67 protein-coding genes, 1 tRNA gene and 1 pseudogene (1 of these 69 only partly in view) are annotated in these 55,309 nt (G+C 38.2%); 2 read left to right on the top strand and 67 right to left on the bottom strand.

Annotated elements, in window-relative coordinates; translation table 11 throughout:
- From HMPREF1140_RS14140 to HMPREF1140_RS06950, 14 genes and pseudogenes are all read right to left on the bottom strand, one after another.
- Nucleotides 1–239, bottom strand: a pseudogene (locus tag HMPREF1140_RS14140) (transposase); the annotation flags it as partial.
- Between the two features lie 122 nt (nt 240–361).
- Entirely contained in the window at nt 362–1,279 is a 918-nt protein-coding gene (locus HMPREF1140_RS07010; protein WP_009663083.1) for an N-acetylmuramoyl-L-alanine amidase family protein, read from the bottom strand.
- A 413-nt stretch (nt 1,280–1,692) separates the two neighbouring features.
- Entirely contained in the window at nt 1,693–3,345 is a 1,653-nt protein-coding gene (locus HMPREF1140_RS07005) for a Na+/H+ antiporter NhaC family protein (RefSeq protein WP_035620060.1), read from the bottom strand.
- A gap of 14 nt (nt 3,346–3,359) precedes the next feature.
- Nucleotides 3,360–3,884 carry a cob(I)yrinic acid a,c-diamide adenosyltransferase gene (locus tag HMPREF1140_RS07000; RefSeq protein ID WP_009663064.1) on the bottom strand — a complete coding sequence of 175 codons (525 nt, stop codon included), beginning with the start codon at nt 3,882–3,884 and terminating at the stop codon, nt 3,360–3,362.
- A 10-nt stretch (nt 3,885–3,894) separates the two neighbouring features.
- The gene (locus HMPREF1140_RS06995) at nt 3,895–4,686 is read right to left on the bottom strand and encodes an OAM dimerization domain-containing protein (RefSeq protein ID WP_009662973.1); all 792 of its coding nucleotides are present in this window, start codon (nt 4,684–4,686) and stop codon (nt 3,895–3,897) included.
- Complete coding sequence (locus HMPREF1140_RS06990) at nt 4,679–6,238, bottom strand: lysine 5,6-aminomutase subunit alpha (RefSeq protein WP_009662991.1); 1,560 nt, start codon at nt 6,236–6,238, stop codon at nt 4,679–4,681. Before HMPREF1140_RS06990 ends, HMPREF1140_RS06995 begins: the two co-directional genes overlap by 8 nt.
- Before the next feature lie 11 nt (nt 6,239–6,249).
- Nucleotides 6,250–7,506: a lysine 2,3-aminomutase gene (gene ablA, locus HMPREF1140_RS06985; RefSeq protein ID WP_009663087.1), complete on the bottom strand. Its 1,257-nt coding sequence runs from the start codon at nt 7,504–7,506 to the stop codon at nt 6,250–6,252.
- A gap of 25 nt (nt 7,507–7,531) precedes the next feature.
- Nucleotides 7,532–8,566: a hypothetical protein gene (locus tag HMPREF1140_RS06980; protein WP_009662981.1), complete on the bottom strand. Its 1,035-nt coding sequence runs from the start codon at nt 8,564–8,566 to the stop codon at nt 7,532–7,534.
- A 10-nt stretch (nt 8,567–8,576) separates the two neighbouring features.
- Nucleotides 8,577–9,395, bottom strand: coding sequence for a 3-keto-5-aminohexanoate cleavage protein (locus tag HMPREF1140_RS06975; protein WP_009663037.1), 819 nt, complete (start codon nt 9,393–9,395; stop codon nt 8,577–8,579).
- A gap of 10 nt (nt 9,396–9,405) precedes the next feature.
- A complete protein-coding gene (locus tag HMPREF1140_RS06970; RefSeq protein WP_007593276.1) occupies nt 9,406–9,795 on the bottom strand; it encodes a hotdog fold domain-containing protein in 390 nt (129 codons plus the stop codon).
- Nucleotides 9,796–9,989: 194 nt separating this feature from the next.
- On the bottom strand, nt 9,990–11,150 hold the full coding sequence (locus HMPREF1140_RS06965; RefSeq protein WP_009663041.1) for a PucR family transcriptional regulator: 1,161 nt from the start codon (nt 11,148–11,150) through the stop codon (nt 9,990–9,992).
- Between the two features lie 12 nt (nt 11,151–11,162).
- Nucleotides 11,163–12,611: a MutS-related protein gene (locus HMPREF1140_RS06960; protein ID WP_009663109.1), complete on the bottom strand. Its 1,449-nt coding sequence runs from the start codon at nt 12,609–12,611 to the stop codon at nt 11,163–11,165.
- A gap of 1 nt (nt 12,612) precedes the next feature.
- Nucleotides 12,613–13,626 (bottom strand): hypothetical protein, encoded by a 1,014-nt coding sequence (locus HMPREF1140_RS06955; protein ID WP_009663096.1) that lies wholly within the window; start codon nt 13,624–13,626, stop codon nt 12,613–12,615.
- Nucleotides 13,626–14,525 carry a DMT family transporter gene (locus HMPREF1140_RS06950; RefSeq protein ID WP_009663038.1) on the bottom strand — a complete coding sequence of 300 codons (900 nt, stop codon included), beginning with the start codon at nt 14,523–14,525 and terminating at the stop codon, nt 13,626–13,628. The genes HMPREF1140_RS06955 and HMPREF1140_RS06950 overlap by 1 nt, the downstream gene beginning before the upstream one ends.
- A gap of 237 nt (nt 14,526–14,762) precedes the next feature.
- Between HMPREF1140_RS06950 and HMPREF1140_RS06945 the strand changes: the two genes are divergently transcribed.
- Both HMPREF1140_RS06945 and HMPREF1140_RS06940 read left to right on the top strand, forming a co-directional pair.
- Entirely contained in the window at nt 14,763–16,016 is a 1,254-nt protein-coding gene (locus tag HMPREF1140_RS06945; RefSeq protein ID WP_009663120.1) for a hypothetical protein, read from the top strand.
- Between the two features lie 114 nt (nt 16,017–16,130).
- Nucleotides 16,131–16,676 (top strand): TetR/AcrR family transcriptional regulator, encoded by a 546-nt coding sequence (locus HMPREF1140_RS06940; protein WP_009663007.1) that lies wholly within the window; start codon nt 16,131–16,133, stop codon nt 16,674–16,676.
- 57 nt (nt 16,677–16,733) lie between these two features.
- On the opposite strand, the gene hydF is transcribed toward HMPREF1140_RS06940, so the two are convergent.
- From hydF to HMPREF1140_RS06675, 53 genes are all read right to left on the bottom strand, one after another.
- Complete coding sequence (hydF, locus tag HMPREF1140_RS06935) at nt 16,734–17,924, bottom strand: [FeFe] hydrogenase H-cluster maturation GTPase HydF (RefSeq protein ID WP_242822871.1); 1,191 nt, start codon at nt 17,922–17,924, stop codon at nt 16,734–16,736.
- Nucleotide 17,925: 1 nt separating this feature from the next.
- A complete protein-coding gene (hydG, locus tag HMPREF1140_RS06930) occupies nt 17,926–19,374 on the bottom strand; it encodes a [FeFe] hydrogenase H-cluster radical SAM maturase HydG (RefSeq protein ID WP_009662970.1) in 1,449 nt (482 codons plus the stop codon).
- Nucleotides 19,356–20,480: a [FeFe] hydrogenase H-cluster radical SAM maturase HydE gene (gene hydE / locus HMPREF1140_RS06925; protein WP_009663080.1), complete on the bottom strand. Its 1,125-nt coding sequence runs from the start codon at nt 20,478–20,480 to the stop codon at nt 19,356–19,358. The genes hydG and hydE overlap by 19 nt, the downstream gene beginning before the upstream one ends.
- The gene (locus tag HMPREF1140_RS06920) at nt 20,473–20,733 is read right to left on the bottom strand and encodes a TM1266 family iron-only hydrogenase system putative regulator (protein WP_009662999.1); all 261 of its coding nucleotides are present in this window, start codon (nt 20,731–20,733) and stop codon (nt 20,473–20,475) included. The genes hydE and HMPREF1140_RS06920 overlap by 8 nt, the downstream gene beginning before the upstream one ends.
- Nucleotides 20,734–20,978: 245 nt before the next feature.
- Nucleotides 20,979–22,442: a PepSY domain-containing protein gene (locus HMPREF1140_RS06915; RefSeq protein WP_009663112.1), complete on the bottom strand. Its 1,464-nt coding sequence runs from the start codon at nt 22,440–22,442 to the stop codon at nt 20,979–20,981.
- Nucleotides 22,442–23,014, bottom strand: a complete 573-nt coding sequence (locus HMPREF1140_RS06910; RefSeq protein ID WP_009663011.1) for an RNA polymerase sigma factor — start codon at nt 23,012–23,014, stop codon at nt 22,442–22,444. Before HMPREF1140_RS06910 ends, HMPREF1140_RS06915 begins: the two co-directional genes overlap by 1 nt.
- Before the next feature lie 75 nt (nt 23,015–23,089).
- Entirely contained in the window at nt 23,090–24,379 is a 1,290-nt protein-coding gene (locus tag HMPREF1140_RS06905) for an MATE family efflux transporter (RefSeq protein ID WP_009663118.1), read from the bottom strand.
- A 124-nt stretch (nt 24,380–24,503) separates the two neighbouring features.
- Entirely contained in the window at nt 24,504–25,040 is a 537-nt protein-coding gene (locus HMPREF1140_RS06900; protein ID WP_009663030.1) for a bL17 family ribosomal protein, read from the bottom strand.
- Nucleotides 25,041–25,110: 70 nt separating this feature from the next.
- Nucleotides 25,111–26,064, bottom strand: a complete 954-nt coding sequence (locus HMPREF1140_RS06895) for a DNA-directed RNA polymerase subunit alpha (protein WP_007593307.1) — start codon at nt 26,062–26,064, stop codon at nt 25,111–25,113.
- A gap of 135 nt (nt 26,065–26,199) precedes the next feature.
- Complete coding sequence (gene rpsD / locus HMPREF1140_RS06890; protein ID WP_009663027.1) at nt 26,200–26,793, bottom strand: 30S ribosomal protein S4; 594 nt, start codon at nt 26,791–26,793, stop codon at nt 26,200–26,202.
- A 15-nt stretch (nt 26,794–26,808) separates the two neighbouring features.
- Nucleotides 26,809–27,207, bottom strand: coding sequence for a 30S ribosomal protein S11 (gene rpsK, locus HMPREF1140_RS06885; RefSeq protein ID WP_007593313.1), 399 nt, complete (start codon nt 27,205–27,207; stop codon nt 26,809–26,811).
- A gap of 96 nt (nt 27,208–27,303) precedes the next feature.
- Complete coding sequence (rpsM, locus tag HMPREF1140_RS06880; RefSeq protein ID WP_009663113.1) at nt 27,304–27,672, bottom strand: 30S ribosomal protein S13; 369 nt, start codon at nt 27,670–27,672, stop codon at nt 27,304–27,306.
- Nucleotides 27,673–27,702: 30 nt separating this feature from the next.
- Nucleotides 27,703–27,816 (bottom strand): 50S ribosomal protein L36, encoded by a 114-nt coding sequence (gene rpmJ / locus HMPREF1140_RS06875; RefSeq protein ID WP_003497809.1) that lies wholly within the window; start codon nt 27,814–27,816, stop codon nt 27,703–27,705.
- A 79-nt stretch (nt 27,817–27,895) separates the two neighbouring features.
- Nucleotides 27,896–28,114 carry a translation initiation factor IF-1 gene (infA, locus tag HMPREF1140_RS06870; RefSeq protein WP_007593317.1) on the bottom strand — a complete coding sequence of 73 codons (219 nt, stop codon included), beginning with the start codon at nt 28,112–28,114 and terminating at the stop codon, nt 27,896–27,898.
- Complete coding sequence (locus HMPREF1140_RS06865) at nt 28,093–28,368, bottom strand: hypothetical protein (protein ID WP_009663072.1); 276 nt, start codon at nt 28,366–28,368, stop codon at nt 28,093–28,095. Before HMPREF1140_RS06865 ends, infA begins: the two co-directional genes overlap by 22 nt.
- The gene (gene map, locus HMPREF1140_RS06860) at nt 28,365–29,123 is read right to left on the bottom strand and encodes a type I methionyl aminopeptidase (protein WP_009663006.1); all 759 of its coding nucleotides are present in this window, start codon (nt 29,121–29,123) and stop codon (nt 28,365–28,367) included. Before map ends, HMPREF1140_RS06865 begins: the two co-directional genes overlap by 4 nt.
- Nucleotides 29,124–29,138: 15 nt before the next feature.
- Complete coding sequence (locus HMPREF1140_RS06855) at nt 29,139–29,780, bottom strand: adenylate kinase (RefSeq protein ID WP_009663124.1); 642 nt, start codon at nt 29,778–29,780, stop codon at nt 29,139–29,141.
- 76 nt (nt 29,781–29,856) lie between these two features.
- Complete coding sequence (gene secY, locus HMPREF1140_RS06850) at nt 29,857–31,173, bottom strand: preprotein translocase subunit SecY (protein ID WP_007593321.1); 1,317 nt, start codon at nt 31,171–31,173, stop codon at nt 29,857–29,859.
- A complete protein-coding gene (gene rplO, locus HMPREF1140_RS06845) occupies nt 31,173–31,613 on the bottom strand; it encodes a 50S ribosomal protein L15 (protein WP_009663153.1) in 441 nt (146 codons plus the stop codon). Before rplO ends, secY begins: the two co-directional genes overlap by 1 nt.
- Before the next feature lie 16 nt (nt 31,614–31,629).
- Entirely contained in the window at nt 31,630–31,809 is a 180-nt protein-coding gene (gene rpmD, locus HMPREF1140_RS06840) for a 50S ribosomal protein L30 (protein WP_007593325.1), read from the bottom strand.
- A gap of 12 nt (nt 31,810–31,821) precedes the next feature.
- Entirely contained in the window at nt 31,822–32,331 is a 510-nt protein-coding gene (gene rpsE / locus HMPREF1140_RS06835; protein ID WP_007593327.1) for a 30S ribosomal protein S5, read from the bottom strand.
- Between the two features lie 17 nt (nt 32,332–32,348).
- Complete coding sequence (gene rplR / locus HMPREF1140_RS06830; RefSeq protein WP_035620053.1) at nt 32,349–32,717, bottom strand: 50S ribosomal protein L18; 369 nt, start codon at nt 32,715–32,717, stop codon at nt 32,349–32,351.
- Between the two features lie 15 nt (nt 32,718–32,732).
- Nucleotides 32,733–33,275 (bottom strand): 50S ribosomal protein L6, encoded by a 543-nt coding sequence (gene rplF, locus HMPREF1140_RS06825; RefSeq protein ID WP_007593332.1) that lies wholly within the window; start codon nt 33,273–33,275, stop codon nt 32,733–32,735.
- A 348-nt stretch (nt 33,276–33,623) separates the two neighbouring features.
- Nucleotides 33,624–34,025: a 30S ribosomal protein S8 gene (gene rpsH, locus HMPREF1140_RS06820; protein WP_007593334.1), complete on the bottom strand. Its 402-nt coding sequence runs from the start codon at nt 34,023–34,025 to the stop codon at nt 33,624–33,626.
- 48 nt (nt 34,026–34,073) lie between these two features.
- Nucleotides 34,074–34,259 (bottom strand): type Z 30S ribosomal protein S14, encoded by a 186-nt coding sequence (locus HMPREF1140_RS06815; RefSeq protein WP_007593336.1) that lies wholly within the window; start codon nt 34,257–34,259, stop codon nt 34,074–34,076.
- 17 nt (nt 34,260–34,276) lie between these two features.
- Nucleotides 34,277–34,816: a 50S ribosomal protein L5 gene (rplE, locus tag HMPREF1140_RS06810; RefSeq protein ID WP_007593338.1), complete on the bottom strand. Its 540-nt coding sequence runs from the start codon at nt 34,814–34,816 to the stop codon at nt 34,277–34,279.
- A 17-nt stretch (nt 34,817–34,833) separates the two neighbouring features.
- Nucleotides 34,834–35,139 carry a 50S ribosomal protein L24 gene (gene rplX, locus HMPREF1140_RS06805; protein WP_007593339.1) on the bottom strand — a complete coding sequence of 102 codons (306 nt, stop codon included), beginning with the start codon at nt 35,137–35,139 and terminating at the stop codon, nt 34,834–34,836.
- Nucleotides 35,140–35,150: 11 nt separating this feature from the next.
- The gene (gene rplN / locus HMPREF1140_RS06800) at nt 35,151–35,519 is read right to left on the bottom strand and encodes a 50S ribosomal protein L14 (protein ID WP_007593340.1); all 369 of its coding nucleotides are present in this window, start codon (nt 35,517–35,519) and stop codon (nt 35,151–35,153) included.
- A gap of 24 nt (nt 35,520–35,543) precedes the next feature.
- Nucleotides 35,544–35,798 carry a 30S ribosomal protein S17 gene (rpsQ, locus tag HMPREF1140_RS06795; protein WP_007593341.1) on the bottom strand — a complete coding sequence of 85 codons (255 nt, stop codon included), beginning with the start codon at nt 35,796–35,798 and terminating at the stop codon, nt 35,544–35,546.
- Nucleotides 35,799–35,816: 18 nt separating this feature from the next.
- On the bottom strand, nt 35,817–36,023 hold the full coding sequence (gene rpmC, locus HMPREF1140_RS06790) for a 50S ribosomal protein L29 (protein WP_007593349.1): 207 nt from the start codon (nt 36,021–36,023) through the stop codon (nt 35,817–35,819).
- Nucleotides 36,013–36,450 carry a 50S ribosomal protein L16 gene (gene rplP, locus HMPREF1140_RS06785; protein ID WP_007593351.1) on the bottom strand — a complete coding sequence of 146 codons (438 nt, stop codon included), beginning with the start codon at nt 36,448–36,450 and terminating at the stop codon, nt 36,013–36,015. The genes rpmC and rplP overlap by 11 nt, the downstream gene beginning before the upstream one ends.
- 1 nt (nt 36,451) lies before the next feature.
- On the bottom strand, nt 36,452–37,108 hold the full coding sequence (gene rpsC / locus HMPREF1140_RS06780; RefSeq protein ID WP_009220720.1) for a 30S ribosomal protein S3: 657 nt from the start codon (nt 37,106–37,108) through the stop codon (nt 36,452–36,454).
- 14 nt (nt 37,109–37,122) lie between these two features.
- Nucleotides 37,123–37,509, bottom strand: coding sequence for a 50S ribosomal protein L22 (gene rplV, locus HMPREF1140_RS06775; RefSeq protein WP_007593354.1), 387 nt, complete (start codon nt 37,507–37,509; stop codon nt 37,123–37,125).
- A 26-nt stretch (nt 37,510–37,535) separates the two neighbouring features.
- The gene (gene rpsS, locus HMPREF1140_RS06770) at nt 37,536–37,814 is read right to left on the bottom strand and encodes a 30S ribosomal protein S19 (protein ID WP_007593355.1); all 279 of its coding nucleotides are present in this window, start codon (nt 37,812–37,814) and stop codon (nt 37,536–37,538) included.
- A 14-nt stretch (nt 37,815–37,828) separates the two neighbouring features.
- Nucleotides 37,829–38,677 (bottom strand): 50S ribosomal protein L2, encoded by an 849-nt coding sequence (gene rplB / locus HMPREF1140_RS06765; protein WP_009663069.1) that lies wholly within the window; start codon nt 38,675–38,677, stop codon nt 37,829–37,831.
- 89 nt (nt 38,678–38,766) lie between these two features.
- Entirely contained in the window at nt 38,767–39,066 is a 300-nt protein-coding gene (gene rplW, locus HMPREF1140_RS06760; RefSeq protein WP_009663125.1) for a 50S ribosomal protein L23, read from the bottom strand.
- Nucleotides 39,066–39,686, bottom strand: coding sequence for a 50S ribosomal protein L4 (rplD, locus tag HMPREF1140_RS06755; protein WP_007593364.1), 621 nt, complete (start codon nt 39,684–39,686; stop codon nt 39,066–39,068). Before rplD ends, rplW begins: the two co-directional genes overlap by 1 nt.
- A gap of 22 nt (nt 39,687–39,708) precedes the next feature.
- Complete coding sequence (gene rplC, locus HMPREF1140_RS06750; RefSeq protein ID WP_009663039.1) at nt 39,709–40,386, bottom strand: 50S ribosomal protein L3; 678 nt, start codon at nt 40,384–40,386, stop codon at nt 39,709–39,711.
- A gap of 76 nt (nt 40,387–40,462) precedes the next feature.
- Nucleotides 40,463–40,780, bottom strand: coding sequence for a 30S ribosomal protein S10 (gene rpsJ / locus HMPREF1140_RS06745; RefSeq protein ID WP_007593367.1), 318 nt, complete (start codon nt 40,778–40,780; stop codon nt 40,463–40,465).
- A 320-nt stretch (nt 40,781–41,100) separates the two neighbouring features.
- Nucleotides 41,101–41,649, bottom strand: coding sequence for a folate family ECF transporter S component (locus HMPREF1140_RS06740; protein WP_009663042.1), 549 nt, complete (start codon nt 41,647–41,649; stop codon nt 41,101–41,103).
- 8 nt (nt 41,650–41,657) lie between these two features.
- Nucleotides 41,658–42,833, bottom strand: coding sequence for an NAD(P)-dependent malic enzyme (locus HMPREF1140_RS06735; RefSeq protein ID WP_009663089.1), 1,176 nt, complete (start codon nt 42,831–42,833; stop codon nt 41,658–41,660).
- A 203-nt stretch (nt 42,834–43,036) separates the two neighbouring features.
- A tRNA-Leu gene (locus tag HMPREF1140_RS06730) sits at nt 43,037–43,119 on the bottom strand.
- Nucleotides 43,120–43,176: 57 nt separating this feature from the next.
- Nucleotides 43,177–43,935, bottom strand: coding sequence for a class I SAM-dependent methyltransferase (locus tag HMPREF1140_RS06725; RefSeq protein WP_009663126.1), 759 nt, complete (start codon nt 43,933–43,935; stop codon nt 43,177–43,179).
- Between the two features lie 111 nt (nt 43,936–44,046).
- Entirely contained in the window at nt 44,047–45,399 is a 1,353-nt protein-coding gene (locus HMPREF1140_RS06720) for an MATE family efflux transporter (RefSeq protein ID WP_009663017.1), read from the bottom strand.
- An 85-nt stretch (nt 45,400–45,484) separates the two neighbouring features.
- Nucleotides 45,485–46,522, bottom strand: coding sequence for an electron transfer flavoprotein subunit alpha/FixB family protein (locus HMPREF1140_RS06715; RefSeq protein WP_009663023.1), 1,038 nt, complete (start codon nt 46,520–46,522; stop codon nt 45,485–45,487).
- Nucleotides 46,522–47,334, bottom strand: coding sequence for an electron transfer flavoprotein subunit beta/FixA family protein (locus tag HMPREF1140_RS06710; protein WP_009663144.1), 813 nt, complete (start codon nt 47,332–47,334; stop codon nt 46,522–46,524). Before HMPREF1140_RS06710 ends, HMPREF1140_RS06715 begins: the two co-directional genes overlap by 1 nt.
- 8 nt (nt 47,335–47,342) lie before the next feature.
- Nucleotides 47,343–48,485, bottom strand: coding sequence for an acryloyl-CoA reductase (gene acrC, locus HMPREF1140_RS06705; RefSeq protein ID WP_009662977.1), 1,143 nt, complete (start codon nt 48,483–48,485; stop codon nt 47,343–47,345).
- Between the two features lie 13 nt (nt 48,486–48,498).
- Nucleotides 48,499–50,067, bottom strand: coding sequence for a CoA transferase (locus tag HMPREF1140_RS06700; protein ID WP_009663098.1), 1,569 nt, complete (start codon nt 50,065–50,067; stop codon nt 48,499–48,501).
- 11 nt (nt 50,068–50,078) lie between these two features.
- Nucleotides 50,079–50,534, bottom strand: a complete 456-nt coding sequence (locus tag HMPREF1140_RS06695) for a hypothetical protein (RefSeq protein ID WP_009662974.1) — start codon at nt 50,532–50,534, stop codon at nt 50,079–50,081.
- A 63-nt stretch (nt 50,535–50,597) separates the two neighbouring features.
- Entirely contained in the window at nt 50,598–51,854 is a 1,257-nt protein-coding gene (locus tag HMPREF1140_RS06690; protein WP_009663012.1) for a Zn-dependent hydrolase, read from the bottom strand.
- Between the two features lie 93 nt (nt 51,855–51,947).
- On the bottom strand, nt 51,948–53,318 hold the full coding sequence (gene hydA, locus HMPREF1140_RS06685; RefSeq protein WP_009663105.1) for a dihydropyrimidinase: 1,371 nt from the start codon (nt 53,316–53,318) through the stop codon (nt 51,948–51,950).
- Nucleotides 53,319–53,338: 20 nt separating this feature from the next.
- Nucleotides 53,339–54,601 (bottom strand): NAD-dependent dihydropyrimidine dehydrogenase subunit PreA, encoded by a 1,263-nt coding sequence (gene preA, locus HMPREF1140_RS06680; RefSeq protein WP_009662994.1) that lies wholly within the window; start codon nt 54,599–54,601, stop codon nt 53,339–53,341.
- A gap of 10 nt (nt 54,602–54,611) precedes the next feature.
- Nucleotides 54,612–55,309: the 3' portion of an FAD-dependent oxidoreductase gene (locus tag HMPREF1140_RS06675; RefSeq protein ID WP_009663121.1), read on the bottom strand. Its footprint extends 511 nt past the window's final position; only the last 698 of its 1,209 coding nucleotides appear in the window; its start codon lies off the right edge, out of view; its stop codon occupies nt 54,612–54,614.

Raw genomic sequence — 55,309 nt, 5'->3', positions numbered from 1 at the left:
AGAGAGCAGTAACCGCTAGTCATAAATCCGAAAAGTACTGTTTTTAACATGTTGACCGGATTATATCTGAATCGTCCGGTTGTGTACTCCGGAATATCGTTCAGATACTTGTTTAAATCTATTCCTCCCATCAATCTGTCAAATGTTAAAACAGGATCCAGCAGATCCAAACAATCTGAAAGAAACAGTGGTAAATATCCTTGTTTTGAATTACAATAATTATTGTGTAAAGTTTTCATCGTAAGTTAATTTTACCACAAAAATAGGACCTTTCGCATTAACGAATGGTCCTATTTCTTTTAGGGACTTATTTCACAGCCCCCCGACAATTTTATATTTCACCTCGATATAAAGTATCGAATTATTTTACCCATCTTCCTGAAGCATCAAGTCTATAGCCGTCAGAGGTAGTTGTATTGCTTAGCATTGCTCCTGACGGACTCATATAGTACCAATCATTTCCTGATTGTACCCAACCTGTAGCCATAGCGCCTGAAGGATTCAAGAAATACCAGTCATTTCCTGACTGTACCCAACCTGTAAGCATTGCTCCGCTTGAATTAAAGAAGTACCATGCTCCGTCTATTTGTCTCCAGCTTGTAGCAATATGTCCTTCTCCGTCAAAGTAATACCATATACCGTCAACCTGTTTCCATGTATTAGTTACATAGCTTCCGTTAGACTCTTTATACTTCCATCCTCTATCAGTGTTTTCCCAACCCTGAGATGATGTATTTGTAGATGAACCCATATCTACATAAAAGTAACCCACTCTATTTGCATTTTTTTCATTGAAGTAGCTTCCCTCAAAATCATATCCGAGTACAAAGTTACTACCTGAATTCTTGGAAAAAGATATTATAATATCCTGTCCGGTATATCCATTATATAGACGTCTATCTAATATAGGCTCACCAACACTATAACTGCGTATTGTAAGCGGTGAATACTCTGTTGCTCTTTCCAGACCCAATGTAGCAACTGAAAAGGCTGATTCTTTGTAGTTATACATAATAAGATTATTTTCTGTATTAATTGCCCCTGAAGGATCATAGAAATATGCCGTCATATACTGTGAGTCGCCTTTATTCATGCTTAAAACAGCATCTTTTGTAATAACCGGCATGGTTATCTCTGTTCCAAGTGGTGAGGTCCAAGTGTAAGTCCTTCCCGTATCTCCGCTTTTTATTGTGACATCGGGATTGCTTGACGTAAAAGCAAATGCCTCAAAACACATAAGCATTGAAAAAGCGGCTGTCATTAATAATAGTTTCTTCATAAATACTCCTTTCAGTTCTATCCTGTTTACTGAATTTTCATAAATTTATCTCAACTATTGACTCCATGAAGCCATATACCCAAGACTGATGAAAAAAAACAGTTAAAACTAAAAAATATATTTTCTAATAGTTTTTTCAAACTATAGAATACAATTATGTACTTTGAATCTTTGTATTGTCCATTATTTCACAATTATTTACATCTTCTATACAAAGGACTTTCTATTCCGTTCTTAAATATTTACATTGTGATTATATACATGAATGTTTTTTATGTCAATCTAATTCCATTTTTTTTAATATAATTTTAAAAAATTGATTTTTTTAAATTTGTTTAAACCTCATCAGCAGTGCTATACTTCAAACAAAAAAGCACCCCCGACCCTTTCGGTCGGGAGTGCCTTCGTATTAATTAAACAGCTTTTACTGAGTCTTCTTTATATGTAACTTTCTTTATGATAAAGAGTACACCAACCATCAATGCTATTGCTATTATAAGTGATATTACAACATTCTTTACAAAAGCCGCTATTATATAACTTACAAATGATACTGCTGCAACAAGCATTGCATATGGTAACTGTGTATTTACATGGTTGATATGATTTGACTGTGCTCCTGCACTCGCCATGATGGTAGTATCTGATATAGGTGAGCAGTGATCACCGCAAACAGCACCTGCCATACATGCTGAGATTGAAATGATCATCATCTGTGAATCTTTTCCTGCAAATACGGCAACAACTATAGGTATAAGGATACCGAATGTTCCCCATGATGTTCCTGTTGAGAAAGCCAGACAAACCGCTACTACGAATATAATTGCCGGAAGCAACAATTGCATACCGTTAGCTGAGTGCTCCATCATTGTAGCAACAAATTCCTTTGCTCCAAGTACGTCTGTGATAGACTTTAATGACCATGCAAATGTAAGGATAAGAATTGCAGGTACCATTGCCTTAAATCCTGCAGGTAAACAATCCATACACTCTGAGAACTTAAGTGATCTTCTTGCTATGTAGAATGCCAATGTGATAATAAGTGCTACAAAGCTACCCATTGAAAGTCCTACTGAAGCGTCACAGTTTGAGAAAGCTTCAACGATGCCTGCACCGCTGAATATTCCACCTGTATAGAGCATTCCGATAACGCAGCAAATAATCAATGAAACGATAGGGAAAAGCATATCTATAAGCTTACCGTCTTTATGCTCTCCTCTGTCAAGGTCTTCAAACTTCTCTTCTCCGGTTGTAAAGAGATCGCCTTTCTTTGCATTCTCTTCATGAAGCTTCATAGGACCGAAGTCAAACTTCCAAAGTGTAATAACAAGCATCATTACAATTGTAAGAAGTGCATAGTAGTTAAATGGGATTGCCTTTACAAAGAGTGCAAATCCGTCTTCACCGTCAACGAATCCCGTAACTGCTGCGGCCCAGGATGAAATAGGTGAAATAATACATACAGGAGCTGCAGTAGCATCTATCAAATATGCGAGCTTTGCTCTTGAAACCTGATGCTTATCTGTAACAGGTCTCATAACGCTACCAACTGTAAGACAGTTGAAGTAGTCATCGATAAAGATAAGACAGCCGAGAAGGATTGATGTAAGCTGAGCCCCCACTCTGGTCTTAATTCTTTTTGATGCCCATTTACCGAAGGCATCAGAGCCGCCGGTCTTATTCATAAGAGCAACAACCATTCCCAAAATAACAAGGAAAATCAAAATACCTACATTGTAAGCACTTGATAAAACTGAAACAAAACCGTTTTCAAAAATGGTCTTCATTGTTCCTTCAAAGTTAAATCCTGATGCCAAAAGACCTCCGAAGATAACTCCGATTGCAAGTGAGCTATATACTTCTTTACTTATAAGAGCAAGTACAATAGCTACAAGTGGTGGTACAAGTGACCAGAATGTTGCGTACAGCGCAGGCTTCGGTGCTTCAGCTTCCGCTCCGTACACTATCATCGGACACATAACTAAAATGAAAATCGCTAAACATAGCAAGTATGATTTTTTATTTCTAAAAAATCCGGGATTATAAGTGTCATTACCACTATTCATACCTTTTCCTCTCTTTACATTTCTATACCGACACGGGCTCTTATACCCTTGTCAAACGGATGCTTTACCTTTTGAAAGTGTGTCAGATAATCAGCAAGTTCTACTATCTCATCCTTAGGATTTCTTCCGGTCATAACCACTTCCAGATTTTTCGGGCGGGATTTTAAAAAATCTGTGAGTACATCATGCTCCACCATATTAAGGTTATAAGCATCTATTATCTCATCCATAACTACCAGATCCACTTTCTTCTCGATAGCCAGATGAATAATTTCTTTCAGATGATTTGTGAAAAATTCTTTTGCAAGGATCTTTTCTTCATCAGTCATATTGAATGTAAAACCGAAACTGTTTTTCTTTGTATACAATTCAATGTTTTCTATATTCTTTAGTACCTTAAGTTCGTTTGAAGTATCACTTTTTAAAAACTGTGAAAACAGGACTTTTCTGCCACTACCTGCACATCTTACTGCCAAGCCTACAGCCGCAGTTGTCTTTCCTTTACCGTCGCCTTCGTATACATGAATAAGTCCTGTCATAATATCTCCTTTACTTGCCTAAGCCTCTTCTTAACATCTCAGTAACTGCAAATGTAGCTACATCATCCGCAAACTTACCGGTTCCAAACCCTGCATCATAACCAAGCTCTTTAGCCAGCTCATGTGTGATTCTTGCACCTCCGCAGATAAGCACATATTTATTTCTAAGCTCATCAGCTTCCAAAAGTTCCACAAGATTTGTAAGATTCTTTATATGAATATCTTTTTGTGTAACTGTCTGTGACACCAGAAGTACATCTGCCTTCAGCTCTCTTGCCTTCTCTATGAACTCTTCGTTTGCTACCTGTGAACCGAGGTTATAAGCTTCAATCATCTCATATCTCTCAAGTCCGTAATGTCCTGCAAATCCTTTTCTGTTCATTATAGCATCTATACCTACAGTATGAGCATCGGTACCGGTAGAAGCTCCTACCACTACTATCTTTCTGTGGAAGTTTTCTTTGATAAACTCATTAACTTCCTCCATGCTCATTGTCTCCTCTTCGACAGTTTGTACATGAATATTTGTATAATCCACACTGTGTACAAGGCTACCATAAACCACATAAAATGTAAACTCTACATCAAGTGACATTCTGTGTGCGATATTCACATCCGAAAGTCCCATCTTCTTTGCAAGTATTCTTGCAGCTTCTTCACCTCTCTCATCGTTCTTGACAGGAAGTGTGAAACTGATCTGAACCTTGCCGTCATTCATGGTATCTCCATAGGCTTTAAGCTTTGTAAGGTCCAGAGTCTTATCAAACTCAACCTTATTAAGATTGTATAAACCGCTACTCATCTTTCACCTCCTTTTTCATAAGAGGAATGAATGGGTTGAAGTATACATTATCTTTAACAACGACTCCGTCTAATCCCTTACCTCCGTTAAAAGGTCTCTTTATATCCGCAAAAGTTCCCTTTTCAAGTGTAGCAAACAGTCCGTTTGTTTCTATCTCTGAGAGCAGTGCTGCCGCCTTATTTAAAACTTCATTTGCTCTGTTTCTTATAATACCGTCTTCTTTAAACTCTATCTCATCTCCAAAGTCCTTCATTGTTCTGAAGATATACTGTGCGTTTTCTATAGCAAGCGCTCTGTCAGACATAAAAGGTGTATGTATAGCCTCTGTCATCATTCCCAGAAGATGTATCTTTTGACTTGTAAGTATGGTTACCATATTAAAGAGTGCATCCTGTACATGACCGCGGAAGATATTTCCTGTCATAAACTTTGTAGGAGGCATGTACTTAAGCGGTGCCTTCGGGAAGATTTCTCTTGCCATCTGTGCCTGTGCCAACTCAAATAAGAATCCGTTTTCCGCATCCGGTGATATCTCAAATGCATGTCCGAGTCCCTGCTGTGCAGGCGGAAGACCTGCTTCTATAGCAAACTGCTCATTTAAAAACTGTGATGCAAGTACCGTATGTGCTTCTTCTATAGCATCTGCAGTAGTAAGGTAGTTGTCCTCACCTGTATTTATAATAACTCCTGCAAATCCGTTTATAACTCTTGAGAAATACTGGTCGACCAGAGTTCTTTGCATATTTATATCTCTGAAAAGAATTCCGTAAAGTGCGTCATTGAGCATTACATCAAGTCTTTCCATCGCACCCATTGCGGCTATTTCAGGCATACAAAGTCCTGAACAGTAGTTGCAAAGTCTGATATATCTGTTTTCTTTCTCTCCAACCTCATCCAAAGCTTTTCTCATCAGTCTGAAGTTTTCCTGTGTCGCATATGTTCCACCGAAGCCTTCTGTAGTGGCACCATATGGAACATAGTCAAGAAGGCTCTGTCCGGTAGTTCTTATAACGGCGATTATGTCTGCTCCCTGCTTGGCTGCAGCCACTGCCTGTGTTATATCCTCATATATATTTCCGGTAGCAACTATGAGATATATATAAGGTCCTTCCTTATCTCCGAATTTACCCAGATATTCATTTCTCTTGTCAACATTTTTTTGAATTCTTTCCACCATAGCCTTTGCTACCGGTGCAATTGCCTCTTCTATCTCTTTAGATGAATGAATCTTAAGTTTTGATAAATCTATTTCACCCTTATCAATACCCTCTGCTATTTCAAGAGGTGAAAGTGATAATTCAAGCATTGCGTTTCCAAGCATAAATGCCGCACCCATCGGAAGAAGTTTGTTCTCCACAAGGTGATCAACCACCACATTGGGCAGTGGCACTTCCACACTGTTTACTCCGTCAATCCCCAAAAGTCTGCATACCGTTCTCTCTACAGCTACTGTAGTATGATCATCAATAAAGGCTTGGACATCCAGTGCAACATTCTTAGCACTGCTTCTGGCTTTAGAGATTAAACTTTTATCAAGTCCAAGTTTACTCATGTGTATATCTCCTATTTCTTATCATGTGATCTTCTGAATCTGGCTAAATCGGCCGGTTCAATTGTCATGGCAAGTCCCTGTTCAAGAGCTGCCACTCCTCCTAAATGCTTTTCTTTCTTTCCCCTGCAAATATCACAATTGCAATTGTTCTCATAATGCTCAGGCTCTGTATATGTTGTGATAACACCTTCATAGTTTCTGAGTATAACCTTGCCCGGGCTCTGTGAAATAACATAATTCGGCATAACAGGTGTCTTTCCGCCACCTCCCGGTGCATCAACTACGAATGTAGGTACGCAGTATCCTGAAGTATGACCTCTAAGTCCTTCTATTATCTCGATACCCTTTGATACAGGTGTTCTGAAATGCTCAAGTCCCTGTGAAAGGTCACATTGATAAATGTAGTAAGGTCTTACTCTTATCTTTACAAGCTCATGAACTAGGTCAGTCATTATATGTACACAGTCATTTACACCTGCCAAAAGCACTGTCTGATTTCCAAGAGGAATACCTGCATCTGCAAGTCTTGCACAAGCCTCAGCCGACTCTTTTGTAATCTCACTTGGATGATTGAAATGTGTATTGAGCCAGATAGGATGATACTTCTTTAACATATTTACAAGTTCAGGTGTAATTCTCTGTGGCATAACAACAGGTGTTCTTGAACCGATTCTTACTATCTCAACATGCTCTATTTTTCTAAGCTCTGAGATAATGTATTCAAGTTTTTCATCACTTATAAGCAGTGCATCACCGCCTGAAAGCAGTACATCTCTTACCTCAGGATGTCTTCTTATATAATCAAGGCATGCGTCCACCTGTGATGTAGGTACACTTGTATCGTTTTGTCCTGCAAATCTTCTTCTTGTACAATGTCTGCAATACATTGAGCACTGATCTGTTACAAGGAATAAAACTCTGTCGGGATATCTGTGTGTAAGACCGTGTACAGGTGAGTCTGTATCCTCATGTAAAGGATCCGCAAGGTCGGCTTGCGCTATATGAAGCTCTGATACTGTAGGTATTGCCTGTTTTCTTACAGGGTCGTTTTCATCCTCAAGGTCGATAAGTGAAAGATAGTATGGTGTGATAGCCATTCTTAGGTTTTCCAAACATCTCTTTACACCTTCTTCTTCTTTTTCGGTAAGCTTTACATACTTTTTTAAACTCTCTACATTTGTTATTCTGTTTCTAAGTTGCCATTTCCAGTCGTTCCACTCATTATCGGGAACGTCTACGAACAATCCGTTTTCTCTACTGTTTCTCATATTTTTTCCTCTTACTTACTGTAAATTACACGTATTTTTTCTCAAAAACTTCTCTTATTGCCGGATTTTCACGAATTTCCTGCAATGTTATCTTGTCATGTCCCTTTGTATATCCGTTTCCTATGATCATATCAATATCTTTTCCTACGCCCTCTGCTCCCAGTGCAGCCTTTGTAAAGCTTGTAGCCATTGAGAAGAAGTATACACATCCGCCGTCACGAACAGGAAGGATTGCGCTCATCTCACAGTTATTTACATTTACACAGCATATTGAAACATCATATTCTCTTCCGTCATTAAGCTCCAATGCCTTATCAAGAACTTCTACAGGAAGTGCGGCACTTGCCTGAAATGCTTCATGGCAAAGTCCCATCTTCTTTAACTCTTCCACACCTTCTTTGCTATAGTCCATAGCGACTACCTTACCTGTAGGTCCTACTCTCTTCATTGCCTCATAGCAAACAAGCATTCCGCTCTTTCCGGCTCCTCCAAGTACCAGTACACTCTGTCCTGACTGTACAAGCTTTGCTGTCTGTGCAGGAGCTCCCGCTACATCCAAAGCTGCAAGTGCAAGCGGCTCAGGAAGATCTTCAGGAAGCTTTGCATATAATGCGCTTTCAAATAATACAGCCTGTCCTTCGATATCCACTCTGTCGATTTCAGGATGGATAGCCTTTATCTTATCGATCTTTAAAGGTGTCATTGAAAGCGATACCAAAGATGCAATCTTATCTCCAACCTTGATATCCGTATCAAGCTCTTCACCGATATAGCTTACTGTTCCTATAAACATACCGCCTGAACCGGTTACAGGATTTTGCATTTTTCCTCTTTCATTTACTATATCAAGAATCATCTGTCCGATTTTTTCAACATCTTTATTGCAAGCTTCTTCGATCTGTGTAAATGATGCGGAGTCGATATTTAATGAAATAACATCACAGATAATCTCATTTGAATATCTCTTTGTCATATCATTGTCTATCTTCTTTGCCGCCTGAGTTAAAACTCCCTGTGGTTCAATAACTCTGTGAATACCGTACTTGTTTCCCTTTAACATAAGTCCTCCATTATTTTAAACCCAATATTTCTCTTGCTTCAGCCGGTGTTGCTATCTCTCTTCCAAGTTCCTTTGCAAGTCTTACGACCTTTTCTACAAGTTCACCGTTTGACTTTGCCATAACACCTTTACTCAGATATACATTATCTTCAAATCCAACTCTTGCATGGCCGCCCATAAGTATCGCCATGGTCACCATAGGAAATTCCGCTCTTCCCACTCCGGATGCTGTCCATGTGGATCCTGCAGGTATACTCTCCACCATAAAGTTTAAATCTCTTGCAGTTCCTGAGATACCGCCGTTTACACCCATTACAAAGTCAAAATGCATAGGTGATTTTATAATGCCTTTTTTATTGAGGCGAATAGCCATATCCACCATTCCCTTGTCAAACACCTCAACCTCGGGTTTTATGCCAAGCTCGTTCATTCTGTTTGCAAATTCTATAATTGTATTTTCGGTGTTTACAAAAATATCGTCTCCGCCGAAATTACATGTTCCGCAATCAAGTGTTGCCATCTCGGGACGAAGCAAAGTAGGTGCGAGTCTCTCTTCATTGCTCATACCCACCGCTCCACCTGTTGAAGGTTGAATGATAACATCAGGTAATTCTTTTTTTATAGCGTCAATACATTCTTTAAATCTTTCTGCACTCTGTGTAGGTGTGCCGTCATCCTCTCTTACATGAAGATGTATAATAGCGGCTCCGGCATCATAAGCCGACTTTGCTTCTCTTACAATCTCTTCCACCGTATAAGGTACATTCGGATTTTGTTCCTTTGTAACCTCTGCACCGCATATACATGCCGTAATAATAAGTTTATCCATAATATATTCTCTATTTATTGTTTCTTTGTCTGTCTTTTAATACCACACAGGTTCCGCTTGCTCTGCATACCACTACAGGCTCTTCCAAAACATCACATGCCGAATCATTGATATCTGTTCTTGGTGTAATAACCTTTCTTGCCTCAAATACCATCTTTCTTGATGTATTTCCCACAGAAACGATTTCACCTGTTGCTTCGATAAAATCTCCTGCATGAACAGGTGCCAAAAACTCTACACTGTCATAAGCTTTAAAAAGTCCCTCATCACCGTCATTGATAATCAAAAGCTCAGTTGCCACATCTCCGAATAAACCAAGCATTCTTGCTCCGTCCACCAATTCACCGCCATAATGTGCATCATGAGCGCTCATACGAAGTCTGATAGTTGATTTAACCATATTTTCCTCCTCACGTAGATAAGTCTTCTTATCCTTTTTTATGTATACATATTACAATAAAATTAATATTTTTATTACTGACTAAATGTATATAAAAAAATACAAGTTAGTGGACAAAATGTATATTTGCACAAAAAAAGATATAGACCACATGTATTTTCTTATGTAATCTATATCTTTATCCTCTTAAAATATCAATCAAAATAATCATTAAGTATCAAGGCCATGGACAAATCCAGTCTCTCATAGTAATCATCAAAGTTAAAGCCCGTCAAATCCTTAATACTGTCCATTCGATTTATAAGGGTATGCCTGTGTATAAAAAGTCTTTTGGCGGCCCTTGTTACATTTCCGTTTTCCTCCAGGAAAAATCTTATAGTCTTTATATAATCACTGTCCGACTCTCTGTCTTTATCAAGGAGCAACCTTAATACCTTATTCTCCTTTGAATAGAGTGTATTTGTTCTGTATATTGAATATAACTTTTTAAGAAACGACATATGATCATACAGACATGTACCCCTTATAGCTCTTACACTGTGCAAGGTTTGAAGCGCCTCCATACAATGCTTCATCGAAATGTCAAGTCCGTTGTCATCTGAAAGCATATCTGCCGCAACAAAAAGATTCAATCCTATCTTATTTGAGAGTCTTATAAGTAATACCTGTATTTCAGCCAACAAATCCTTAAGTTTTGTCATACTCTCAAGACCTATACAAAATGTCATTTGTACTCCCTTTTCAAAATGACAAATATATGTATCACAGCTGAATACCACCAAAGAATTTATATTTTCAAAGGCCTCCTTTATATCAGGTCCTACTTCATTGTATACATTTACCGACGAAACCATCAAAACTGCAATCTCATTTTCATTTCCGATGCCTCGAAGGAGACTTTCTTTAAGTTTCTTTTTCAGCTTCGGGTAAAAATAATTATAGTCCAGATAGCTTTGATTTCCGAGTACCGACTCTCTGTTTATTTCACTTATCAATGTCTTTAAAACTTCTGAAAAGGAAAAACTTGCAGGCAATTCAAGTACCGGAAATTTATATTTTCTGGCCGACTCAAGTATATAAACAGGTATACTCTCAACATAATATCCCGTCTGTACCATAAGTCCGACCACTCCCTTGGCTTTAAGTCTCTTTATCAAATTAAAGTATCTTGTATAATCAGCCAGATCAAATCCGGTTGTTATGAGAAGTTCACCGCTTCCAACCATATCAACAGAGTCCAAAATTTCCTGAACATTTACCCAGCTGATTATATTTCCGGCACTTTCCCTTCCGGTTATAAGTTCTGTTCCCGGAAAGAAGTTATTCTCAATAATGTCTCTAACAGTAAGTGGCATAATCCGGCCTTTCTAGTTTATTTCCCTTAAAATATCCATAAGTTCTTCCTGCAATCCTAAAAGTCTGCAAATCATAAGTGCCTCTTTTGGAGGCTGTGCCTGCTTTTTTACTTTAAAAATACCGTAGTTCATAAACTGTGCAATTGCTGTAATCTTTGCATCATCACTTGACTTTGTAAGAAGCGCTTTGGCTATTTTATCTTCTGAAGCTCCCTGCAATCCCCTTACCTGGTAATGGCTTCCCGAAAGCTCGGCGACATGATCAAAATGTGTTACCAAAAGACTTATTGCTCTTTTTTTATTTAAAAGCGCTACAAGCCCTCTCACTATACTCTCACCTTCTTTAGGATTTGTTCCTCTTGCAAACTCATCCAATATTGCAAATATATATTTACCTTCAATTTCATTCAAAAGATTTTTAAGCTCCACTATCTGTGCGCCGAAGCTTGATAATCCCTTATCTACCGACTGTGACTCTTCGGATATTATGACTATTTCATCAAATAAAGGAATACTTGCAACATTTGCATATACAAAGAATCCACATAATGCAAGATATGTATTAAGCGCTACCGTCTTTAATGTAACACTCTTTCCGCCCATATTTGCACCTGTAAGTACTGTCGTACCTATTGTCATATCTATGCTGACCGGTGTGAATTTCAGTCCCTTTTCTTCAAGTATGTCACATATATAAGGGTTTATCGTATCTTCCAGTATAAGTATATCCTCTGTAATCTTCGGAAGGCATGACGGATAGAGTTTTGCCGCTCTGTATTTTTCCAAAAGCAAATCAAATCTTCCGATTACATCTATATTCTTTATTATATTGTCAAAATAAGGCCTTAAGTTTGCAGAAAGTACTTCTCTTATCTTTCTTTCTTCTCTTTCTTCTTCCACAGTTGCTGCAAGTCTTTTATCCTTAAGTTCTTCAAAAGCTGTATCGCTCTCCTGCATTTTGATTTCTATCTCATGTTTTTTTCTTCTGATTGTTTTCAGTTCATCTGAATAGTCGTCATATATTGCAAATGTAGGTATTCTTCTTTTATCCGGATCAAGTATGTCCACCGCCTCACTTACAGACTCTATATTAAAACCTGTTAATTCTATTTCGCCTGAGACTCTTTCAATAAGAGGTTTAAGTTTTTCCATATGCATCAAAAGGGTTTTTATCTCAAAGAGCTCTATGTCAGACAATGTATTGTCTCTTCCGAATTTAACGGAGCCCCTCACATCTTTTATTTGCATAAAAATTCTTCTTATGGCATTAACATCTGATTTAACGGTATCATATTTTTGATACATTTTATTCAAATTTTCAAGTTCTTCATTCAGTAAATCCTTTTCGCCCCTTCCAAACGGAGTTATATTTTTTATAAGCTCCGTTCCGAAAGGAGTTGCAGGCAACATTTTGCTTTTTATATATTCAAAGCCGATATTTTCTCTTTGACAAAATTCCATGCTACCCCCTATGATTGCTTTCAATATTTATAACCGGTAAATCTGTACACTTTTGCATATATGCTAAAAATTTTTCACTGTCATAGTGATGTCCGTAGGCTGAAAAAGGATTTATTGTAATCGCCACTATATTTATTGCCTCAATACATGAAAATATCAAACCTCTTTGTCTGAGTTTTTCAAAATTTTCATATTTTATCAAAATTCTTGAACCGTCAAAAAACACAAGTCTTTTTCCCTCAAGTTTCGCATTTGATAACAGCAAAGAATTTATCATGGCATCGCTTAGCGCACCGTTTACAAATATACTCTCTATATCACTTTCCTTTGCCCAGACTTCTCTTAACTCAATCTTTTTATCAGTCTTTTTTATAGTATTTTCTTCTATTATATAGTACTTCTCACTGTAATTTTCTCTGTTAAAATCTTCAGGCAGCTTGAGTTTATATTCCGGAAGTGAAAAAAGCATTGCGGTATATGCGGTATCTCTTACAGTTTTTTCCATATCCGCACTGTATGAAGCACCGCTTGAAAGTATTGCCACATTACTTACCTTTCCAGTCGCAATACTCTTTCTCTCAAGTGCTCCGTCAATTAAAATCTTTCCCGAACTATGTTCTTTGAATTTATTACAAACCGTTGCCATCTGTGTTGCAATGGACGGACCGGCTATTTGTACAAAGCCGTCGCTCATAGCTCTGATTATTATTATCTCACCGAGAGGAGTATATATTCCGGTACTCTCCACTATCTCTTTTGTTATATCACAATATTTTATCAAATCTCTTGCTGTTGCAATATAATCGTCCTTATAAACATATATCTCAGGCTTTTTTGTATTGGTCACAAGATCAAGTTCTTCACCGTCTCTTCCTATGGATGTAAGCAAAATGCTTTCATTATTATTATGAAGTTTTTTTATTACCTCATTTAATACTGTGGTCTTTCCTGCATTCTTACACATTCCGATAAAAGAGACTCTTTCTTCATCCTTTATCAAATCATAGATATCCATTATTCTCTACCCTTTATAGGAAGCTGTGCCAAGATTATGGCGGAAAACATAAGTATTGCTCCAAGCATCTCACGACTTCCCAACATTTCCCCCAATATTATCCATGCAAATATCGCACTGAACACACTCTCCAAACTCATCAAAAGACTTGCAATACTTGGTCTTACATATTGCTGTCCTACATTTTGCAATGTATATCCGCATGCACCGCTGAAAATTCCTACAAATAAAAGTGCGGGCATTGCCTTAAGTATCATATCTGCAGACGGTTTTTGGGCAGCAATCATCACAATACTTGAAAAAATTGCCACCACCAAAAATTGAAATATAGACAAATCCAAAACGTCCACTTTTTTTACAAAATGAGCCACTGTTATTATCTGAAGGGCAAATAAAAATGCGCAGAATAAAAGAATTGCGTCTCCGTACTCTAAATTGAATCCGTCATGTATACATAGTAAAAAAAGTCCTGCAACACTAAGTACAACACTTATCCAAAGTCTAATTCCTTCTTTCATCTTAAAAAATATAATTGAAATAATCGGAACGAAAATCACGTACAATGCGGTGATAAATCCGGCTTTTGACACATTGGATTCTTTTATACCTATCTGCTGCATAGCGCTTGCAATGAAAAGAAAGAATCCTGAGCATAGTGAAGCTATGATTAATGTCTTATTATAAGACTTATTTGTTGTATGTTTGTTTGAACTTTTTTTACTCTTAAAAAAACATACTACAGGAATCATTGCAATAAAGGATATCCAGCTCCTTATTGCCAAGAATGTATAAGCATTTACATATCTTGCTCCTATACTCTGTGCTGAAAAGGCCGATCCCCATATCAAAGCCGCGAGCAACAGCATAAGTACTCCGAGAGCATTTTTATTTTTTGACATATTTACCCCCATTGTTAAAATAGTAAATTTGCACTACTTATATTATTATATCCCAATACGATTATAAAAAAAAGATAAGATTATAACCAAAAAATGTAAAGATTACTTAATATTTGAATTTTTTACGCAGTCTATACCTAATATCACGCAATTTATACTTTTTTAAAATATCTTTTCAAGAATATTGTATAATACGAACATGTTAAAAAAGTTCAAAGGAACAGGAGATATAAGAATATGAAATTAAATTTAAACAAGAAAGCAATTGCAATTGCTCTTTCATTAGCATTGGCAACACCGGTTATATCAGCAACCGCATTACCTACATTAAACGTTATCGCCGGAGGTTTTGCATCAAATCCTGCAGTAGCACAGGGATATGCAGTTCCTAATACAGACGATGTAATTATTTCAGGAAATACCGTAACTGTAGCCCTTGAGGGAACAGGAATCAGTGATGCTGTAAAAGCTACAACTTCTGTTACTATAACTAATAATTTGGGATCTGCAATCGTAACTGCACCTACACTTACATGGACAGGCAGCACAGGTGCTTGGACAGGATTCAACTTCCAGCTCCCTGCAAACTGGCAGACACTTTTCCACAATTCAGAGCAGATGGGTGTTAAAGTATCTTCAACTGTAGGTACTACAACATTTAATGCTACCGCAAATAAAATTGTAAATAATGATACACAAATCAGTATTGAGATTCCTGCGGCAGGTGCTACTACACTTTCTGCACAGGTTACAGGAGGCTCATTATACTCTAATACAGTTGCTCAGAGCTTAAACGACTACACATATGAGTATACTGTTGCACCACAGGTTTCAGGCTCTAACACAGCTGCCGCTGCAAGTGCTATATTTAGTGCAAGCTCAAATATAGTAGCTCTTTCAAATGCAACTGCTACTCCTGACGCTTCGGGAAACTTTACACTTACTCTTCCTTCAGGAAAAAGCGTTCAGAGCCTCGGTGCAAATGATGCAATCTTTGTAAGAAGAAAAGCAAAGAACTCAAATGCACAGTATATCTTTATAATAGACAGTGTTACTACAACAACTACAACTGTTGCACCTGCTGTTGCTACACCTTCAACACCAAGAGCAACATCTTCTACAGCAACAATAAAGCCTGCGACACCATCTAATTCTATAATTGCTACAGGCTCAAACTCAAGAAAGAGTTCAGGCGGTTCAAGTTCAGGCGGCGGTTCAGGCAGACGTTCTTCAAGCAGCAATTACACTGCTACAACTCCAAGTCAGACACCTGCAGCTCCAAGTGTAACACCTGCAGCTCAGAATACAGCAGGCGATGCCACAAAGGCACCTTCACCTGTAGGTCCATCTGCAAGAAAGAACACAAGAGGAAAACTTAATGTTCCTAAGACTGCCGATGCTTCAGACATGACAGGAAGCGTAATGATGCTCTTCGGATCTTTGGTAGCTATGGGAATGGTTGCCGGAGTTACAAAGAAAAAAGAAGACTGATAAATATTTATACATCCCTCTTTAAAGGCAATATATATCTAAAATAAAGGATATATATTGCCTTTTATTTTTTCTGATATTATAATTCATTTGTATTTTGTTATGGAGAAATATATGAGACGAAAAAATACTACGCATGAAATGATGATGGGCTATATGGCCGGTGCTCTATTAGAACTTATGCTTGAGAAAGATTATACTAAAATTTCAATCGGTGAGATTGCCAAAAAAGCCGGTGTGGACAGATCATCATACTACAGACATTTTAAATCTAAGGAAGATATTATATCATTCTTTTTTGATATGGTTTTAAAAGAATCACTTGAAGGCTATACAAATCTTTCAAGTATCGATTTTACACTGTATATACATTCAATATATACCGCTTTTTTTAATTACAGAAAAGAAATTTTACTTATTCATTATGCTAATCTCTCATTCCTGCTTTTGGATGTGCTTTCAAAGAGATTTCAATTCAGTGAACTTGCAAAAGATTTTCCACTCTCAAAACAATATGAGCTTTCTTATATTATAGGTGGAATTTACAATAATCTGATATTCTGGATGAGCCGAGATATGAAGGAAACTCCCGATGAGCTCACGGAAATTTCACTTCAATTCAGAAATGAAGAATCACTTTCTTTACTTAGCTTAAGATAAAAAACGGGGCTATCGCTTTAGATGATTGAATCATCCGGGCGAAGCCCCATTTGTTATCTAAAATTTACCCTCAAGAGGTTTCATCGCTCTTTCAAGTATGCCGTTCATATAAGCTATTGATATACCGTAATTTGTCATAGGTATGGTAGCGTCATTTGCATACTTCATTCTGGCCTTCATCTGGTTTTCATTTAACATGCAGGCACCGCAATGAATTATTATCTTGTATTCGGACAGATCTTTTGGAAACTCTCCTCCGCTTGTAAGCTCAAACTTCAACGCATCTTCATCCTGCAAACCTGTAAATTTTCTGACAAGCCTCGGTATTTTCACACTTCCTATGTCTTCACATTGTCTGTGATGTGTACAGCCTTCACTTATAAGTATTTTATCTCCTTCTTTAAGTGTGTCTATAACTCTTGCAGCATTATAAAGATTGTAAAGAGCCCCCTTATAGTTGGCAAATATTATTGAAAATGAAGTAAGAGGTATGTTTTGAGGTATCAATTCATCCACTTCTTTAAACACCTGAGAATCACATACCACCAGGGCAATATCATTAAATTTTTTAAGTGTCGCTTCTATCTCATTCACCTGAACCACTACTGCAATGCCGTGTCTGTCAAGAATTTCTCTTATTACCTGCTGCTGCGGTAAAATAAGTCTGCCCTTCGGTGCTGATGAATCTATAGGTGTTACAAGCATTATAATATCACCTTCCTTCATCATATCACCGAGTATGGTCTTTTCTTTTTTTTCTTTTCCAAGAACCTCAGACATCATATCTTTCAGCTTATCAATATTGATATTATTTAATGCGGAAACATATATGTCAATTTTTTCATCTGTTCTTTCTTCATCTGCTATAGAATCACATTTATTTCCTACAACAAGACATCTCTTTTCTTTTATCTTTTCTAAAAATTCAAGCTCATCATCACTAAACTCGCTTCCTGCATCCACTACAAAGAGTATAAGATCTGCCCTGTCTATATATTCCATACTCTTTTCCACTCTTAAATTTCCAAGACTGCTCTTATCGTCAAGTCCCGGTGTATCCACAAGTACCACCGGACCGAACGGTAAAAGCTCCATACTCTTTTTAACAGGATCTGTTGTGGTTCCGCTTATATCGGATACTATTGCAATGTCCTGTGAGGTTATAGCATTTATCAAGCTTGATTTTCCAACATTACAGCGACCGAAAAGACAAATAGTCGCTCTCTCTCCCATCGGTGTACTATTCATATCAGAACCTGAAATCCCTTGCATTTGTAGTTTCAATTTCATTGATATACTGAATTGCTCTTTCCTTTACCTTCGGATTGCTTACCTTTTCAATCTCCGATTTTATCATCTTCATTCCATGCTCTTTGGTCTGATCGGATGCATAATCGGTCATATATTCACTGAGAGTCATAAGAGCATTCGGATGACAGCAGTTTATAATCTGTCCGCTCTTGCAAAGGCTCATAAATCTGTCACCTGTTCTGCCTTCTCTGTAGCAGGCGGTACAAAATGAAGGTATATGTCCCATTCCCATAAGCCAGTCCACAACCTCATCCAAAGTTCTTTGATCCGATACATCAAACTGCTCCGAATCTGTAGGTCTGATTTCCTCCGTATATCCGCCTACTGAGGTTCTTGAAGCACCGCTTATCTGTGAAATTCCCACCTTCAAAGCTCTTTCTCTTACTTCCTGACTCTCTCTTGTAGAGATAATCATTCCGGTATAAGGAACAGCTATTCTTATACATGCAATAATCTTTTCAAAAGTATCATCATCAAGCCCGTTGTCAAAAGCATCCGGATCTATATCATCGGCTCTTTTGATTCTAGGTACACTTATAGTATGAGGTCCTACTCCAAATGTCGCTTCCAAGTGTTCCCCATGCATCAAAAGTCCTGCAAACTCATATTTATATGACTCCAGTCCGAAGAGTACTCCAAGGCCTACATCATCAATTCCACCCTCCATAGCTCTGTCCATAGCCTCTGTATGGTATATATAGTTATGCTTCGGTCCTGTAGGATGAAGGTTCTCATAAGATTCTTTATTATAGGTCTCTTGGAAAAGTATATATGTTCCGATTCCGGCTTCATGAAGCTTTTTATAATTTTCCACTGTAGTGGCTGCAATATTTACATTTGCTCTTCTTATAGCACCGTTTTTATGCTTTATACTGTAGATAGTCTTTATAGATTCAAGTATATACTCAATAGGGCTGTTTATCGGGTCTTCACCTGATTCTATGGCAAGTCTCTTATGTCCCATGTCCTGAAGTGCAATTACCTCATTCTTTATCTCTTCCTGAGTAAGTTTCTTTCTGGCTATATTTTTGTTCTTTGCATGATATGGACAGTATACACATCCGTTTACACAGTAGTTTGAAAGATAGAGAGGTGCAAACATTACTATTCTGTTTCCATAAAAAGTCTGCTTTATCTCTCCGGCAAGAGCATAAATCTTTTTAATAATTTCCTTGTCCTCACAGGCAAGAAGTACTGATGCCTCTCTGTGGGTAAGTCCTTTGGCTATAATACCTTTCTCCGTTTTTTTCGGTCTTGCTTTTTCAAGGTATTCTTCTATCAAAGGAATATTGTTTTTATTTTCCTCGGCAAACTTTAATGTCTCCAATATTTCTTCATGGTTTATAAATTCTTCGGCGTTTCTTGATTTTACATCGTATTTAAACATTTATAATCTCCTCTTACTTTTGCAACTCCGTAACCTATATTGTTGATTCTGTTGGTAATACATCCGATACAGTGAGCGGCTTCATCTCCTGTACATACCTTTCCGTCATATAGTTCATATTTTTTTCTTGTTTTTAGCGGTGAAAGATTCGGCATCACCACATTTGCACCTGCAAGTATTCCCTTCTCTCTTCCCAGATTGTCCAATGTACTTAATGAAGTCGTTGCCGGAATAAGCATATTCGGTCTCATTATTCTAAGTATGGCTATTAAAAATAAAGTCATTTGAATACTTCCGCTTTTTTCATCCTTAAACGCAGTATCATGGTGTGGTATAAAAGGTCCTATACCGCACATCTGCGGTCCGAATTCTTCTATAAACTTTAAATCCTTAGCCAATGTAAAAGAGCTTTGATACGGTGAACCCACCATGAATCCACATCCTACCTGAAATCCGATATCTTTTAAAGCTTTAAGACAGTTCATTCTGTGCTCGAATGACATCTGCTTAGGGTGAAGTTTCTCATAATGTTCTTTGTCCGCAGTCTCATGTCTCAAAAGATATCTGTCCGCACCTGCGTCAAACATTTTCTGATAGTCTTCTTTCTCATATTCTCCCAAAGAAAGTGTAACGGCAACGTCCTTATACTTTTCCTTGATTTTCTTTACAATACTACATATATAATCCGGTTCAAATTTTCCGTCTTCACCTCCCTGCATTACAAAGGTTCTGTAACCGAGCCTGTATCCTTCATCCGCACATTCAAGTATTTCTTCTTCTGTGAGCCTGTAGCGGTCACAATTTCTGTTTGAATGTCTTATTCCACAATAATAACAATCATTTTTACAAATATTGCTTATCTCTATCAAGCCTCTGAGATAAACATCTTTACCATAATTTTCATCGCCTATAATTCTTGCCTTTTTACTGATATAATCAAATACCTCTTCATTCAAACTCTCTACAAGATATTTGTATTCTTCAAGGCTAAGACTTCTTTCTTTTTCGAGTTTATCTATCAGAGCAATGCTTTTATCAATTTCCAATTGTCTGTCATATTCGGTATTTTTAAAGTTCGTCTTATAAAGTGATATATCTTTAGCCATTTGCATCACCCACATTTGAATAAGCGGTTTTTATACTTACCCCCGGTAATTTCCCGATTTTGCCTGACAAACTTGAAATCACATTATTAGGTGCGTCGAGAGCAACCGACAACACACTTATACCCCTTTTATGATAGGGTATACCCATTCTTCCGATAATATGATCTCCGTACTCATGCAATAAATCATTGAGCTCTTTTACAGAATCCCTGTCCTCCACAATTATTGCCATCAATGCTACTCTGTTATCCATATTTCCCCTTTATAAATAATAGATTTTTGTATCAAAAAAACCCAAAGCCTCGGTGGCTTTGGGTAATCAAATAAATGTGCCTTGGCACAATCTTATACATTCACAAACCACCTTTCAAGTCAGATACAGTATAAAGATCCCGTCTTCCCTGTTAGGAGCATCTGTATACAATGTAAATCCTTTTTAGTTGTTTGTCAATATGTATAGTATCGTTACTTTTATAACTATATTCTTTTATATCTATCTTAATCATCTATCTCCGAGCTGCTTGATATTATCGCACCGCTTGAAGCATCGATATCGTATTCGTATTCTACATTTCCAACCTTAAACTCAATCTCATAAACTCTTACGCCGTCATCCGTATCAAGTTTAACTTTTTTAAAACTTGCACCGCTAACACCGGCATTTGAAAGTGCTATCTGCTTTGCTTTGTCTACTGAGATAACTGAAGATGCAGCCTGTGTAGGCGCTGCCGTCTGAGGTTGTGTAGCCGACTGTGTAGGTGCCGCACTCTGTGGCTGTGTAGGTATCTCATAGTTTTCAATATCTTGGTCAAATGACACTATTGCACCTGTTGCAGAGTTGATTTCATAATCATACTCAGCATTACCGCTGTAGAATTCTATATCATAAACCTTTACACCATCCTCTGTGTCAATCTTTGCTTTTACAAATGATACGCTTCCGCTTGAAAGACCTGCATGAGAAATTGCTATTTCATTAGCCTTCTCTATGCCTATATCTCCGACAGTATTATTTGACTGTGCGGCTGTTGTAGCAGGTGCGACAGTTGCTGCAGGCTGCGTCGGAGCAGTCTGTGGTGTTGTGGCGGCTACAGTACTGTTCTCTACGGCGGCGCTTGTAGCAATTTCTTTTTCTCTTGCATCTTCATCTATATCTTCAATAGCATCTGCAATATTTTCCCAGATACTGTCATCAGAATCATAATCAACTATATCTCTGATATCTATGCCCTTTTGTACAACCAGACTTGCAATCTCGCTTACTTTCATCTTGGCAAGTTCTTTTGCATCCAGAGAAGTGTCTTTAGCGGCGAGATTGAGTACAAATACCGCCTTTCCAATGGATATATTGTTTTCTGCGGCAAACTTTTTAGCATCCACAGTAGTCTTTACGGTCTGATTAATAACTGTTGCCTGTACCGAATTGGTTAAAAGAGCAGTATTTATATCATTTAATACCTCCGCCTTAACTTTGTTTGCCTTGTCTTCGTTATCATTTCTTACGGTTACCAAAATACCTGTATTGTCATTTTGGATATAACCCTTTTGAACCATTGAACCTATAAGTGCATTAACGGCAACCTTAAGCTCGGTATTCTTAAGATTCATACCGTCAATAACGGCGGCTCCGTCCTGATTTGTGGACTGAACTTCTAAAACCTTATTCTTTTTGTTTGTTACAATCTCAACTCCCGGATTTACATCGATATCTACATGTGAATCCGGAACATAGTTATTTCCGTAATACGGAACACCTACAACTCCTACTGCAAACAGCACACAAGCGGCAGCCGCCACTCCTACAAATCCCTTACCGAATATATTAAACTTCTTCTTCATTCCTTTTTCAATCCTTTCTGCGTCAACAGAAACGATATTTTCAGAAATTCTTTTAAACATATCCTCGGGAATCATTCCCGATACAGCAGTGTCGAGCTTCTTCTCAATTTCTTCTCTTTTCATCAAAAGCCCTCCTCTTCCAAGTATTTCTGCATCTTCCTGACAGTCCTGTTGTACTTTGAAAGCACGGTATTTATGGACATATCAAGTAATTCCGCTATTTCACGATTCTTAAGACCTGCCACCGCATGTAGTAAAAGTATCGTACTTTCATTATCATCCAACTTATTTATAGTTGTTTTTAGAATAATACGCTCACTGAGATCTTCCACAAAGGAAAAATCCTGTTCCGGCAAATCGTTATCATCTTCTAAACTACCCTCTTTTTTCCCGTCACGAATCTTCATAAGCGCAAAATTTCTTGCTATTGTAAATATCCATGCCATCGGTTTATCATATGAGGTGTAATCTGCTGCCTTTTGATAGATTTTCAAAAAAGTATCCTGCAAAATATCCTCTGCATCATGAGTATTCTTTGTTATTGAAAGGGCAAAGGCATATACACTTTTATGAGTTTTTTCATATAAAGTATGTAAAGCCTCCATACTTCCCTTTGCGATATCTTTTATAAGTTTATCATCCACCGTCGACGAAGCTTTTGATCCCTCCTCCAAGACCGCCACAAAATTAAGCATCTAATAATCATCCTTTCACTATATTAATGCATGAGAATATCATTTTATTGCATGCTGTTGCAAATTTTTTATTTTTTAAAAACTTTTTCTCATCAGTATTATACATAATATTGCAGTAAACATTTCCGCCGCAAAAAATGAGCTCCATACTCCTGTTATTCCGAAAATCCCCGGTAAGATAAGTGCAAATACAATTATTGCCACTATACCTCTTGATATTGCTATAAGAGAGGACTCTTTTCCTCTTCCTGTAGCACTGTAAAATCCTGCTGTAATAATATTAAATGCCGCAGGTATAAATCCTATAAAGTAAATTCTGATACCCGGAATTGCATAATTTGCCAACACATCGGAATTTTCATTGTTAAATGCGGCTATAATATTTGGAGCAAATGCCATAACCGCTGCCACCAAAACTCCCGCTATAATCATACCTACAGAAATTGAATATATATATATTTTCTTTAAGTCTTTATTTTCACCTTTACCGAAAGTTTCACTTGCTACGGGCTGTAATCCTTGTGATACACCGTTTAGCATCGCCACTCCCACCAAGGCGGAGTTTGCTATAACTCCATATGCCGCAACCGCTATATTACCTACAAGTGAAAGCAGTATAAAGTTAAATACTGTTGTTATTATTCCGTTTGAAATTTCACCTACAAATGCCACCAGGCCGAGACTGCATGATAAAATCAATTTTTTTACTGAAGGCAAATTAAAGCAAAAACGCACATTATTCTTTTTTGACAGAAAATGTACCATACAGATACTCATACTTACTATCGGTGATATTCCTGTTGCAAGTGCCGCACCTGCCATACCCATACCTACAGGGAACATAAGTATGTAATCAAATATTATATTAAAAATTCCGCTTATTAGTGTTGCCGCCATAGCAATCCTCGGTGAGTTGTCATTTCTCACAAACGCTGTAAATGTAAAGTTCAACATAAAAAACGGCGAGAAGCAAAGAATAATACGTGCATATGTGTGAGTTACATTTACTATTACTTCATCCGCACCGAAAATCTTAAGTACAACATCAGGAACAAAAATACCCAAAATTAAAAAAGGTAAGCTGAATAAGAAGCTCCAGAAAAATGAATTTGAAAAATATTTATCCGCACTGTTTTTATCACCAAGTGACTTTAATAATGTGTACTTTGTTGCAGAGCCTATTCCGATCATGGCTCCTATAGCAAATGTTATTGCAAATATAGGTAAAACAAGATTTAATCCGGTTATTCCGTTTGCTCCTTCCGCCATCGATATAAAAATAGTATCTGCCAATACATAACATGATGTACCTGTTGTAGCAAGGATATTAGGCAGAATATATCCTCTAAGTTTTTTTTCAATCATAAAAGACTCTCCTGTCGTAGTTATCGAATTATATCATAAATATTCTGTAAGCTCAATCAATGTCAAATTTATTGCATAAAAAATAGCAGTCATAGACTGCTACTTTTATATATCAAAGATGGTATTATACTAACTCAAGTAAAACTTCCATAGCCGCATCTCCCTTACGAAGACCGATCTTAACTATTCTTGTGTATCCACCCTTACGATCTGCATACTTTGGACCGTACTCATCGAAAAGCTTCTTTGCAAGGTCAACTGACTTTGTATTCTTCTTCTTTCCGGCTGCCTTTGCAGGTAACTCTGTCGGAACATATACTACAGCATTGATTTTGCTTCTTGCATGAAGTCTTGAAGGTCTGTCTTTCTTGATTTCCTTCTCCACCTCATCATAAACAGTAACTTTCTTACCGTCTACAACTTCTTTTACTCTCTTGCCGTCAGCATCTTTTCTTGCAACCTTTGCATTTACCTTTACAAGGTCGAAGTTATCCTTCTCCTTAACAGCTAATGCTATAAGCGGCTCAACAATCTTTCTGATCTCTTTTGCTCTTGCCTCTGTAGTCACAATCTTACCATGCTGTAAAAGTGCTGTAACCTGGTTTCTCAATAATGCTTTTCTCTGACTTGATGTCTTTGAAAGTTTTCTATACTTTGCCATTTTTTTCTCCTCCATAGGAAACATATATACGCTGACATTGGACTTACTATATATGTCTATTTATTCTTTTTTATGATTCTTCGCTCTCACGAAGGTGAAGTCCAAGCTCTTCAAGCTTTTGAAGGACTTCTTCTAATGATTTTCTACCCAGATTTCTGACTTTCATCATATCATCTGAAGTACGTGAACACAATTCTTCAACTGTATTGATTCCTGCTCTCTTTAAGCAGTTGTAAGATCTAACTGACAGTTCAAGTTCATCTATATTCATCTCCAGAACTTTTTCCTTGTCATCCTCTGCTTTTTCTACCATTACATCGACAGTTTTAGCGTTATCAGACAAATCTATAAACAGATTAAGGTGCTCACTCAAAACTTTGGCAGCTAAACTTACCGCCTCATCAGGTGCCAATGTACCGTTTGTAGTAACATCAAGTGTTAACTTATCAAAGTCTGTCATCTGACCTACACGTGTGTTCTCTACAAGAAGATTTACTCTTTCTACAGGGGTATAAATAGAGTCAATAGCTATCACACCTATAGGAGTATCCTCTCCTTTATTTTTATCTGAACTTACATAACCTCTACCGTTTGTTATTGTCAGTTCCATGTAGAACTTTCCTTCTGAAACTGTTGCAATAACCTGGTCTTTGTTAATGATTTCTATACTTGGATCACATTGAATATCTTCTGCAGTGATAACTCCTTCACCGTCAAAATCTATATAAGCAACCTTCGGCTCATCATCAATAGATGTATTCTTGATTGCAAGGCTCTTTACATTCATTATGATCTCTGTCACATCTTCTTTTACTCCCGGTATGGAAGAAAATTCATGCAACACACCGTCAATCTTAACCTGACTGACAGCCGATCCAGGGAGGGATGAGAGCATGATTCTTCTTAGGGAATTGCCTAAAGTTGTTCCATAACCTCTCTCCAGTGGTTCACATATGAATCTGCCGAACTTCTTATCCTCGGAAATTTCTGCAATCTCTATATTGGGTTTTTCAAAATCAAACACGAATGTCCCTCCTTTTAGATAAACTATATCTATGTCTCAAATATTTGAGACTTGGTTAATACTTCAAGGCTAAAATATTTCTATTATTAGCAAATCAGCTGATACGAAAATAAGTATCAGCTGTTAAGATTCCTATTACTTAGAGTACAACTCAACGATAAGAAGTTCGTCTACAGGAACATCAATTTCTTCTCTTGTAGGGAGGCTCTTTACAGTACCTTTTAAGTTTTCAAGATCTGCATCAATCCAAGCCGGTACAATTCTTCCGGCTGTTGACTCTACAACTTCTTTATATCTTGCAGATGATTTTGCCTTCTCTTTGATCTCTATAACATCTCCTGCCTTTACAAGGTAAGATGGAATATTTACACACTTACCGTTTACAAGAACGTGCTTATGATCAACAATCTGTCTTGTTTCTTTTCTTGTTCTGCCGAATCCCATACGGAAAACAACATTGTCAAGTCTTCTCTCTAAGAGAATCATAAGGTTCTCACCAACCTGGCCCTTCATTCTCTCAGCCTTAGCATAGTAATTTCTGAACGGTTTCTCTAATACACCGTAGATAAACTTTGCTTTCTGCTTTTCTCTAAGCTGCAAACCGTACTCGCTAAGCTTACGGCCTGCTTTTTTTGTATCTCTGTTAGACTTTTTATCTATTCCCAGAAAACCCGGCTCAAGGCCAAGTGATCTGCATCTTTTAAGAACGGGAACTCTATTAATTGCCACTTTTAGTACCTCCTATTAGACTCTTCTGCGTTTTGGTGGACGACATCCATTGTGTGGTACCGGAGTTACATCCTTAATACTTGTTACTTCTATTCCACATGCAGCCAACGCACGAATAGCTGCTTCTCTTCCTGAACCGGGTCCCTTTACCATAACATCTACATACTTAAGTCCATGTACTAAAGCTGCCTTTGCAGCAGTTTCTGCAGCCATAGATGCCGCATATGGAGTAGATTTCTTTGAACCTCTAAATCCTAGACCACCGGCACTTGCCCATGATATCGCATTACCCTGGGTATCAGTTAATGTAACAATTGTATTGTTAAATGATGACTGAATATGTGCCTGTCCGCGTTCAACGTTTTTCTTTACGCGCTTTTTTGTCACCTTCTTGGTGGACGCATTCTTTGCCATTAAACTAACCTACCTTTTTAAACTTTACTACGCTCCTGTTTTTAAAACATACAGCGAAAATTACTTTTCGAAAAAATGAATAGACTATATTATCTATTATTTCTTCTTGTTTGCTACTGTCTTTCTTGGACCCTTACGTGTTCTTGCATTTGTCTTAGTTTTCTGTCCGCGAACCGGAAGATTCTTTCTATGACGAATACCACGATAACATCCTATTTCCTGTAATCTCTTGATGTTCATAGCGATCTCTCTTCTAAGATCACCCTCTACCATCTGAGTATCGGAAATAACCTGTGCCAATTCTTTTACTTCATCGTCTGTAAGATCCTTTACTCTTGTATCAGGATTTACATTAGCCTCTTTCAAGATACGCTTTGAACTTGTAAGACCTATACCATAGATATATGTCAAACCAATCTCAATACGCTTTTCTCTTGGTAAATCAACGCCTGCTATACGAGCCATTTACCTACTTCCTCCTTATTCCTATGCAGATCAACCTTGTCTCTGCTTGTGCTTTGGGTTCTCACAAATTACTCTGATGGAACCTTTTCTCTTAATTATTTTGCATTTTTCGCAAATCGGTTTCACTGAAGATCTGACCTTCATTGTAACTCTCCTTTCATCGCTACTAATAAAGACGCCATAGTATTATAGCATTAACTACTATAATATGCAAGGTCTTATTTTATTTATCACGCCAAATGATTCTTCCTTTTGTCAAATCATATGGAGATAATTCGATAGTAACTTTATCACCCGGTAAAATTCTTATATAATTCATTCTAAGTTTACCGCTGATATGTGCCAATACCTGATGCCCGTTCTCAAGTTCTACCTGAAACATTGCATTAGGTAACTTTTCAACAACTGTTCCTTCAATCTCTATAACGTCTGATTTAGACATTTACTCCTCCACTTTTTCAAGAGATATTTTAACTTAACATCGTTAAAGTTATCACCACTGTTCTTAATATCAATAAATTCTTCACTTTTTCCAAGCCTGCTGACATGTTTTTTGTTTTTCTTCTTCGGCTTGTCAAGAGTCTTTAGTCTGCCGTCTGCAACATAGATAAAATCTTTGTCACAGTCTATGACCAAATAATGTTCTCCTCTGTCATGTCCCGTTATTGATACTACGATATCGCCTGTATTTATCATATTTTTCTTAAAGAAAGGATCTCAGGCTCACCGTCTGTTATCAAAATAGTATTTTCATAATGTGCCGCAAGCGAGTTGTCATCTGTAACAACCGTCCAGTCATCATCAAGCCATACCACTTCATCTCTTCCTGCCGTAATCATAGGCTCTATTGCAAGTGTCATACCCGGCTGTAGTTTAATTCCGCCTCTTTTCATATCAAAGTTTGGAACTTCAGGGTCTTCGTGAAGATGTGTTCCTATACCATGTCCCACAAGATCTCTTACTACGCCATATCCTCTTTCTTTTGCATAACTTCCTATTGCCTTACAGATATCATTCAGGTGATTTCCTGCAATCGCATATTTTATTCCCTCGTAAAAGCACTCTCTTGTAACCTTTACAAGTTCCTTTGCTTTTTCGCTTCCTTCGCCTATTATATGGGTTCTGGCAGCATCTGAATGGTATCCCTTCCAGATAACACCTGCGTCTAGACTCACAACGTCTCCGTCTTTTAAAATTCTTTTCTTTGACGGAATACCGTGTACAACTTCTTCATTTACAGACACACATATTGAAGCAGGATAACCGTTATAGTTCAAAAATGAGGGAACACAACCAAATGATCTTATTATTTCATCTCCGATTTTATTCACTTCATATGTAGTCATACCTGCATGTAATGCCTTTTCCAATTCTTCATGAGTTTTTGCAAGTATTATTCCCGCTTCTCTCATCAATTGTATTTCTCTGTCAGACTTTATTGTTACTGCCATTTTCATCCTCACAATCTATTCCAAAACTGCAATAATGTCTAAGAATACTTCTTCCATATCCTTTGTTCCGTCTACTGAAGTCAAAATTTTCTCATTATCATAGTAGTCTATCAAAGGCTGTGTCTGATCATGATAAATCTCAAGTCTTTTCTTTACGGTCTCCGGCTTGTCATCGTCCCTGATTACAAGTTCGTTACCGCATGTATCACATACATTTTCCGTTTTCGGTGCCGAATATACTATATGATATGTAGCTCCGCAACTTAAACAAGCTCTTCTACCGCCCATTCTTGTAATAATCGACTCATCCGGAACATCTATATTTATAGCATAATCTATTTTTTCACCAAGCTCCGATAATGCCTTTGTCAATGACTTTGCCTGAGGTATTGTTCTTGGAAAACCGTCCAGTACAAAACCGTCTTTACAGTCATCTTTATGTATCCTATCCAAAAGCATTCCTATAGTAATATCGTCAGGGACCAACTCGCCCTTATCCATATACTCTTTTGCTTTATTTCCAAGTTCGGTTTTTTCTTTTATATTTGCTCTGAATATATCGCCTGTAGATATATGCGGTATATTATACTTTTTTGCAATTCTCTTTGCCTGTGTGCCTTTTCCGGCACCGGGTGCACCTAACATAATAATTTTCATGGCGTATCTCCCCAATTTTCATTAGTAACCACGAAAAACCCCTGAAGAATATCCCCAGTGGTTTTTCGTAAGATGACTAGTCTAATAAGAATCCTCTGTAATTTCTTACAAGCATTTGTGATTCAATTGCTTTTATTGTCTCAAGGACTACACCAACAATGATGATCAGGGATGTTCCGGTAAATGAAAGTCTACTGATATTGAACAATCCTGATATTATTATAGGGATAATACAAACTATTATAAGTCCTGTTGCACCTATAATGATAATATAGCTTAAAATCTTTGAGAAGTAATCACTGGTAGGTTTTCCCGGTCTGATACCCGGTATAAATCCGCCCGATTTCTTCATATTGTTAGCTACCTCAAGTGGGTTAAAAGTAATTGATGTATAAAAATAAGCAAATAAGATAATCAAAATGATATAAACTATAAGTCCGATTGAATACTTCGGTGCTTCAGGCTTAAACCACATTGATGAATTCATATATGTTAATATCTCACCTATTATTGAACCGTTATTAATTTGCAAGAATTGGCCAATAACTATAGGTGTAGAGAATAATGAAGAAGCAAAAATAACAGGAATAACACCTGCAGTATTTACTTTAAGCGGAATATTGGATGATGTTCCGCCCACACTTCTTCTACCCTGCGTTTTGGATGAATACTGTACAGGAATCCTTCTCTCGGCGTCCTGTAAGATAATGGTGAACACTACCATTGCTACTATAAAAGCAATTATAATAACTGCGGCAACCACCATTCTTGCTACTGTCTGACCTTTTAAGAATCTAACATACAGATTGTTAAAGTCAGATGGTAATGAAGCAAGAATATTCAGAAGAAGAACAACAGAAATACCGTTTCCTACGCCGTTTTCTGTAATTCTCTCTCCCATCCACATCAAAAATGCACTACCTGCTGTCATTGTAACTACAGCTACAACTACACTCTTTATTCCAAAATGAATTAAAAGTCCCTGTCTACCGAATCCTATTGCCATGGCTGAAGACTGTAAGAGGGCTAGGGCGACAGTTAAGTATCTTGTGTACTCTACTATCTTTTTTCTACCGTCTTCACCATCCTGTTGTAATTCCTCAAGTGCCGGAATTGCAATTGTCAAAAGCTGGATTATGATAGAACTTGTAATGTATGGAGTAATGCTTAGTGCAAGCACACTCAGACTTTCAAATGAGCCTCCGGTGATTGCATTGAAAAATCCAAATGCGTCACCGGTTTGCTTTGCAAAAAAATCTTTAAAATAAGTTGTATTCACACCCGGTATCGGTAAATTACTGCCGAAGCGAATAATTACCAGCATTATAAATGTGTACAGAAGCTTCTTTCGTACATCCTTTACCTTAAATGCATTTCGGAGTGTTGTGAGCATTAGATCACCTCACAAGTTCCGCCTGCGGCTTCAATCTTAGCTTTTGCGCTTTCACTAACAGCAATATACTTGATATTGAACTTCTTTGTTAATGAACCGTTTCCTAAGAGTTTAACTCCATCTCTTGTATTTTTGATTATTCCTGCAGCTACTAATGTCTCAGGAGTAACTTCTATACCGTCCTCAAGACGATCAAGAACAGAAATGTTTACAGCTACGATATCCTTAGAGTTACGATTTGTAAATCCTCTCTTTGGGATACGTCTGTATAGTGGCATCTGACCACCTTCAAATCCAGGTCTTGTAGGTCCTGAACGCGCTTTCTGACCCTTGTGACCCTTACCGGCAGTCTTACCGTTACCTGAACCATGTCCACGGCCACGTCTGAAATTATCGCTATGCTTTGAGCCTAATGCAGGCTGTAAATTAGATAAATCCATAACTACACCTCCTTCTTTAGACTTCTTCAACTTTTACAAGATGTCTTACATGCCAGATCATGCCTCTTACAGCATCATTATCAGGCATTTCCACTGTCTTGTTTAATTTTCTTAAACCAAGCGCCTCTACAGTTGCTCTCTGTTTTGGGATAGCACCGATAGGAGACTTAACCAATGTAATTTTTAACTTTGCCATATTTTCCTCCTATTATGCTAATATTTCTTCTACTGACTTTCCACGGAGTTTTGCAATCTCCTCAGGAGTCTTAAGTGCTGCTAAACCTGCAAGTGTAGCAAGACACACATTTGTCTTGTTATTTGAGCCTAAAGATTTTGAACGGATATTCTTATATCCTGCAAGCTCCAATACCGCACGGGCAGGGCCACCTGCGATGATACCTGTACCTTCAGGTGCTCTCTTTAAAAGAACACTTGCACTTCCGAATTTTCCTGTGTAATCATGTGGTACACTGAAATTCTCATCTATTCTAACTTCAACTAATGACTTAGTTGCAGCTTCTTTACCTTTACGGATAGCCTCAGGTACCTCTCCTGCTTTTCCAAGACCGATACCGACATGACCATTACCGTCACCTACAACAACAAGAGCAGAAAACTTCATTGTACGTCCACCCTTTACGGTTTTGGATACACGCTTGATATTTACGACTCTGTCATTTAACTCCAATTTGCTTGGATCGATGATTTGTCTCTTCATGTATGTTTCTCCTCCTATTAGAATTGTAATCCTGCTTCACGGGCAGCCTCTGCCAATGCAGCAACCTTACCTTGATAGATAAATCCGCCTCTATCAAATACAACTTTGTTTATACCCTTCTCAAGTGCTCTCTTTGCAATAAGAGTTCCAACGAATGCTGCAGCATCTACATCATTTGTCTTTGAAAGCTCCGCTCTTGCACTCTTCTCAAGTGTTGAGGCACTAACTACTGTATTTCCCACTGTGTCGTCAATAATCTGAGCGTACATATGGTTGTTACTTCTAAATACAGCAAGACGTGGTCTCTCAGTTGTTCCGCTGAGACGATTACGTAATCTGTAATGCTTCTTAGTTCTAAGATCGCTTTTTGATTTTTTGCTAACCATTTACTTACCCTCCTATTATTTCTTACCGGTCTTACCGACTTTACGTCTGATAACTTCAGTAGAGTATTTGATACCCTTGCCCTTATATGGCTCAGGCTTTCTCTTGCCTCTTATTTCAGCAGCGTACTGACCAACTTTTTCCTTGTCAATACCCTGAATCTTTATGATGTTCTGTCCGTCAAGAACAGATGTGATACCTTCAGGATCTTCCATCTCTACAGGATGTGAATATCCGAGTGAAAGTACAAGCTTGTTTCCTTGCTTTGCTGCTCTATAACCAACACCGTTTACCTCAAGTACCTTCTCATAGCCTTCGGTTACACCTACTACCATGTTATGTATAAGAGTTCTTGTGAGACCGTGTAATGCCTTATTCTTCTTTAAGTCATTTGGTCTGGTTACTACAATATCATCACCTTCCTGCTTAATAGTCATTTCTACAGGTAATGCTCTCTCAAGTGTACCCTTAGGACCTTTTACAGTCACATGATTATTTTCTGCAATTGTAACAGTTACTCCTGCCGGAATTGCGATAGGCATTCTTCCAATTCGTGACATGCCGTCTTCCTCCTTAAATTTGTCGTGAGCTTTCGCTCAGGTTTTCAGGTTTATATCTTCTAATAGGCAGCCATTAAAGAAATATTTCTTTATGACTACTGCTATTAGAGTTGAAACTTAATTTATATTATTATATTCTTTCGTTGTGGCGTCCACTCGACATCGACAAACGTATATCTGCCGGTGGGTTCGACTCCACTAGCGCTCAAACTACGTTTTCGCTGAGTGTCGTGAACGACTTTCACACTAAGTTCACACTGCGTGTTCACTAAGTGTTCAATGTCTCGGGACGGGCTTTCACACTAAATTCACGCTTCGCTTCGCTCGCGTTCATTAAGTGTTCAATGCCTACCAAACGAAAGCGAGCACTTCTCCACCTACGTTAAGCTTTCTTGCTTCTTTGTCTGTGATAACGCCGTTATTTGTTGAAATAATAGCTGTTCCAAGACCACCAAGAACTCTTGGAAGCTCTTCTCTGCTTGCATATATACGTAAGCCCGGCTTTGAAATTCTCTTCAATCCACTTATTATTCTCTCGCTCTTGTTAGCTGTATACTTTAAGAATATTCTGATATCCTTGAAGTTACCATTGTCAACAAGTTCGTACTTCTCTACATAACCTTCTTCTACAAGTATGTTAGCTATTGCTATTTTCATCTTTGAGGAAGGAATATCAACTGAGTCATGTTTTGCAGTATTTGCATTTCTGATTCTGGTAAGCATATCTGCAATTGGATCGCTCATTGTCATGGAATTTTTTCCTCCTGTTTATTTTAAATGTATCTTGTATAACTTTTATTACCAGCTGGCTTTCTTAACTCCTGGAATTTGACCCTTATAAGCCAATTCACGGAAGCAAATTCTACAGATACCATACTTTTTAAGATAAGCATGTGGACGACCACAGATTTTGCATCTGCTGTATTCTCTTGTAGAGAATTTTGCCGGTCTGGCCTGCTTAATCTTCATTGAAGTCTTTGCCATGAAATCTTCCTCCTAAATTATTTGAAAAATGGCATATTGAATAATGTCAAAAGTTCTCTAGCTTCTTCATCTGTGTTTGCTGTAGTAACGAATATAACATCCATACCACGCACCTTATCAATCTTATCATACTCTATCTCAGGGAAGATAAGCTGTTCCTTAACTCCAAGAGCATAATTTCCTCTACCGTCAAATGCATTAGGATTTACACCTCTAAAGTCACGCACTCTAGGAAGAGCAAGATTTATAAGTCTGTCAGCAAACTCATACATCTTTGAACCACGAAGAGTTACCTTACAACCTATAGGCATACCCTCTCTAAGTTTAAAGTTAGCAACTGATTTCTTTGCCTTTGTAACTACCGCCTTTTGTCCGGAGATAATTTCAAGATCTCTAACTGCAGCATCTAATACTTTTGCATTATCTTTTGCTTCACCGACAGCCATGTTGATAACGATCTTATCAAGCTTCGGTACCTGCATAGGATTCTTATAGCCAAACTTCTCAATCATCTTTGCAACGATTTCGTTCTCATATGTTTCCCTTAATCTTGTCATGTTTTCCTCCTTTCCAATTAGTCGATAGCCTTGCCGGTCTTCTTAGCTACACGAACTTTTTTGCCGTCTTTTACTTCAAAACCGACTCTTGTAGCCTTACCGTCAACAACTAACATTACATTTGATATATCAATAGTTCCCTCTGTATTTACGATTCCACCGTTCTGGTTAGCCATACTTGGTTTTGTATGCTTTGTAATCATATTACAGCCTTCAACTACTACTCTGTTCTTCTTAGTATCAACCTTTAATACTTTACCTGTCTTGCCTCTATCTTTTCCAGATATGATCTTAACCATATCGTCTCTTTTGATTTTATGCACGCTAGACCTCCTTATAATACTTCAGGTGCGAGAGATACAATCTTCATGAAATGCTTCTCACGAAGTTCTCTTGCAACCGGTCCAAAGATACGAGTACCTCTTGGAGTCTTGTCATCCTTGATTATAACTGCTGCGTTTTCATCGAATCTGATGTATGAACCGTCTTTACGGCGTGTGCTATTGACTGATCTTACTACAACAGCCTTAACAACATCACCTTTCTTTACAACACCGCCTGGTGTTGCATCTTTAACGGTAGCGACGATTATATCGCCGATATGAGCATATCTTCTAGTTGAACCACCCATAACACGAATTGTAAGCAATTCCTTTGCTCCGGTGTTATCGGCTACCTTCAATCTTGTTTCCTGCTGAATCATGCCGGATACTCCTTCCTACCTAAATTATTTTGCCTTCTCAATTATCTGTACAAGTCTCCATCTCTTATCTTTTGAAAGAGGTCTTGTCTCCATAATCTTTACAGTATCGCCAATGTTACATTCATTCTTTTCATCATGTGCCTTGAACTTAACAGTCTTCTTTACAATCTTGCCATAAAGTGGATGCTTTACATGGTCTTCGATTGCAACAGTGATTGTCTTATCCATCTTATCGCTAACAACCTTGCCGATACGGGTTTTTCTAAGATTTCTCTCCACGGTTTATCTCCTTTATCTTTATGCCAATTTTGCATTCTCAGTGATAACTGTCTGAATTCTGGCAATGTTTCTACGAACTTCCTTAATTCTTGAAGTGTTATCCAACTGGCTGGTTGCATTTTGGAATCTAAGGTTGAAAAGTTCCTTCTTTGCGGAAACCAATTCCTCATTTAACTGTTCTAAGCTTTTTGACTTTAATTCGTTTACATAATTCTTAGTTTTCACTTGCTTCACCGCCTTCCAAATCAGCCTTTGAAACTATCTTACATCTGCAAGGAAGCTTATGCATTGCAAGACGAAGAGCCTCTCTGGCAACCTCTTCAGGTACGCCTGCGATCTCAAATAATACACGACCCGGCTTTACAACAGCTACCCAATATTCTGTAGATCCCTTACCTGAACCCATTCGAGTCTCAGCAGGTTTTGCTGTAACAGGCTTATCAGGGAAAATCTTTATCCAAACTTTACCACCACGCTTGATATAACGAGTCATAGCAACTCTGGCAGCCTCTATCTGGTTTGACTTTATCCAACAAGGATCAAGGGATACTAAACCATACTCACCATAAGTGATCTTATTGCCTCTTAAGGCCTTTCCGGCCATAGAACCTCTAAACTGTTTTCTACGCTTTACTCTCTTAGGCATTAACATATTATTTTACGCTCCCTTCCTGTGTTTTTCTTTGAGGAAGCACCTCACCGGTATATATCCAAACCTTAACACCAACTTTACCGTATGTTGTGTTTGCCTCAGCAAAACCATACTGAATGTCAGCTCTTAATGTCTGAAGAGGAATTGTACCCTCTGAATAGAACTCTGTACGAGCCATGTCGGCACCGCCAAGACGTCCTGAGCAGCTTGCCTTGATACCAAGTACTCCTGCCTTCATACTTCTTGACATTGTTGACTTCATTGCTCTACGGAATGAAATACGGTTCTCAAGCTGTGTAGCAATGCTCTCAGCTACGAGCTGTGCATCTCTGTCAGGTCTCTTGATTTCTTTGATATCAATGAATACTTTCTTATCTGTAAACTTTGATACTTCCTTCTTTAATTTCTCAACTTCTGCACCCTGCTTACCGATAACAACACCCGGTCTTGCAGTATGAAGTATTATTCTAACTCTGTCTGAAGCACGCTCTATTTCAATATCTGATACGCTTGCTGAATAAAGCTTGTTCTTTAAGAACTTTCTGATATTGTAGTCTTCTACTAAACAATCAGCGAAATCCTTATCAGCGTACCATCTGGAGCTCCAGTCTTTTATAACACCGACTCTAAGTCCATGTGGATTAACTTTCTGTCCCATTTTCGCGTCTCCTCCTATCTTTCATCTAAGACCACTGTGATATGGCTCATTCTCTTCTCAATACGATAAGCTCTACCCTGTGCTCTTGGCTTAATTCTCTTCATTATAGGGCCATCACTTGCATAACACTCTGCAATATATAATTTAGAAGGATCTAAATTGTTATTGTTCTCAGCATTAGCTACTGCCGACTCTACTAATTTCTTGATAACACTTGACGCATATCTTGGGCTATACATAAGAATACCCAAAGCCTCACCAACATTCTTTCCTCTGATCGCATCAAGCACGAAACATGCTTTCTGAACAGGTACTCTGGCATATGAGAGCTTAGCTGATGGTCTGGTGTCCTTAACTGCATTTCTTTCTCTTTTAATCTGGGATCTATGTCCTTTTGCCATTTAAAAAACCTCCTTTCAACCCTCTCTTATCTTGAAGCTTTCTTATCGTCAGCTTTATGTCCTTTGTAAGTTCTTGTTGCAACGAACTCACCAAGCTTATGTCCTACCATATCCTCGGTAACATATACCGGAACATGCTTTCTTCCATCATGAACAGCAATAGTATGACCTACCATCTGTGGGAAGATTGTTGAACGGCGTGACCATGTTTTAATAACACTCTTGTCGCCGGTCTGATTCATTGCATCAACTTTCTTTAATAAACTTGCATCTGCAAATGGTCCTTTTTTAAGTGAACGTGACATTTATCTTTCCTCCTTTATTTAGTAGCGGCCTTACCGTCTCTTCTTCTGATGATCAACTTATTAGACTGTTTCTTCTTGTTTCTAGTCTTAAGACCAAGAGCCGGCTTGCCCCAAGGAGTAGATGGACCCGGACGACCAATTCCGGTTTTACCTTCACCACCACCGTGTGGATGGTCATTAGGGTTCATAACAGAACCACGAACTGTAGGTCTTATACCCATGTGACGCTTTCTTCCGGCTTTACCAAGCTTAACAAGTGAATGCTCACCGTTTCCAACCACACCGATAGTAGCTCTGCAAATGATTGGAACCATTCTCATCTCACCTGATGGAAGACGAAGAGTTGCATACTTACCTTCTTTTGCCATAAGCTGTGCCACATTTCCTGCTGAACGAACAAGCTGTCCGCCCTTTCCAGGATAAAGCTCGATATTGTGAATCTGAGCACCTACAGGAATCTCTGCAAGTGGTAAACAGTTTCCAACTCTTGCCTCTGCACCTGAACCGCTTACGATTGTAGCTCCGACCTGAAGTCCTTCAGGAGCAAGTATATAAGCCTTTGCACCATCTGCATATGCGATAAGCGCAATATTAGCTGTTCTGTTTGGATCATACTCTATAGCAACAACTTTTGCAGGAACTCCGTCTTTAGAGTTTCTCTTGAAGTCGATGATTCTGTATTTTCTCTTTGCACCGCCACCGCGATGTCTTACTGTTATTTTACCCTGATTGTTTCTTCCTGAGTTCTTCTTAATTGGTGCCAATAATGACTTCTCAGGAGTACTCTTTGTGATTACACTAAAGTCCAAACCTGTCATGTTTCTTCTTGACGGTGTATATGGACTATATTTCTTTATTCCCATTTTTTTCTCCTTCTTGTGCTACGCACTTTATCACGGCAGGATGCCGTATAATATATCCCGATCATTTCGGGAAAGCAACTTTTGTTGCTTTATAAGCCCTGGAACAACTCGATCTCTTTGCTATCCTCTGTAAGCCATACAATAGCCTTCTTAACTTTTGCAGTCTTACCTGTTGTCATTCCTCTTCTTCTTGTCTTTCCATCCTGGTTCATAGTATTTACTTTTGAAACCTTAGCGCCGTCAAACATCTTCTCAACTGCTTCTTTGATCATTGTCTTGTTTGAGTCAGGATGTACAAGGAAAGTATATTTCTTCTCTGTCATGCCGAGCATGCTCTTCTCTGTAATAACCGGCTTAAGTATTACGTCATAGTATTGAATATTTGCCATTACGCATATACCTCCTCTATAGTCTTAACAGCGTCCTTTGAAGCAACCACTGTGTTGTACTTTAAGATATCATATACATTGATAGTCTTAGGTGAAGCAGCCTTAACACCGTATATATTTCTAACAGAAAGTACAGTGTTCTTCTCATTCTCAGCACATACAACAAGCGCCTTCTTAACATTTAAGTTATTTAAAGTCTGCTGCATTTTCTTTGTCTTAATCTCGCTCATTGCGAAATCATCAACAACGATGAACTTGTTCTCAAGAACTCTGCTTGTAAGAGCACTCTTAAGAGCAATTCTCTTCTCTTTTTTATTTAAGTTGATTGTATAATCTCTTGGAGTAGGTGCGAATACAACACCGCCACCCTTCCACTGAGGTGATCTTGTTGAACCCTGACGTGCATGTCCTGTACCTTTTTGCTTCCAAGGCTTTCTTCCACCACCACTAACTTCGGAACGGGTCTTTGCCTTTTGTGTTCCCTGACGCTTGTTTGCCAACTGTGCAACAACTGCCATATGAACTAAATGCTCGTTAACATTAACTCCGAACACAGCATCATTTAATTCTATACTACCTACTTCTTTTCCTTCAATATTAAATACTGATATATTAGCCATTTGTGTTCCTCCTTTCTGTTAGTTATTTCTTCTTAACAGTTTCTTTTAATGTTATTAGAGCCTTCTTTGAACCCGGCATTGAACCCTTTACAAGGATAAGGTTCTTATCTGCATCAACTCTTACGATTTCAAGATTCTGTGTAGTTACCTTCTTTGCACCCATATGTCCAGGCATTCCTTTGCCCTTAAATACATGGCTTGGATCTGAAGATGAACCGTTTGAACCCTGATGACGGTGGAACTTAGAACCGTGACTCATAGGTCCTCTTGACTGTCCATGACGCTTAATAGCACCCTGGAATCCTTTACCCTTTGAGATAGCAGTTGCATCAACCTTATCTCCTGCAGCGAAGATATCTGCTTTGATTTCAGCCTTTGGAGCATACTCTGATGCATTCTCAAACTTGAACTCTCTGATAAATCTTCCGGCAGCAAAAACTTCTCTCTTCTTGTCACCGTTCTCTACAACAGTCTTCTCAACTCCTGCCTTAGCAAGGTGACCTGCCTTAGCCTTATTAACCAACTTTGTACGGATCTGTCCATATGCAACCTGAACTGAATTGTATCCGTCATTTTCCTCTGTCTTAACCTGTGTAACAACACATGGTCCTGCAAGAAGAACTGTTACAGGTATTAACACACCGTTCTCATCGAAAATCTGTGTCATACCGACTTTTTTAGCAAGTATTGCCTTCTTCATTAATATACCTCCTGGTTTATTCTACAGCGGAGCACTATGTGCTCATCCTAGAGCAGGATTAACGCTATTTAGCGGATTATCTACTCTTCATTTTGATGTCTATGTTCACACCTGCAGGCATTTCCAATCTGGAAAGTGCATCAACAGTCTTCTGTGATGGTGCAATGACATCAATCAGTCTCTTGTGTGTTCTCTGCTCGAACTGCTCACGAGAGTCTTTGTACTTATGTACAGCTCTAAGGATAGTAACCACTTCCTTCTTTGTTGGTAGTGGAACAGGTCCTGAAACAGCTGCTCCTGTCTTCTTTACAGTATCAACAATTCTTGCAGCACAGCTGTCAACTAATTGATGATCATAAGCTTTTAATGTGATTCTCATTACCTGATTTGCCATAAAAAAAGCCGCCTCCTTTTCAATCTTTATAAAAGAAATTGACAAGCGGTGACTGTACACTCTTCCGTGCGTGTCATAGTGACTAACCCACGAAAATACTCAATATGAGATGCTGTTTGTACAGTGACTTGTCGCCAGTTTTTGCAACATGACCTTCGCTCCACATAAAACCCGTAAACGGCAACCTATGCTTCTCAGCTATCAATGTCACAGCCATACTAGGATAGCATAGATAAAAAGCGATTGCAAGCACTTTTTTATTTTTTTTATTTTTATTTCACAGCTTTTATAGTATTTTCGTGAGTTATATTTTAATACATCTAATCGAAGTTTTTTCTTAAGTTATGCTGCTCCATAAACTTTAATATGGCAAATGCCATAAAACTGTTTATAGGAAGCAAAATCATGTTTTTTACCATTCTCATCGGCAAAATAGCAAAGAAGGCTTTTCCGTATAATATATTGAGCCAAAGTGTACCAAGCAATATATTACATAAAAAGCTTACCAAAACTTCAGCCACCAATATCCTTGTTATAGAAACAGGCTTTTTATATAGAACACTTCCATATATAAGACCTGCTATAACAGCATTAAATGTAAATCCCGGAAAGAAAGGCCCGGTAGGCTTTATCATATATTTTACAATATCGGTAATTGCGCCGAATATACTTCCGACTATCGGTCCGAACAGATAGCCTATACTTACAGTTGTTAATGAAGAAAATCCTACTTTCAGGAAATTACCGATAGGAACGGTAAACGCACCCAGTATAATTGACAGTGCAACAAACATTGCAACTGTAGTAATTGTCTTTACCTTTTTTAATTCATTATATGAAAATAAAAAAATCTCTTTTATATCTCCCATATCCAATCCTACTTTCTAACTGCACCGCTATCCAAAGCGGCTTTCTTTACCGCCTCGGCTACAGCCTTTGCTACAGACTTATCAAGTGCGGAAGGTATAATATTTTCCGCATTAAGATCCTCAGGTTTTATATACTCTGCAATAGCCTTTGCCGCCGCCTTTTTCATATCATAGTTAATATCTCTTGCACCTGCATCCAGCGCACCTCTGAAAATCCCGGGGAATGCAAGTACATTGTTGATTTGATTCGGTCTGTCGCTTCTTCCGGTTCCCATTACAGCTACACCGGCTTTTATTGCATCGTCATATGAAATCTCCGGATTCGGATTTGCCATAGCAAAGACTATCGGATCCTTTGCCATTGTCTTTATCATATCTTTTGTAAGGATATTTGCTACGGAAACTCCTATAAACACATCCGCACCTACAAGCGCATCGGAAAGATTGCCTCTCATATCTTCCTTATTGGTTACGGTACAAAGCCATTTTTTATGATCCTTTATCCCCTCTGCTCTGTCATTATATAATATACCGAATTCATCACAGGCTATTATATTCTTTACACCCGACTCCAAAAGCATTTTGATAATTGCCGTGCCGGCGCTTCCCGGTCCGTTTAAAACAACCTTTATTTCGGACATTTCTTTTTTTACAAGCTTAAGTGCATTTATAAGTGCCGCTGTGACAACTATTGCAGTACCGTGCTGATCGTCATGAAAAACCGGTATCTCAAGTTCTTTTTCAAGTCTTTCTTCTATTTCAAAGCATTTAGGTGAGGCAATATCCTCCAAGTTTATTCCTCCGAAGCATGGTGCAATATTCTTTACAGTCTTTATAATCTCCTCGGTATCCTTTGTATCTATACATACAGGAAATGCATCCACATCTCCGAACTCCTTAAACAGTATTGCCTTACCTTCCATTACAGGCATGGCAGCCTTCGGACCGATATCTCCAAGTCCCAGTACAGCTGTTCCGTCTGAAACCACCGCCACAAGATTTTTCTTTGCCGTATACTTCCATACATTTTCAGGATCATTTGCAATCTCTCTACAAGGCTCTGCCACTCCCGGTGTATATGCAGTGCTTAAATCATCTCTACTGTTTATTTTTATTTTACTTACAACGGCAACCTTACCTCCATTTTCCTCATGTAATTTTAAAGCTTCTTTACTATAATCCATATTACCACCTTTATAAAAAGTCTTATAAAAATTCTTTGATGTATTCTAGCATAAAAAGACTTACTTTTCCATTTTATAGGAAGAATTTTAAAACTTTCTATGCAATGTCCAATTTTATCCCTTTATATCCGATTTGATACTATATTTTTAATGTAAAATATTTTTGCATTAAAAAAACTGCATGAATTCCTCATACAGTTTAATGCCGGTGGCGAGACTCGAACTCGCACACCCTTTCGAATAACAGATTTTGAGTCTGTCGCGTCTGCCATTCCGCCACACCGGCTCATTACTTGACAATATTAGCATATGAGCGCAATATTTGCAAGTAATTTTTTCCTGTTTAATCCTTTCTTCCGGCAAAACAAATATAGCCCAGTTCCTTTTTATTATCCATCATAAAGTTACGCATTCTCTGAAAATACTCTTTATTAAATTCCTGCAGTCCCGTTTTTATAATACTTAATGCCTCAAATATTCCCTCATCTTTCATCATTCCCGGTATACTCATAAGCGTCATAGGTCCTATTTTCTTTTCTACTTTAAATCCCGATCTTTCAAAGCAGCCTTCCCAGCCATCACTTAAGAGTGGCTCGACATTTACATTTATAGCTCTGCTAAGACCGACTCTCAGCTCCTTTGCTCTGTCTAAATCCTCTGTAATTAATACAACATCCTGGGTTAGGACCAGTCCACCGGGTTTTAGTACTCTGTAGTACTCTTTTAGAGCCTTCTCCTTTTGCTCACCCAAAAGCATTGTAAGCATAGCTTCATTGATTACCACATCAAAGCTCTCGTCATCAAAAGGGAGGGCAAATGCATCTCCACATATAGCTTTTGCTCTGTTCTCTAAACCGTTTTCTTTTATTTTTCTATTTGCTTTTTCAATTGCTTTCTCATCAAGGTCTACGCCTACTATATCACATCCATACTTATTTGCTATATGTACCAAATTAGTTCCCATATTACAGGCCACTTCCAAAACCTTTGAGTCATTCTTAATATTTGCTTTTTCAAGCAGCCAATTGGTTGCCTCTATACCACCCGGTCTAAGTCTCGTTTTGCCGATTCTTGCCAGAAATTCATGTCCTTTTTCTGCCATAATGATCCTCCTTATTAAAATAATATAATCTTAGTTAGGTTTATCTAACTAAGATTATACCATATCTTTTTAATATTAAACAGAGAATTATTATATTCTATAATATGTAGTTTAAATATTTTCCATATTTATCTTTGTATTCTTATATAATACAAGGCTAAATATTACACAGATTAATTCAGTTACCAAAAATGCGCTCCATATTCCTTTTAGCCCTAATGTCTTTGAGCCGATAAACATTACCGGAACCAGTACCAAAAGTTGTCTGCAAAGATTTATCAATATGCTTTTGCCTACATTCTTTGTGGACTGCATATATGATGCAATCATTGTGGTAATTCCAACAAATACATAGCTAAGACTCATTATCCTGATACCAAAAATTCCAAACTCAAACATCTCTTTCGGAGGATTAAAGGTCAGCAATATATTTTTTGTAAAAGTCCAAAGCATTACTATACTGAATGATGTAAGTATTATTGCAACAATTGTGCCTATCTTTAGACTCTCCTTTAATCTGTCCTCTCTTTTTGCACCGTAGTTATAGCTCATAACAGGTATACAGCCCTGTATAAGTCCGTTTAATGTCATTATTACCATCTGCTGTATCTTAAAATACGCTCCAAAAAAAGCTATCGCAATCTCCGAATATTGTTTCAAAAAGAGATTTGTATTATATACCATTGCCGCACCAAGCACATTCATTATAAAAGACGGGAAACCCACTACAAAGATATCCCTTATATGATTAAACCGAAGTATAAAGTATTTTAAACCGAGTTTTACCTTTTGCTTTTGGAATATCAATACCAAAAATGCCAAAATAGTCGAGACAGTATATCCCATAACTGTTGCAATAGCAGCACCTTTCACTCCCATCGGTTTAAATCCGAAGTATCCGAATATAAGTATAGGATCAAATATAAGATTGGTTAATACGCCCGCTATTTGAAAGCACATAGGTGCCAGCATATTTCCGGTTCCCTGCAATACTTTTTGTATACAAATATGTACTGCACATGGAATTGCCATAAATACACATATATCCATATACTCCAGTGCCAAACCAATAGTCTCCGGATCACTTGTAAATGAAAGTATAAATTCCTTCATAATGTTCATTGTTATAAAGGTTACAAAACTGCTCACAACAAAAGACACTATTATTCCATTGGCCACTATCGTATTAGCCTTTTCCTCATCCTTTTCCCCGAGGTATTTTGCAACCAGTACACTGACTCCTACTCCAATCCAAATAGCTATAGCAATATAAAGTGTAGTAATGGGGAAAATTATGGATACGGCGCTTAATGATTTCTCGCTGACACATGATACAAATATGCAATCCAGGAGATTGTATGAATACTGCATACACATAGAAATAAGAGGAGGTATGGACATCTTTAAAATAAGAGATTTTATAGGTTCGACCTCCATTTTATTTTTCACAAGAACTTCTTCCATATCTCCTCCTTAATTTTTAAAACTGTAAATAAACAAAATCAGGGGTAGCATAAGCCACCCCATATTCAAATTTTCCAAGGAATTACTATAATGTAAACTCTCCCGATTCTATGCTTGAAACAAGTGCCGGTATAATTTCTTTTAAATCACCTACGATACCATAATCACAAATATCAAATATAGGTGCATTTTTATCTGTATTTATTGCAACAATATACTTCGATTCGCTCATTCCCGCCAAATGCTGTATAGCCCCCGATATACCGCAGGCAATATATAAATCAGGTCTGACAGTAGTTCCTGTCTGTCCAACCTGGTGAGATGAGTCTATCCATCCTGCATCCACACAGGCACGTGATGAACCCACTTCACCGCCTAGAGCTTTAGCAAGACTTTCAATCAATGCAAAACCGTCTTTATTCTTGATACCTCTACCGCCTGATACAATAATCTTTGCATCTGTCAAATTTACCCGTTTTTGATCATGTTCAATTGTTCCGATAAGTTTTGATCTTATATCTTCTTCTTTCAACTCGGGTATGATCTTTTCAAAACTTGCATTTGACTTTTCAATTTTCTTTGCCCTTGCCATCACTCCCGGCCTTACGGTTGCCATCTGTGGTCTGTTTTTAGGACAAATAATTGTAGCCATAATATTTCCACCAAAAGCAGGTCTTGTCATAAGAAGCTTCTTATCTTCCGCGTCAACCTCCAGTCCTGTGCAATCGGCAGTAAGTCCGGTTCCAAGCCTTGCGGCAAGTCTCGGCCCTATATCTCTACCTATAGAGGTTGCACCAACCAAAAGAACTTCCGGTTTTCTTTTTTTCACTTCTTTTGAAAGTACCTCCACAAATCCCAAAGTGGAAAAATCTTTCAAGAGTTCATGTTCCACATAGTATACTATATCGACATCATACCCTACAAGCACCTTTGCAGCCTCTTCTATATTATAGCCCGGCACAATTACTGCAAGTTTTTTCCCAAGGTCATTTGCAAGTTTTCTGCCCTCACCCATCAGTTCCAATGTTATAGGCAAAATTTTTCCGTTTACAGTTTCTGCAAGTACCCATACATCATTATAGTCATTAAGATTAATGTCTTGATTTACCTTTGCTCTTTCCACTACTTGGCACCTCCGGACTGTATCAATTTATTCTCATATAGCTTTGTCAAAAGAAGTTTGGCTTTTTCCATGGCCGTATTTCCTTCTATAAACTCACTATGCTTTTCTTTTACAGGCACGAATGAACGATGTACATTTGTTGGAGAACCTTTGATACCTATCTGAGTTTCATCCACATTCAAGTCATCAAAGGTAAGGATCTTCACCAATTCTTCATCACCCTCATAAGCTTTAAAGATTCCTTTCACACTTGGATATCTTGCAGTGTTAAGTTCTTTAATAGCTGTGATAAGAGCAGGAAGCTTTACTTCAAATTCATAGTCTTTTGACTCACAAAATCTTTTTACTCTGACCGCACCGTCTTTTAGTTCCAACTCCTTTGCATATGTAACCTGTGGTATATTAAGAAACTCTGCTATCTCCGGTCCAACCTGAGCAGTATCACCGTCTATAGCCTGTCTGCCACATATAATCAAATCATAGTCGCCTATTTTTTCTATAGCAGCCGCCAAAATGGTTGCTGTAGCCCAAGTATCGGATCCACCGAATTTTCTGTCACTTATAAGATAAGCGCTGTCAGCTCCCATAGCAAGAGCTTCAAGTATTGCTTCCTTTGCCTGCATAGGTCCCATACTTACTACAACGACCTTAGCACCCTTTTCATCCTTTATTTTTAATGCCGCCTCAAGTGCATTCTTATCATCAGGATTTATTATACTTTCCACTCCGTCTCTGATAAGTGTTTTTGTTTCAGGGTTGATTTTGACTTCACTTGTATTTGGCACCTGCTTTATACATACAATGATCTTCATATTACCCCCTATTTCAGCACTTCTCTGGCTATAACAACCTTGTGAATCTCTGAAGTACCTTCATATATTTCCGTTATTTTTGCATCTCGATACATTCTCTCTAATGGATAGTCTCTCATATATCCATATCCTCCATGTATCTGTAACGCCTTATCTGTTACTTCAACAGCCACCTTTGATGCATTAAACTTTGCAATAGCAGCCTCTTTTGTATACGGCATACCGCTTACTTTAAGGCTTGCCGCTCTATATGTCATCCATCTTGCACACTCAACCTTTGTAGCCATCTCCGCAATATACCATTGTAAGCCCTGCAATGAGGAAATAGGTCTGCCAAATTGTACTCTTTCTTTTGTGTACTTTATGCTTTCATCCAATGCACCTGCCGCAATTCCAACAGCCTGTGCCGCAATTCCTATTCTTGCACCGTCAAGTGCAGTCATTGCAATTTTAAATCCCTTACCGAGCGGTCCTATAAGATTATCCTTAGGTACCCTGCAATTATCAAATATAAGCTCCGCTGTCTCGGATCCGTGAAGTCCCATCTTATCTTCTATCTTACCTATTGAAAATCCCGGAGTTCCACGCTCCACGAGTATACAACTAAGTCCCTTGGTCTTTAATTCAGGTGATGTAAGAGCAAATACCAATACATACTTTGCCAATCCTCCACCTGTTATAAAGCATTTTGTACCATTTAGAACATACTCTTGTTTACTCTCATCAAATATAGCGGTTGTCCTTGCACTTCCGGCATCAGATCCGGCATTTGGCTCGGTGAGGGCAAATGCCCCCAACTCGCCTCCTGAACATACTACCGGCAAATATTTTTGCTTTTGTTCTTCAGTACCGAATTTTCCGATTACTGAAGCAAATATAGTATGTATTGAAAGTGTAGCTGCAGTAGAACCGCAGTATTTCGCTATTTCTTCCACAGCAATTATCTTTTCGATATCGCTGCCTCCGCTTCCTCCATATTTTTCTTCAGTTCCTATACCGGTTAATCCCATCTTGGTCATCTCCAAAAATAAATCTTTTGGAAACTTTCCGCTTCTATCTATTTCTTCAGCTCTTGGTTTTACCACATTTTCACTGAAGTCGGCTACAGTTTTTCTCAGCATCAACTGTGCTTTGGAAAAATTAAAATCCATTTCTTTTCCTCCACTAGATTACGCCTTCTTCTTTTAATTGTTTCAATGTTTCATCATCAAAGCCGTAAACCTCTTTATTATGTTGTCCAAGTAGCGGTGCCGGAGCATCTACGCTTCCCGGTGTTTCGCTAAGTTTTATAGGACAACCCTGTATATACATATCACCGATAGTAGGATGCTCAACATGTACCATCATCTCTCTTGCTTTGAAATGTGGATGTTCTATCGCTTCCTTCATATCAAGTATCTGTCCGCAAGGTATTCCTACCTCTTCAAACATACTCTCTACTTCCGCCTTACCTCTTTGCTTTACCCAATCCACAATTATCTCATGTAAACCGTCATTGTAATTTTTAATTCTGAGATCATTGGTTGCAAATTTTTCATTTGTAACAAGGTCCGGTCTGCCTATTACATCACAGAATACCTTAAACAGCTTATCTGTACCTACTCCAAGTGCTATATATCCGTCCTTTGCCTCATATACATTGAATGGTGAAACTGTAGCATCAATATTTCCCTGTCTCTGAGGTATAATTCCCTTAAGGGTTGTATAGATTATTGCATTTTCAAGCAATGTGAATATAGTATCTGCCATAGCCACATCTACCTGCTGACCTTCACCGGTTACATTTCTTCTGTAAAGAGCCATAAGTACACCGACGCAAAGATAAATTCCTGTAACATTATCGGCTACCGATACACCGCATTTTACAGGAGGAGCATCTGTATAACCTGTAAGATTTATCATACCGCCCAGAGCCTGTGCAACGATATCATAGCACGGTCTGTTTGAGAAAGGTCCATACTGTCCGAAACCGCTACCTGAAGCATAAATTATTCTTGGATTTATCTTCTTTAATGTCTCATAGTCAACTTGTAATTTCTTTGTTACTCCAACTCTGAAGTTTTCTACCACCACATCAGCCTCTCTGACAAGGTCATAGAAAATCTCTCTTCCTTTTTCAGTCTTTAAGTTAAGAGTAACTCCTTTTTTATTTCTGTTTATAAATGCATAAAATCCGCTCTCACCGCTATTGTCATCCATTGGAGGCCAATATCTTGACTGATCACCTGTAAGAGGCTCTATCTTTATAACCTCAGCACCGTTGTCTGCTAAAAGTGCGGTACAGAAAGGACCGTTATATGCATGTGTAAGGTCAAGAACTTTCAACCCCTCAAGCGCTTTTGCCTTCTTTTTCTCCTTTTTTTCCGGAATAATATATTCAAAAATACATACGGTTGAAAGAGGAGGATCTTCCAAAACATCTATAGAGCTTTCAAACTCAGGCTCCTCAGGGATAACCGCAACCTTAAAAGAACGTACTTCTATAATTGCTCTTCCGTTTTCTTCACCCAAAAGTCTCGCCTTATACTCCATATAATCTCCGGCAAAACATGGCACAAACAATCTTACTTTTCTTACCTTTGCACATCTGCTCTGATTTCCATAAACCTTGGTCATCAATCTGTTTGCGGTATCTTCCATCAAAGTAATGGATCTGGCTCCGTTTACAACTCCTCCACCGTAGAAAACATCTCTATCGGACATTCTATATCTTAATGTAACTTCAGTACTCATAATACCCCCTATTAAAGCTCAAGTTCTCTCCAAGGATCAATAACTTCACCACTTGGCTGATTTCCACGTTGTAATTCTTTCTTTACTACAAGTACTACAGTACCTTCAGTAATCAATTTTGGAGGATCAAAATAATACATATCTCCGGGATTTGCATCTTTGATACCCATTCTGTAAGCAGGTGTTGCAACCTTATATGTACTTATTCTACAGGTTCTTGATGTATTTCCCACCTTTAGCATCTCTGCTCTAAAATTAAGTTGATCACCTACATACGCATCTTCATACAGTTCAACATCTGTATATCCAAGGCACAAAGATTCATCACCGTCATTTAATATCATCAACTCTGTTTCAACATCACCGATAAAATCAAACTGTCTTCCAAACGGTATTTTTCCGTCTACATTGTTTGCATCGGCAGTTGTCATATTGTAATTTAATTCCGCTACTTTTCTAACACTCATTTCACACCTCTGTTCTACTGTAATATTGGGGCCAAAATATTTGACCCCAACACTTAAATCATATTATTGAGCATCACACTTCAATACTGCATTCAAAAGTACACTGGCACCCTTTGTACACTGCTCAACCGGTGTAAACTCCTCTTCGCAATGTGAGTGTCCGTCCTTTGAAGGTACAAATATCATTGTAGTAGGCATCATATAGCTTACAAACTGTGCATCATGTCCTGCACCTGAGTTAATTCTCTGATTTGAATATCCGAGCTCATTTACAGCTTCTGTTACATAACCTACCAGCTCCTCATCATAGTAAACTGTATCTCGTGACCATGCCCTCTCATAACCTGTAGTACAGCCTACTATTTCCTTCGGCATATTCTTTATTACTTCAACAACCTGCCCTATAACCTTAGGATCCTCATGTCTTGCATCAATCGAGAACTCTACAAAATCAGGAATAACTGTATGTACATTTGGATGACATACTATCTCACCTGTGGTATATACTAGTGCCTTATCAAGCTTATCAAGCTCATCATGAAGATACTGTAAAAGCTTTGCAGCTGCATATAATGCATCTTTTCTATATGGCATAGGAGTTGTTCCTGCATGATCTGACTGTCCGAACGCTTTGATTCTGTAGTTTATCATTCCAAGAACACAGGTAACTATTCCGATATCATTCTTTGCAGCCTCAAGGATAGGTCCCTGCTCAATATGAAGCTCGAACATTGCCTTATAATCCTTAGGATTTAATCTGTTTGCTACATCTCCCTTATAGCCGCTTGCTTCAAGAGCCTCTTTAAATGTCTTATTCTTATCAAGGACTGAAGTTGATGCAAGCATATCCTCATGCTTAAATTTCTTTCCAATCTCTTCAGGTAAGTAATCATTACAGATAACTCCTGATGACATCATAGCAGGTGGATATAAAGATCCTTCCTCATTTGTCCAAATCATTGCTACGAGATTGTGCTTATGAGGTATCTTTTGCTCTGCAACAGTTTCCAAAACTTCCATAGCTCCCATTACACCTAAGATACCGTCATAGTTTCCACCATTTCTTACTGAATCTGAATGTGAAGCCATAACAATTGCAGGAAGTGTAGGATCACTACCCTCTAATGTTGCATACATATTTGCCATATCATCGGTCTTAATCTTTGCACCGATAGCTTCCATTCTTTTCTTGAATTCAGCTCTTGCCATAAGATTTTCTTTTGAAAGAGAATATCTTGTGATACCTCCATGTCCTGCATCACCAAACTGACTCATGGTTTTAATCTTATCCGCCATTCTATCTTCGCTACACTTATACATATTACCCCCTATTAAAACAATATATTCTTCATAAATTCATACTGCCACTACCTATATATAAAGCAGTGACAGTAAAATACAATCATTAATACTTTAACTTCTAGGTACTCTCTTTACGAATCTACCCATTCCGGGCTTTCCTACAAAATCTCCGTTGTCATAGACAAGCTGTCCTCTAAGGAATGTCTTTACAGGATATCCATGAAGTTTCTTACCTTCCCATATTGTGTGGTCATAGTCGGAATGCATATTATTTACACTTATTGTAAAATCCTTATCCCTGTCATAAATAACTATATCCGCATCATTTCCTACTCTGACTCCGCCTTTCTTTTCACATCCGAAAATTCTTGCCGGATTTGTTGAGCAAAGAGCAACAGCCTGTGAAAAAGTAATTTTACCGGAGTTAGCGGCATCAAGCATATATGGATACATGTTTTCAAGGCCCGCACATCCGTTTGGGATCTTTGTAAAGTCGTCAATTCCCCAATCTTTTTCATAACTTTGGAACGGACAGTGATCTGTTGCAACAACATCAATCTGATTTTTCTTTATAGCTTCCCAAAGAGCCTGTCTGCTTTCCTCTCCCTTTATTGGAGGTGAGCAGACAAAGTTTCTTCCGTCCTCTCTCTTATATACCTCACATGTGAACTCAAGATACTGTGGGCAGGTCTCCACATAAATAGGTACTCCCTCTTTCTTGCCCTCTATACATGCCTCAAGGCCTTCCTTGTCAGCCATATGAACAATGTAGAGCGGTGCATCCAAATGCTTACACCAATGCAGAGCTCTTCTGTCGGCTTCAGCTTCAACAAACTCCTGACGTGCCAGATAGTGATACCAAGGACTTAAGTTTCCTTCTTTTTTGAACTTAGCCTCAAAATAATCTATCATATCGGAATTCTCTGCATGAACATTTACCAATGCTCCAAGTTCCTTTGCTCTAAGAAGTAAAGTCGCAAACATTCCGTCATCTACCATCATTCCGGCTTTTTTGTATACCATGAAGCATTTGTAAGAAGTAATACCTTCTTTAACGGCTTCTTCCATCTCTTCAAGTATCTGACCGTCATTAAAGTCTGTAATTATACAATGAGATGCCCAGTCCACACACGCTTCTTTTTCAAGTATGGCTTTTTTGGAATTTACCAAATCCATAATGGTGCCGCCTTTTCTCTGAACCGGATAGTCAAATATTGTAGTAACACCTCCACAGGCTGCGGCTCTGGTACCTGAAAGGTAACTGTCGGCAGATATTGTTCCTCCAAAAGGCATAGCAAGATGAGTATGCACATCCAATGCTCCCGGAAGTACAAGCTTTCCCGTAGCATCCACTACTTCCTTTGCATCCATATCAAGATTCATTCCCATCTCAACAATCTTACCGTCTTTTACACCCACATCACATGGGAACATATCTGTTGCTGTAACTACCACACCACCTTTAATAATTAAATCTAACATAAATCAACCCCCCTGATATATTATAGATAACTATTACTTTCCTTTAAATTAATTGTATGATTATCATTCTTATTCTTATATACAAGTTTACCCGGTGTTATACATTGCATTACCGGACAAACATTTAAGCAAAGATGACATCCTACACATTTATCTTCATTTATTGTCGGAACTCTGCTTGCATAGTCATATTCAATAGCCTGGTGAGCCGCATCAAAGCATGATACATAGCATCTTCCACATCCGACACATTTTTCTTTATCGATCTGAACCAGTATCTTATATGATCTATCCAAATCATCAGCACCAACAATATTTCCTACAGCAGTACCCACTATATCCTGAAGTTTATTGATTCCGTAATCATTCATATAATGTGATATACCGCTTATCATATCTTCAACAATTCTATATCCATATTGCATTACTGCAGTTGTTACCTGAAGATTTGATGCACCAAGCATCAAAAATTCAAGACAATCTCTCCAGGTTTCTATACCGCCCATTCCGGTTATAGGAACTTTACTTACAATAGGATCATGCATTAAGTCTGATATAAATCTTAGTGCAATCGGTTTTACTGCTGCTCCGGAATATCCTGATATTGCAGATTTTCCGTTTACAACAGGCATTCCTGTTCTTAAGTTTATATCAAGATTTGTAATAGATTTTACTGTATTAATTGCAGCTATTCCCTTTGCACCGCCTTCTATAGCTGCTCTTGCAGGAATCTCCATATTTCCAAGATTTGGTGTCATCTTTGCTATTATCGGAAGCTTAGTACTCGCAGAAGCAACTTCACAATAATGCTTTACCAAATCAGGATTTTGTCCTACGTCAGAACCCATAGTTGATGAAGTCATCTGCGGACATGAGAAATTACATTCAATCATATCCGCTCCGGCCTTTTCAGACTCTTTTGCAAGTACCGCCCACTCATCATCGCTTGCGCCCATGATACTTGAAACTATCACTTTATTCGGAAAGTCCTTCTTTAATTGCCTGATAAACTCAAAGTTTACTTCATTCGGCTTGTCTGAAGTCATCTCCATATTCTTAAATCCGGTCCAAGGCGTTCCCTCTTTTGAAGCTATATCAAATCTTGGAGAACATTCATTTGGTATAAAAACACTTATTGTTTTATAAAAAATACCACCCCAACCGGCTCTCAGTGCCTTGGCACACATCTCATAATTACTGCCTACAGGTGAAGAAGATAGAAAAAAAGGATTCTCACAATCAACACCTAAAAAATTTATTGATAAATCTTTTTTCAAAGCCATATTAATCTCCTCACCTTATATAATCTAATATCTGGTAAGCCGCTTCTTTTCCTTCATGAACAGACTCTACCACTGTTATACCGACACCATGTAATGCATCACCACCGGCAAATACTCCATCACCTGCAACAAAACTCTTGTAGTCTTCAACCTGATCCTGTCCTATTGCAAATACGACCATATCCGCCTTAAGTGTCATCTCATTATCATCCTTCATTCCCTTTGCAACAAGAGCTCTTACCTGATTGTTTTCTCCACAGATCTTTTCAGGAGCAAATCCGGTATAAATAGGAATTCCCATCTCTCTTACAAAAGAAATCTCTTCAATATTTGCAGGTGCCTCTTCTATAGTTCTTCTATAGCAGATACAGGTTTTTTCAGCCCCCAATTGTCTTGCGGTTGTAGCACAATCCATTGCTACATCACCGCCTCCGATTACAATTACTCTCTCCGGAAGTTCTTTAATCTCACCTGTTCTAGCTTTAAACAAAAACTCGATTGCCGACTCAACGCCCTTAAGATTACTACCTTCTATATCTACTTTCTTTGAATCCCAAAGACCGACTCCGACAAATACGGCGTCATACTCACTCTTAAGTTTAGGAATATCTTCAAATTTGATTTCCTTACCGAATTCAAACTTTACTCCCAACTCTTTTATAAGTTCTATATCAAAATCCACAACACGGTCAGGAAGTCTTGTAGGTG

Origin of the sequence: Lachnoanaerobaculum sp. ICM7 (assembly GCF_000287675.1) — a bacterium.
Taxonomy (GTDB): domain Bacteria; phylum Bacillota; class Clostridia; order Lachnospirales; family Lachnospiraceae; genus Lachnoanaerobaculum.
Note: the sequence above shows the minus strand (reverse complement) of the source record. Positions and strands in the feature narration are given on the sequence as shown.

Excerpts from the sequence above, each read along its gene's own strand:
- rpsM (WP_009663113.1), bottom strand. The coding sequence starts at position 27,672 with ATGGCTCGTATAGCAGGCGTTGATTTACCAAGAGAAAAGCGTATTGAG.
- map (WP_009663006.1), bottom strand. The coding sequence starts at position 29,123 with ATGGCAGTAACAATAAAGTCTGACAGAGAAATACAATTGATGAGAGAA.
- HMPREF1140_RS06740 (WP_009663042.1), bottom strand. The coding sequence starts at position 41,649 with ATGGGAGATATAAAAGAGATTTTTTTATTTTCATATAATGAATTAAAA.
- acrC (WP_009662977.1), bottom strand. The coding sequence starts at position 48,485 with ATGGATTTTAATTTTTCCAAAGCACAGTTGATGCTGAGAAAAACTGTA.
- HMPREF1140_RS06975 (WP_009663037.1), bottom strand. The coding sequence starts at position 9,395 with ATGGATAAACTTATTATTACGGCATGTATATGCGGTGCAGAGGTTACA.
- HMPREF1140_RS06900 (WP_009663030.1), bottom strand. The coding sequence starts at position 25,040 with ATGGCAAAGTATAGAAAACTTTCAAAGACATCAAGTCAGAGAAAAGCA.
- rpsH (WP_007593334.1), bottom strand. The coding sequence starts at position 34,025 with ATGACAATGAGCGATCCAATTGCAGATATGCTTACCAGAATCAGAAAT.
- HMPREF1140_RS06920 (WP_009662999.1), bottom strand. The coding sequence starts at position 20,733 with ATGGATAACAGAGTAGCATTGATGGCAATAATTGTGGAGGACAGGGAT.
- HMPREF1140_RS06970 (WP_007593276.1), bottom strand. The coding sequence starts at position 9,795 with ATGGTTAAATCAACTATCAGACTTCGTATGAGCGCTCATGATGCACAT.
- HMPREF1140_RS07005 (WP_035620060.1), bottom strand. The coding sequence starts at position 3,345 with ATGAATAGTGGTAATGACACTTATAATCCCGGATTTTTTAGAAATAAA.
- rplE (WP_007593338.1), bottom strand. The coding sequence starts at position 34,816 with ATGACAAGATTAAGGGAAACATATGAGAACGAAATCGTTGCAAAGATG.
- HMPREF1140_RS06950 (WP_009663038.1), bottom strand. The coding sequence starts at position 14,525 with ATGTCAAAAAATAAAAATGCTCTCGGAGTACTTATGCTGTTGCTCGCG.
- rplF (WP_007593332.1), bottom strand. The coding sequence starts at position 33,275 with ATGTCACGAATTGGAAGAATGCCTATCGCAATTCCGGCAGGAGTAACT.
- HMPREF1140_RS06940 (WP_009663007.1), top strand. The coding sequence starts at position 16,131 with ATGAGACGAAAAAATACTACGCATGAAATGATGATGGGCTATATGGCC.
- rplB (WP_009663069.1), bottom strand. The coding sequence starts at position 38,677 with ATGGGAATAAAGAAATATAGTCCATATACACCGTCAAGAAGAAACATG.
- hydG (WP_009662970.1), bottom strand. The coding sequence starts at position 19,374 with ATGTTTAAATACGATGTAAAATCAAGAAACGCCGAAGAATTTATAAAC.
- HMPREF1140_RS06855 (WP_009663124.1), bottom strand. The coding sequence starts at position 29,780 with ATGAAAATTATTATGTTAGGTGCACCCGGTGCCGGAAAAGGCACACAG.
- HMPREF1140_RS06735 (WP_009663089.1), bottom strand. The coding sequence starts at position 42,833 with ATGGATTATAGTAAAGAAGCTTTAAAATTACATGAGGAAAATGGAGGT.
- HMPREF1140_RS06905 (WP_009663118.1), bottom strand. The coding sequence starts at position 24,379 with ATGATTGAAAAAAAACTTAGAGGATATATTCTGCCTAATATCCTTGCT.
- HMPREF1140_RS06815 (WP_007593336.1), bottom strand. The coding sequence starts at position 34,259 with ATGGCAAAGACTTCAATGAAGATTAAGCAGGCCAGACCGGCAAAATTC.
- preA (WP_009662994.1), bottom strand. The coding sequence starts at position 54,601 with ATGGCTTTGAAAAAAGATTTATCAATAAATTTTTTAGGTGTTGATTGT.
- hydA (WP_009663105.1), bottom strand. The coding sequence starts at position 53,318 with ATGTTAGATTTAATTATTAAAGGTGGTGTGGTAGTTACAGCAACAGAT.
- HMPREF1140_RS07010 (WP_009663083.1), bottom strand. The coding sequence starts at position 1,279 with ATGAAGAAACTATTATTAATGACAGCCGCTTTTTCAATGCTTATGTGT.
- HMPREF1140_RS06720 (WP_009663017.1), bottom strand. The coding sequence starts at position 45,399 with ATGGAAGAAGTTCTTGTGAAAAATAAAATGGAGGTCGAACCTATAAAA.
- HMPREF1140_RS06910 (WP_009663011.1), bottom strand. The coding sequence starts at position 23,014 with ATGCTTAATTTTGTGGCGGTCTTGGAGGAGGGATCAAAAGCTTCGTCG.
- rpsC (WP_009220720.1), bottom strand. The coding sequence starts at position 37,108 with ATGGGACAGAAAGTTAATCCACATGGACTTAGAGTCGGTGTTATAAAA.
- rplD (WP_007593364.1), bottom strand. The coding sequence starts at position 39,686 with ATGGCTAATATATCAGTATTTAATATTGAAGGAAAAGAAGTAGGTAGT.
- rpsJ (WP_007593367.1), bottom strand. The coding sequence starts at position 40,780 with ATGGCAAATCAGGTAATGAGAATCACATTAAAAGCTTATGATCATCAA.
- HMPREF1140_RS06955 (WP_009663096.1), bottom strand. The coding sequence starts at position 13,626 with ATGGATATCTATGATTTGATAAAGGATGAAGAAAGAGTCTCTTTTATC.
- HMPREF1140_RS06915 (WP_009663112.1), bottom strand. The coding sequence starts at position 22,442 with ATGAAAAGAGAAGAAATTGAGAAGAAGCTCGACACTGCTGTATCGGGA.
- HMPREF1140_RS06700 (WP_009663098.1), bottom strand. The coding sequence starts at position 50,067 with ATGAGTACTGAAGTTACATTAAGATATAGAATGTCCGATAGAGATGTT.
- hydF (WP_242822871.1), bottom strand. The coding sequence starts at position 17,924 with ATGAATAGTACACCGATGGGAGAGAGAGCGACTATTTGTCTTTTCGGT.
- rplO (WP_009663153.1), bottom strand. The coding sequence starts at position 31,613 with ATGGATTTATCTAATTTACAGCCTGCATTAGGCTCAAAGCATAGCGAT.
- rpsK (WP_007593313.1), bottom strand. The coding sequence starts at position 27,207 with ATGGCAAAGAATGCGTCCACCAAGAAGGTGACAAAAAAGCGCGTAAAG.
- ablA (WP_009663087.1), bottom strand. The coding sequence starts at position 7,506 with ATGAGAAACAGTAGAGAAAACGGATTGTTCGTAGACGTTCCCGATAAT.
- rpmJ (WP_003497809.1), bottom strand. The coding sequence starts at position 27,816 with ATGAAGGTCAGATCTTCAGTGAAACCGATTTGCGAAAAATGCAAAATA.
- infA (WP_007593317.1), bottom strand. The coding sequence starts at position 28,114 with ATGTCTAAATCAGACGTTATAGAGATTGAAGGAACAGTTGTTGAAAAG.
- HMPREF1140_RS07000 (WP_009663064.1), bottom strand. The coding sequence starts at position 3,884 with ATGACAGGACTTATTCATGTATACGAAGGCGACGGTAAAGGAAAGACA.
- HMPREF1140_RS06710 (WP_009663144.1), bottom strand. The coding sequence starts at position 47,334 with ATGAAGATCATTGTATGTATAAAGCAGGTGCCAAATACAAGTGAAGTC.
- rpsS (WP_007593355.1), bottom strand. The coding sequence starts at position 37,814 with ATGTCACGTTCACTTAAAAAAGGACCATTTGCAGATGCAAGTTTATTA.
- rplV (WP_007593354.1), bottom strand. The coding sequence starts at position 37,509 with ATGGCAAAAGGACATAGATCCCAGATTAAAAGAGAAAGAAATGCAGTT.
- HMPREF1140_RS06865 (WP_009663072.1), bottom strand. The coding sequence starts at position 28,368 with ATGATAAATACAGGCGATATCGTAGTATCAATAACGGGACATGACAGA.
- secY (WP_007593321.1), bottom strand. The coding sequence starts at position 31,173 with ATGCTCACAACACTCCGAAATGCATTTAAGGTAAAGGATGTACGAAAG.
- HMPREF1140_RS06695 (WP_009662974.1), bottom strand. The coding sequence starts at position 50,534 with ATGAGTGTTAGAAAAGTAGCGGAATTAAATTACAATATGACAACTGCC.
- HMPREF1140_RS06725 (WP_009663126.1), bottom strand. The coding sequence starts at position 43,935 with ATGGCAGAAAAAGGACATGAATTTCTGGCAAGAATCGGCAAAACGAGA.
- rplW (WP_009663125.1), bottom strand. The coding sequence starts at position 39,066 with ATGGCAAATATTCAATACTATGACGTAATACTTAAGCCGGTTATTACA.
- HMPREF1140_RS06690 (WP_009663012.1), bottom strand. The coding sequence starts at position 51,854 with ATGTATAAGTGTAGCGAAGATAGAATGGCGGATAAGATTAAAACCATG.
- HMPREF1140_RS06960 (WP_009663109.1), bottom strand. The coding sequence starts at position 12,611 with ATGGAATTTTGTCAAAGAGAAAATATCGGCTTTGAATATATAAAAAGC.
- HMPREF1140_RS06965 (WP_009663041.1), bottom strand. The coding sequence starts at position 11,150 with ATGCCACTTACTGTTAGAGACATTATTGAGAATAACTTCTTTCCGGGA.
- rplC (WP_009663039.1), bottom strand. The coding sequence starts at position 40,386 with ATGAAGAAGGCAATACTTGCTAAAAAAGTCGGTATGACACAGATTTTC.
- HMPREF1140_RS06980 (WP_009662981.1), bottom strand. The coding sequence starts at position 8,566 with ATGTTAAAGGGAAACAAGTACGGTATTCACAGAGTTATTGAACCACAG.
- rpmD (WP_007593325.1), bottom strand. The coding sequence starts at position 31,809 with ATGGCAAAGTTAAAAATTACATTGGTTAAGTCTCCTATCGGTGCTATC.
- HMPREF1140_RS06945 (WP_009663120.1), top strand. The coding sequence starts at position 14,763 with ATGAAATTAAATTTAAACAAGAAAGCAATTGCAATTGCTCTTTCATTA.
- HMPREF1140_RS06995 (WP_009662973.1), bottom strand. The coding sequence starts at position 4,686 with ATGAGTAGCGGTTTATACAATCTTAATAAGGTTGAGTTTGATAAGACT.
- rplR (WP_035620053.1), bottom strand. The coding sequence starts at position 32,717 with ATGGTTAGCAAAAAATCAAAAAGCGATCTTAGAACTAAGAAGCATTAC.
- rpsE (WP_007593327.1), bottom strand. The coding sequence starts at position 32,331 with ATGAAGAGACAAATCATCGATCCAAGCAAATTGGAGTTAAATGACAGA.
- rplN (WP_007593340.1), bottom strand. The coding sequence starts at position 35,519 with ATGATTCAGCAGGAAACAAGATTGAAGGTAGCCGATAACACCGGAGCA.
- hydE (WP_009663080.1), bottom strand. The coding sequence starts at position 20,480 with ATGGCTAAAGATATATCACTTTATAAGACGAACTTTAAAAATACCGAA.
- rplP (WP_007593351.1), bottom strand. The coding sequence starts at position 36,450 with ATGTTAATGCCTAAGAGAGTAAAGCGTAGAAAACAGTTTAGAGGTTCT.
- HMPREF1140_RS06990 (WP_009662991.1), bottom strand. The coding sequence starts at position 6,238 with ATGAGTAAACTTGGACTTGATAAAAGTTTAATCTCTAAAGCCAGAAGC.